This window comes from Aeromonas popoffii, assembly GCF_000820025.1.
Taxonomy (GTDB): Bacteria; Pseudomonadota; Gammaproteobacteria; order Enterobacterales; family Aeromonadaceae; genus Aeromonas; species Aeromonas popoffii.
Map to the genome: position 1 here is coordinate 1 of NZ_CDBI01000001.1, position 57,671 is coordinate 57,671.

General features: G+C 56.1%; 52 protein-coding genes, 2 tRNA genes and 3 pseudogenes (1 of these 57 running past the window's edge). 27 read left to right on the plus strand and 30 right to left on the minus strand.

The window, feature by feature from the left end; all coding sequences use genetic code 11:
• The first annotated feature begins 302 nt into the window (after positions 1 to 302).
• Entirely contained in the window at positions 303 to 3,170 is a 2,868-nt protein-coding gene (rapA, locus tag BN1129_RS00005; protein ID WP_042033710.1) for an RNA polymerase-associated protein RapA, read from the plus strand.
• 115 nt (positions 3,171 to 3,285) lie between these two features.
• On the plus strand, positions 3,286 to 3,942 hold the full coding sequence (gene rluA / locus BN1129_RS00010; protein WP_042033711.1) for a bifunctional tRNA pseudouridine(32) synthase/23S rRNA pseudouridine(746) synthase RluA: 657 nt from the start codon (positions 3,286 to 3,288) through the stop codon (positions 3,940 to 3,942).
• A 58-nt stretch (positions 3,943 to 4,000) separates the two neighbouring features.
• Here the strand turns inward: rluA and BN1129_RS21930 are convergent, their stop codons facing one another.
• From BN1129_RS21930 to BN1129_RS00030, 5 genes are all read right to left on the minus strand, one after another.
• Positions 4,001 to 4,189 (minus strand): hypothetical protein, encoded by a 189-nt coding sequence (locus BN1129_RS21930; RefSeq protein WP_080741189.1) that lies wholly within the window; start codon positions 4,187 to 4,189, stop codon positions 4,001 to 4,003.
• A gap of 58 nt (positions 4,190 to 4,247) precedes the next feature.
• Positions 4,248 to 6,179 carry a putative bifunctional diguanylate cyclase/phosphodiesterase gene (locus BN1129_RS00015; RefSeq protein ID WP_042033712.1) on the minus strand — a complete coding sequence of 644 codons (1,932 nt, stop codon included), beginning with the start codon at positions 6,177 to 6,179 and terminating at the stop codon, positions 4,248 to 4,250.
• Between the two features lie 23 nt (positions 6,180 to 6,202).
• Positions 6,203 to 6,700: a putative pterin-binding protein gene (locus BN1129_RS00020; protein ID WP_042033713.1), complete on the minus strand. Its 498-nt coding sequence runs from the start codon at positions 6,698 to 6,700 to the stop codon at positions 6,203 to 6,205.
• A gap of 95 nt (positions 6,701 to 6,795) precedes the next feature.
• Positions 6,796 to 8,430 carry a chaperonin GroEL gene (gene groL / locus BN1129_RS00025; protein ID WP_042033714.1) on the minus strand — a complete coding sequence of 545 codons (1,635 nt, stop codon included), beginning with the start codon at positions 8,428 to 8,430 and terminating at the stop codon, positions 6,796 to 6,798.
• A 39-nt stretch (positions 8,431 to 8,469) separates the two neighbouring features.
• The gene (locus tag BN1129_RS00030; RefSeq protein ID WP_042033715.1) at positions 8,470 to 8,763 is read right to left on the minus strand and encodes a co-chaperone GroES; all 294 of its coding nucleotides are present in this window, start codon (positions 8,761 to 8,763) and stop codon (positions 8,470 to 8,472) included.
• Between the two features lie 233 nt (positions 8,764 to 8,996).
• Here BN1129_RS00030 and BN1129_RS00035 point away from each other — a divergent pair, with 233 nt between their 5' ends.
• Positions 8,997 to 10,349: an MATE family efflux transporter gene (locus tag BN1129_RS00035; protein WP_042033716.1), complete on the plus strand. Its 1,353-nt coding sequence runs from the start codon at positions 8,997 to 8,999 to the stop codon at positions 10,347 to 10,349.
• A gap of 24 nt (positions 10,350 to 10,373) precedes the next feature.
• On the opposite strand, the gene BN1129_RS00040 is transcribed toward BN1129_RS00035, so the two are convergent.
• The gene (locus tag BN1129_RS00040; protein WP_042033717.1) at positions 10,374 to 10,856 is read right to left on the minus strand and encodes an FxsA family protein; all 483 of its coding nucleotides are present in this window, start codon (positions 10,854 to 10,856) and stop codon (positions 10,374 to 10,376) included.
• Positions 10,857 to 11,308: 452 nt separating this feature from the next.
• On the opposite strand from BN1129_RS00040, the gene aspA reads away from it, so the two are divergent.
• The 3 genes from aspA to BN1129_RS00055 all read left to right on the plus strand — a co-directional run bounded on the left by aspA (position 11,309) and on the right by BN1129_RS00055 (position 15,482).
• Positions 11,309 to 12,751 (plus strand): aspartate ammonia-lyase, encoded by a 1,443-nt coding sequence (gene aspA, locus BN1129_RS00045; RefSeq protein ID WP_042033718.1) that lies wholly within the window; start codon positions 11,309 to 11,311, stop codon positions 12,749 to 12,751.
• Positions 12,752 to 12,878: 127 nt separating this feature from the next.
• Complete coding sequence (locus BN1129_RS00050) at positions 12,879 to 14,198, plus strand: anaerobic C4-dicarboxylate transporter (protein ID WP_042033719.1); 1,320 nt, start codon at positions 12,879 to 12,881, stop codon at positions 14,196 to 14,198.
• Positions 14,199 to 14,396: 198 nt separating this feature from the next.
• Complete coding sequence (locus tag BN1129_RS00055) at positions 14,397 to 15,482, plus strand: porin (RefSeq protein ID WP_042033720.1); 1,086 nt, start codon at positions 14,397 to 14,399, stop codon at positions 15,480 to 15,482.
• Positions 15,483 to 15,545: 63 nt separating this feature from the next.
• Here BN1129_RS00055 and mdtH read toward each other — a convergent pair whose 3' ends face one another.
• Positions 15,546 to 16,739, minus strand: a complete 1,194-nt coding sequence (gene mdtH, locus BN1129_RS00060) for a multidrug efflux MFS transporter MdtH (protein ID WP_042033721.1) — start codon at positions 16,737 to 16,739, stop codon at positions 15,546 to 15,548.
• Between the two features lie 209 nt (positions 16,740 to 16,948).
• Between mdtH and BN1129_RS00065 the strand changes: the two genes are divergently transcribed.
• Positions 16,949 to 17,848, plus strand: a complete 900-nt coding sequence (locus BN1129_RS00065) for a LysR family transcriptional regulator (protein WP_042033722.1) — start codon at positions 16,949 to 16,951, stop codon at positions 17,846 to 17,848.
• A 51-nt stretch (positions 17,849 to 17,899) separates the two neighbouring features.
• Here the strand turns inward: BN1129_RS00065 and BN1129_RS00070 are convergent, their stop codons facing one another.
• Positions 17,900 to 19,669, minus strand: a complete 1,770-nt coding sequence (locus tag BN1129_RS00070) for a M4 family metallopeptidase (RefSeq protein WP_042033723.1) — start codon at positions 19,667 to 19,669, stop codon at positions 17,900 to 17,902.
• A gap of 351 nt (positions 19,670 to 20,020) precedes the next feature.
• Here BN1129_RS00070 and BN1129_RS00075 point away from each other — a divergent pair, with 351 nt between their 5' ends.
• On the plus strand, positions 20,021 to 20,575 hold the full coding sequence (locus tag BN1129_RS00075; RefSeq protein ID WP_042033724.1) for a GNAT family N-acetyltransferase: 555 nt from the start codon (positions 20,021 to 20,023) through the stop codon (positions 20,573 to 20,575).
• Between the two features lie 57 nt (positions 20,576 to 20,632).
• Positions 20,633 to 21,184: a GNAT family N-acetyltransferase gene (locus tag BN1129_RS00080; RefSeq protein WP_042033725.1), complete on the plus strand. Its 552-nt coding sequence runs from the start codon at positions 20,633 to 20,635 to the stop codon at positions 21,182 to 21,184.
• Between the two features lie 99 nt (positions 21,185 to 21,283).
• Here the strand turns inward: BN1129_RS00080 and BN1129_RS00085 are convergent, their stop codons facing one another.
• The 3 genes from BN1129_RS00085 to BN1129_RS00095 form a co-directional block, all read right to left on the minus strand.
• Positions 21,284 to 21,517, minus strand: a complete 234-nt coding sequence (locus BN1129_RS00085) for a hypothetical protein (RefSeq protein ID WP_042033726.1) — start codon at positions 21,515 to 21,517, stop codon at positions 21,284 to 21,286.
• Between the two features lie 308 nt (positions 21,518 to 21,825).
• Positions 21,826 to 22,887, minus strand: coding sequence for an oxidoreductase (locus tag BN1129_RS00090; RefSeq protein ID WP_042033727.1), 1,062 nt, complete (start codon positions 22,885 to 22,887; stop codon positions 21,826 to 21,828).
• Between the two features lie 103 nt (positions 22,888 to 22,990).
• The gene (locus tag BN1129_RS00095; RefSeq protein ID WP_042033728.1) at positions 22,991 to 24,154 is read right to left on the minus strand and encodes a multidrug effflux MFS transporter; all 1,164 of its coding nucleotides are present in this window, start codon (positions 24,152 to 24,154) and stop codon (positions 22,991 to 22,993) included.
• A 236-nt stretch (positions 24,155 to 24,390) separates the two neighbouring features.
• On the opposite strand from BN1129_RS00095, the gene BN1129_RS00100 reads away from it, so the two are divergent.
• Complete coding sequence (locus BN1129_RS00100) at positions 24,391 to 24,987, plus strand: XTP/dITP diphosphatase (RefSeq protein WP_042033729.1); 597 nt, start codon at positions 24,391 to 24,393, stop codon at positions 24,985 to 24,987.
• A 73-nt stretch (positions 24,988 to 25,060) separates the two neighbouring features.
• Positions 25,061 to 26,206: a radical SAM family heme chaperone HemW gene (hemW, locus tag BN1129_RS00105; RefSeq protein WP_042033730.1), complete on the plus strand. Its 1,146-nt coding sequence runs from the start codon at positions 25,061 to 25,063 to the stop codon at positions 26,204 to 26,206.
• Positions 26,207 to 26,304: 98 nt separating this feature from the next.
• On the opposite strand, the gene BN1129_RS00110 is transcribed toward hemW, so the two are convergent.
• The 3 genes from BN1129_RS00110 to zntR all read right to left on the minus strand — a co-directional run bounded on the left by BN1129_RS00110 (position 26,305) and on the right by zntR (position 27,784).
• Positions 26,305 to 26,541, minus strand: coding sequence for an alternative ribosome-rescue factor A (locus tag BN1129_RS00110; RefSeq protein ID WP_042033731.1), 237 nt, complete (start codon positions 26,539 to 26,541; stop codon positions 26,305 to 26,307).
• Between the two features lie 181 nt (positions 26,542 to 26,722).
• Positions 26,723 to 27,262: a dihydrofolate reductase family protein gene (locus BN1129_RS00115; protein WP_042033732.1), complete on the minus strand. Its 540-nt coding sequence runs from the start codon at positions 27,260 to 27,262 to the stop codon at positions 26,723 to 26,725.
• A gap of 81 nt (positions 27,263 to 27,343) precedes the next feature.
• On the minus strand, positions 27,344 to 27,784 hold the full coding sequence (gene zntR / locus BN1129_RS00120; protein ID WP_042033733.1) for a Zn(2+)-responsive transcriptional regulator: 441 nt from the start codon (positions 27,782 to 27,784) through the stop codon (positions 27,344 to 27,346).
• Positions 27,785 to 28,206: 422 nt separating this feature from the next.
• Between zntR and purH the strand changes: the two genes are divergently transcribed.
• From purH to BN1129_RS24080, 6 genes and pseudogenes are all read left to right on the plus strand, one after another.
• Positions 28,207 to 29,799, plus strand: a complete 1,593-nt coding sequence (gene purH / locus BN1129_RS00125; protein WP_042033734.1) for a bifunctional phosphoribosylaminoimidazolecarboxamide formyltransferase/IMP cyclohydrolase — start codon at positions 28,207 to 28,209, stop codon at positions 29,797 to 29,799.
• A gap of 114 nt (positions 29,800 to 29,913) precedes the next feature.
• Positions 29,914 to 31,203, plus strand: a complete 1,290-nt coding sequence (gene purD / locus BN1129_RS00130; protein ID WP_042033735.1) for a phosphoribosylamine--glycine ligase — start codon at positions 29,914 to 29,916, stop codon at positions 31,201 to 31,203.
• A 261-nt stretch (positions 31,204 to 31,464) separates the two neighbouring features.
• Positions 31,465 to 31,839, plus strand: a complete 375-nt coding sequence (locus tag BN1129_RS00135; protein ID WP_042033736.1) for a cytochrome b562 — start codon at positions 31,465 to 31,467, stop codon at positions 31,837 to 31,839.
• Entirely contained in the window at positions 31,820 to 32,383 is a 564-nt protein-coding gene (locus tag BN1129_RS00140; RefSeq protein ID WP_042033737.1) for a cytochrome b/b6 domain-containing protein, read from the plus strand. Before BN1129_RS00135 ends, BN1129_RS00140 begins: the two co-directional genes overlap by 20 nt.
• A gap of 110 nt (positions 32,384 to 32,493) precedes the next feature.
• A complete protein-coding gene (locus BN1129_RS24070; RefSeq protein WP_244462988.1) occupies positions 32,494 to 32,706 on the plus strand; it encodes a tetratricopeptide repeat protein in 213 nt (70 codons plus the stop codon).
• A gap of 12 nt (positions 32,707 to 32,718) precedes the next feature.
• A pseudogene (locus BN1129_RS24080) lies at positions 32,719 to 32,916 on the plus strand (tetratricopeptide repeat protein); the annotation flags it as partial.
• Positions 32,917 to 33,015: 99 nt separating this feature from the next.
• Here BN1129_RS24080 and BN1129_RS22955 read toward each other — a convergent pair.
• Positions 33,016 to 33,092, minus strand: a tRNA-Met gene (locus BN1129_RS22955).
• Between the two features lie 155 nt (positions 33,093 to 33,247).
• Between BN1129_RS22955 and BN1129_RS00150 the strand changes: the two genes are divergently transcribed.
• From BN1129_RS00150 to mobF, 7 genes are all read left to right on the plus strand, one after another.
• Positions 33,248 to 34,540, plus strand: a complete 1,293-nt coding sequence (locus BN1129_RS00150; protein ID WP_042033739.1) for a tyrosine-type recombinase/integrase — start codon at positions 33,248 to 33,250, stop codon at positions 34,538 to 34,540.
• 74 nt (positions 34,541 to 34,614) lie between these two features.
• On the plus strand, positions 34,615 to 34,767 hold the full coding sequence (locus BN1129_RS24525; RefSeq protein ID WP_422613987.1) for an IS1 family transposase: 153 nt from the start codon (positions 34,615 to 34,617) through the stop codon (positions 34,765 to 34,767).
• 467 nt (positions 34,768 to 35,234) lie between these two features.
• Positions 35,235 to 35,429: a helix-turn-helix transcriptional regulator gene (locus tag BN1129_RS24530; RefSeq protein WP_209418460.1), complete on the plus strand. Its 195-nt coding sequence runs from the start codon at positions 35,235 to 35,237 to the stop codon at positions 35,427 to 35,429.
• On the plus strand, positions 35,426 to 35,779 hold the full coding sequence (locus BN1129_RS00155; protein WP_042033740.1) for a hypothetical protein: 354 nt from the start codon (positions 35,426 to 35,428) through the stop codon (positions 35,777 to 35,779). The genes BN1129_RS24530 and BN1129_RS00155 overlap by 4 nt, the downstream gene beginning before the upstream one ends.
• A 134-nt stretch (positions 35,780 to 35,913) precedes the next feature.
• Entirely contained in the window at positions 35,914 to 36,204 is a 291-nt protein-coding gene (locus tag BN1129_RS00160) for a hypothetical protein (RefSeq protein WP_042033741.1), read from the plus strand.
• Positions 36,201 to 37,931 carry a type IV secretion system DNA-binding domain-containing protein gene (locus tag BN1129_RS00165; RefSeq protein WP_042033742.1) on the plus strand — a complete coding sequence of 577 codons (1,731 nt, stop codon included), beginning with the start codon at positions 36,201 to 36,203 and terminating at the stop codon, positions 37,929 to 37,931. Before BN1129_RS00160 ends, BN1129_RS00165 begins: the two co-directional genes overlap by 4 nt.
• Before the next feature lie 3 nt (positions 37,932 to 37,934).
• Positions 37,935 to 40,493: a MobF family relaxase gene (gene mobF, locus BN1129_RS21950; RefSeq protein WP_084204521.1), complete on the plus strand. Its 2,559-nt coding sequence runs from the start codon at positions 37,935 to 37,937 to the stop codon at positions 40,491 to 40,493.
• Between the two features lie 198 nt (positions 40,494 to 40,691).
• On the opposite strand, the gene BN1129_RS00175 is transcribed toward mobF, so the two are convergent.
• Positions 40,692 to 41,525, minus strand: coding sequence for a hypothetical protein (locus BN1129_RS00175; protein WP_042033744.1), 834 nt, complete (start codon positions 41,523 to 41,525; stop codon positions 40,692 to 40,694).
• 298 nt (positions 41,526 to 41,823) lie between these two features.
• On the opposite strand from BN1129_RS00175, the pseudogene BN1129_RS22960 reads away from it, so the two are divergent.
• Positions 41,824 to 41,976 (plus strand): annotated as a pseudogene (locus BN1129_RS22960) (transposase); the annotation flags it as partial.
• A 34-nt stretch (positions 41,977 to 42,010) separates the two neighbouring features.
• Here the strand turns inward: BN1129_RS22960 and BN1129_RS00180 are convergent.
• Both BN1129_RS00180 and BN1129_RS00185 read right to left on the minus strand, forming a co-directional pair.
• Positions 42,011 to 42,580, minus strand: a complete 570-nt coding sequence (locus tag BN1129_RS00180) for a hypothetical protein (RefSeq protein ID WP_042033745.1) — start codon at positions 42,578 to 42,580, stop codon at positions 42,011 to 42,013.
• A gap of 112 nt (positions 42,581 to 42,692) precedes the next feature.
• Complete coding sequence (locus tag BN1129_RS00185; protein ID WP_042033746.1) at positions 42,693 to 44,117, minus strand: SVAGG family GlyGly-CTERM protein; 1,425 nt, start codon at positions 44,115 to 44,117, stop codon at positions 42,693 to 42,695.
• Between the two features lie 220 nt (positions 44,118 to 44,337).
• Between BN1129_RS00185 and BN1129_RS21955 the strand changes: the two are divergent.
• A pseudogene (locus BN1129_RS21955) lies at positions 44,338 to 45,288 on the plus strand (IS1595 family transposase).
• 102 nt (positions 45,289 to 45,390) lie between these two features.
• Here BN1129_RS21955 and BN1129_RS00200 read toward each other — a convergent pair.
• The 6 genes from BN1129_RS00200 to rpsU all read right to left on the minus strand — a co-directional run bounded on the left by BN1129_RS00200 (position 45,391) and on the right by rpsU (position 51,420).
• Positions 45,391 to 45,861, minus strand: a complete 471-nt coding sequence (locus BN1129_RS00200; protein WP_042033749.1) for a DUF2846 domain-containing protein — start codon at positions 45,859 to 45,861, stop codon at positions 45,391 to 45,393.
• 656 nt (positions 45,862 to 46,517) lie between these two features.
• A tRNA-Ile gene (locus BN1129_RS00205) sits at positions 46,518 to 46,594 on the minus strand.
• 196 nt (positions 46,595 to 46,790) lie between these two features.
• The gene (gene rpoD, locus BN1129_RS00210; protein WP_084204523.1) at positions 46,791 to 48,656 is read right to left on the minus strand and encodes an RNA polymerase sigma factor RpoD; all 1,866 of its coding nucleotides are present in this window, start codon (positions 48,654 to 48,656) and stop codon (positions 46,791 to 46,793) included.
• Between the two features lie 213 nt (positions 48,657 to 48,869).
• Entirely contained in the window at positions 48,870 to 50,657 is a 1,788-nt protein-coding gene (gene dnaG, locus BN1129_RS00215; RefSeq protein ID WP_042033751.1) for a DNA primase, read from the minus strand.
• Positions 50,658 to 50,745: 88 nt separating this feature from the next.
• Entirely contained in the window at positions 50,746 to 51,189 is a 444-nt protein-coding gene (locus BN1129_RS00220) for a GatB/YqeY domain-containing protein (RefSeq protein ID WP_042033752.1), read from the minus strand.
• A gap of 15 nt (positions 51,190 to 51,204) precedes the next feature.
• Positions 51,205 to 51,420 carry a 30S ribosomal protein S21 gene (rpsU, locus tag BN1129_RS21960; protein ID WP_005309452.1) on the minus strand — a complete coding sequence of 72 codons (216 nt, stop codon included), beginning with the start codon at positions 51,418 to 51,420 and terminating at the stop codon, positions 51,205 to 51,207.
• A gap of 179 nt (positions 51,421 to 51,599) precedes the next feature.
• On the opposite strand from rpsU, the gene tsaD reads away from it, so the two are divergent.
• Positions 51,600 to 52,613, plus strand: coding sequence for a tRNA (adenosine(37)-N6)-threonylcarbamoyltransferase complex transferase subunit TsaD (gene tsaD, locus BN1129_RS00225; RefSeq protein ID WP_042033753.1), 1,014 nt, complete (start codon positions 51,600 to 51,602; stop codon positions 52,611 to 52,613).
• Positions 52,614 to 52,701: 88 nt separating this feature from the next.
• On the opposite strand, the gene rpoS is transcribed toward tsaD, so the two are convergent.
• The 6 genes in view from rpoS to truD are tightly spaced (at most 47 nt apart) and all read right to left on the minus strand, a layout consistent with a single transcriptional unit that may run on beyond the window.
• Complete coding sequence (gene rpoS / locus BN1129_RS00230) at positions 52,702 to 53,685, minus strand: RNA polymerase sigma factor RpoS (protein ID WP_042033754.1); 984 nt, start codon at positions 53,683 to 53,685, stop codon at positions 52,702 to 52,704.
• 47 nt (positions 53,686 to 53,732) lie between these two features.
• Complete coding sequence (locus BN1129_RS00235) at positions 53,733 to 54,776, minus strand: peptidoglycan DD-metalloendopeptidase family protein (RefSeq protein ID WP_042033755.1); 1,044 nt, start codon at positions 54,774 to 54,776, stop codon at positions 53,733 to 53,735.
• Positions 54,777 to 54,785: 9 nt separating this feature from the next.
• Positions 54,786 to 55,367 carry a YqaA family protein gene (locus tag BN1129_RS00240; RefSeq protein WP_042033756.1) on the minus strand — a complete coding sequence of 194 codons (582 nt, stop codon included), beginning with the start codon at positions 55,365 to 55,367 and terminating at the stop codon, positions 54,786 to 54,788.
• A complete protein-coding gene (locus tag BN1129_RS00245; RefSeq protein WP_042033757.1) occupies positions 55,364 to 55,981 on the minus strand; it encodes a protein-L-isoaspartate(D-aspartate) O-methyltransferase in 618 nt (205 codons plus the stop codon). Before BN1129_RS00245 ends, BN1129_RS00240 begins: the two co-directional genes overlap by 4 nt.
• Before the next feature lie 4 nt (positions 55,982 to 55,985).
• Complete coding sequence (surE, locus tag BN1129_RS00250; RefSeq protein WP_042033758.1) at positions 55,986 to 56,747, minus strand: 5'/3'-nucleotidase SurE; 762 nt, start codon at positions 56,745 to 56,747, stop codon at positions 55,986 to 55,988.
• A protein-coding gene (gene truD, locus BN1129_RS00255) for a tRNA pseudouridine(13) synthase TruD (protein WP_042033759.1) crosses the window boundary here: on the minus strand, positions 56,728 to 57,671 show its 3' portion. The gene runs 115 nt beyond the window's last position; only the last 944 of its 1,059 coding nucleotides appear in the window; its start codon lies beyond the right edge, outside the window — the gene reads right to left on this strand; its stop codon occupies positions 56,728 to 56,730. Before truD ends, surE begins: the two co-directional genes overlap by 20 nt.

The following is a 57,671-nucleotide window of genomic DNA, read 5'->3' on the forward strand; positions in this document are numbered from 1 at the left end:
TGCCGCTTGCCCTGTCGATGTGGCGCATTATAGGGATCTGGATCACGCTTGCAAGGGCCTTTTCGAATTAAATTCGAATTATTAGCTCAACAGCTCACCAATCCACCAAAAAGACCGTTTATCCCGCAAAAAAACACTCATTTGACAACATCGACCTGTCTTCAGTGGTGCCTTGCCGGCTACAGATCAAGGTTGTGGTGATTTGGCGTCACCACATCCATATGCATGGTGATCGAGGTCACGCCTTCGGGTAATATAGCGCCCCTTTGCGATTCACACACTCTTGGGCTTTGGAGAGTTTAATGCCTTTTGCACTTGGCCAGCGTTGGATTAGTGATACAGAGACGGATCTGGGGTTGGGGACTGTCGTTGCTGTTGAAGGACGCATGGTTACCCTGTTGTTTCCGGCTACCGGTGAAAACCGCATGTATGCCAAAGAAGAGGCGCCGGTCACCCGGGTCAGCTTCAATGTGGGCGACCAGATAGCCAGTCACGAAGACTGGACCATGACGGTCGAAGAAGTGCAGGAGAAAAACGGCCTGCTTATATATGTAGGTGTTCGCACCGACAATGATGAGCCCGTTGCCCTCAAGGAAGTGTTTCTCAACAACTTTATCAAGTTCAACAAGCCGCAGGATCGCCTGTTCGCCGGTCAGATTGACCGTATGTCCCGCTTTACCCTGCGCTACGAGGCGTTGATCAACCAGCACCAGCGTCGTCGCAACCCGACTCGCGGTCTGGCCGGTGGCCGGGTCAGCCTGATCCCGCACCAGCTCTATATCGCCCATGAAGTGGGGCACCGCTACGCCCCGCGCGTATTGCTGGCGGACGAAGTAGGTCTGGGCAAGACCATCGAAGCGGGCATGATCATTCATCAGCAACTGCTCTCCGGCCGCGCTCATCGGGTGCTGATCCTGCTGCCCGAAACTTTGCAACACCAGTGGCTGGTCGAGATGCTGCGCCGCTTCAACCTGCATTTCTCCCTGTTTGATGAGGAGCGCTGCATTGAGGCGTTCGCCGATGCGGAGAACCCCTTCGAGACCGAACAACTGGTGATCTGCAGCCTCGACTTCCTGCGCAAGAAGCGTCGTCGCTTCGAGCAGGTGCTGGAAGCCGAGTGGGATCTGCTGGTTGTTGACGAAGCGCACCATCTGGAGTGGAGTATCGATGCCCCCAGCCGCGCCTACGAAATGGTGGAAGCGCTTGCAGAACAGGTGCCGGGTGTGCTGCTGCTGACCGCCACCCCGGATCAGCTGGGGCACCAGAGCCACTTCGCCCGTCTGCGCCTGCTCGATCCCGAGCGTTTCTACGACTACGAGGCCTTCCTCGCCGAGGAGCAGGCTTATGGTCAGGTCGCCAGCGCAGCGCAAGAGCTGCTGGATGGCGAGACCCTGAGCAATGAAGCCAGGCAGATCCTCGCCAGCCAGCTGGAAGGGCTGGATCTGAGCAATACCGCCGCCCGTCAGCAGGCGGTCGCCAAGCTGCTGGATCAGCATGGCACCGGCCGAGTGCTGTTTCGCAACAGCCGCGCCAATATTCAGGGCTTCCCTGAGCGCCACCTCAATGTCTACCCCATGCCGCTGCCGGAGCAGTACAAGACTGCCATCAAGGTGATGGGCATGATGGGTGGCAATGGTGGCGATCTGCAGACCCGTGCCCTGCGCTACCTCTACCCCGAGAAAATCTTCCAGCAGTTCGAAGGCGACAACGCCACCTGGACTCAGTTCGACCCGCGCGTCGAGTGGTTGCTGGGGCTGCTGCTCTCGGCCCGCCAACAGAAGGTGCTGGTGATCTGCTCCGAAGCGGCCACCGCCATCGCGCTGGAAGAGGCGCTGCGCACCCGTGAAGGGATCCGCGGCACCGTGTTCCATGAAGGGATGTCGATCCTCGAGCGGGACAAGGCCTCCGCCTATTTCGCGCAAGAAGATGGTGGCGCCCAGGTGCTGCTCTGCTCCGAGATCGGTTCAGAAGGTCGCAACTTCCAGTTTGCCAGTCATCTGGTGCTGTTCGATCTGCCGCTCAACCCGGATCTGCTGGAACAGCGTATCGGTCGACTGGATCGTATCGGTCAGCAGAATACCGTCGAGATCCACGTCCCCTATCTGGAAGGGACTGCCCAGCGCGCCCTGCAGCTCTGGTATCACGATGGTCTGGACGCGTTCGAGCAGACCTGCCCTACCGCTCGCCCGGTATTCGAAGCGGTGCGTGACGAGCTGTTCGAGCTGCTGGCCGCCAACACCGGCGATCAGGCGACCCTCGACGCCCTGCTGATCAAGACCCGCGAACTGCACGAGCCGCTCAAGGCCCGGCTGGAACAGGGTCGCGATCGCCTGCTGGAGATCCACTCCAGCGGTGGCGCTGCTGCCCAGCTGCTGGTCGACAAGCTGGCCGCCGAAGATGACGACACCGGCATGATCTCCTTCGCCCTCAAGATGTTCGACGAGATCGGCGTCAATCAGGATGACCGTGGCGAGAACGCGATGGTGCTGACCCCCGGAGATCACATGCTGGTCTCCAGCTTCCCGGGCCTGCCACAAGACGGCATGACCATCACTTTTGATCGTAATACCGCCCTGTCGCGGGATGACATGGCGCTGCTCTCCTGGGATCACCCCATGATGCGCGGCGGTATCGACCTGATCCTGGGCTCCGAGATCGGTGCTACCTCGGTCGCACTGCTCAAGAACAAGGCGCTGCCCATCGGATCCATTCTGCTGGAGCTGATCTTCGTCGCCGAGTCTGCGGCCCATCCCCAGCTCTACCGCTTCATGCCGCCGACCCCGATCCGCCTGCTGATGGACAAGAATGGCCAGAATCTGGGCGAGAAGGTGGCGTTCGATGCCTTCAACCGCCAGCTGACCCCGGTCAACCGCCATCTTGGCAGCAAACTGGTGACCGCTTCCCAGCCGGTTATTCACGGTCTGATTGGCAAAGGCCAGCCGATTGCCGAAGAGCTGAAAGCCGTGATTGTCGACAAGGCCCGTGCCCAAATGGCGCAGACCCTGCAGCAGGATCTCGATCGGCTGGAAGCGCTCAAGGCGGTCAATCCGAACGTACGCGACAGCGAACTGGATTATCTGCGCAATCTGCAGGCAGAATTGCACCACCTGATCGATCAGACCCAACTCAAGCTGGATGCCATCCGCTTTATCGTGGTCACCCATAACTGACAAGGTACCGACCGACAGCGGCCCGACCCAGCTCAAACTGGATATCCAATGCCGCTTTATCGTGGTTACCCATAACTGATGGGGGCTTGCCCCCACCTTCTGATGCGAGACATTTATGTTTGAATACTCACCGCCTCTGGAACCCTGGCTCGATATCCTGTTCAAGGACAAGGACATCATGGTGGTCAACAAGCCCACTGGCCTGCTGAGCGTCCCCGGGCGCGGCCCCGAGAATGAAGACAGCGTCCTGCATCGGGTGAAGCAGCAACACCCCAAGGCGGCGGCTGCCCATCGCCTCGACATGTCCACCACTGGCGTCATTGTCATTCCTCTCAACCCCAATTCTCATCGGGAGCTGAGCCGACAATTTCGCGAGCGGGAGACCGAGAAGCACTACCTCGCCTGGGTGTGGGGTGAGCCGGAAGCAGAATCGGGTCAGGTAGATCTGCCACTCTGCGTCGATTGGCCCAACCGCCCGAAACAGAAGGTGGACCACGAGGAGGGCCGTCACGCCCTGACCCTGTGGGAAAAACTGAAGGTGGAGAACGGCAACAGCCTGATCAAGCTGACCCCCATTACCGGTCGTTCCCACCAGTTACGCGTCCATATGCTGGAGCTGGGGCACCCGATTCTGGGTGACAACCTCTATGCCCATCCGGATGCGCTGACGGCAGCCCCCCATCTCTACCTGCATGCAGCCATGCTGACCATCAGCCACCCCCGCAGTGGGGAGCGTATGACCTTTGAAACTCCCGCACCTTTTCCGCTATAGGCCAGAACGTGAACATAAAAAAAGCCCCCATCAACTGATGGGGGCTTTTTCATTAGGGTCAGACACGAATATCGATTTTACTTCCCAGTGTGGAGCTGGCCGATGTCGCTGCGGTCGGGGCTGATTGAGCAGCCGTCTGGAGCAGTTTCAATGCGGCTTCACCATCCTGGGTTTGCTGTTTCTTGGCCAGACTGGCTGTCAGCAAAGCAGAACCAAATGACGTTGATGCAGAACTAGATATATCCATGGTGTACCTCCTGCCCTAAGACTATCGGCCCTCTTGTGCCATTCATGAGCCATTTTGGCTAAATTAAATACGTCTTGTTGGGTTGACGTCGCTCCAGCCATTGCTCTTCCATCTCCAGCAAAGTCTGATAGACCTTCTCTGCCTGTTCAGGACGACTGAACAGATATCCCTGACCATAGAGGTGAATGTCGGTGAGGGTGCGCAGCACATCGAGCTGGGCCTGGGTTTCTATCCCCTCACACACCAGGCTTTTGCCCAGCATGGAGCCCATGCGGCAGATATTGGCGACCAGCTCCGAGGCCTCTATTGAGGTATCGATCCCCTGAATGAAGGAGCGATCGATCTTTACCTTGCTGACGGGCAGTTTCTGCAAATAACTGAGGGAGGAGTAGCCGGTCCCGAAGTCATCCAGCGCCAGCTGTACACCCTGCTGATTGAGATCCTGCATCAGCTGCAAGGAGTTTTTCACCTCGCGCATTGTTGTGTCTTCGGTCACTTCCAAGACCAGGCTGGCGGCCGGGATATGATGATCCATCAAGGCCTTGGCCACCAGCTTCAACAAGTTGCGCTGGTACATGCCAGGTGAGATGTTCACGCACATCTGCAAATCGACCAACCCGAGCTGCTGCCACTGATAGAGCTGCTCACAGGCGGTATTCAGCACCCAGCTGCCCAGTTTCTCGGCAAGCTGGAACTCTTCTGCCACCTGGATCACCTCATTGGGCGGAATGAAGCCCAATTCAGGGTGGCGCCAGCGCAGCAGAGCTTCGACCGCCTCGCAGCGACCACTTTCGAGATTGACGATGGGCTGGTAATAAAGCTCAAGTGCGTTGTGCTCCAACGCCATTATCATGTCGCTTGCCAGATGCTTGCGTCGCGCCGTCTCATTGAGCAGCGAATTGTCATAAATGACATAAGGGACATGGGCCTTGCGACTGTGAAACAGCGCCAGCTCGGCCCGGCTGAGCAACTCCTGCGTCAATTTGCTGTCCATCGGGAAGAAGGCAATGCCGATCCCGACCTCCAGCCGGAATGAGTAATTGTCGATGATAATGTCCTGCTTGAGTGCATGGAGCAGGCGGGATACCAGCTCCCTCACCTGTCGCAGGTCGCTGCTCTCGCGCTGGATCATGGCGAATTGATCCCCACCCAGACGTGCCACCCACTCCCCGTTTTCACACAGGCTGCGGGTCCGCTTTGCCAGCTCCCGTAGTAGGAAGTCACCCGTGTTGTAGCCAAATTTGCTGTTGATATCACGAAAATCGTTGATATCCACCAGCACCAGGCCAAATGGCGTCTCCCTGGCTGCATACGATTCCATCTTCTCCAGCAACGCCAGCCGGTTGGACAATCCGGTCAGGGGATCAACACGTGCCATACGGAAGTGCCGGCGAGCCTCGCGGATCAGCAGGCCACTGAGCAGCATCACCGACAGCACGAGGCCGGACACCATGAACAGCAAGGCATTGCGCAGCTGACCGAAACGCTTGTCATTGCCCGAATAAACGTTGATGTTCTTCTGCATGACAGACGCAAGAGAGTAAGAGAGGGGTTCCTGCAAGGGGGCCAGCCGTATCATGATCTGCTGATAGTCCGGCGTGCCCGATTTCAGGTGAGTGATGTTGGACTCCATCTCGCGGATATTGCTTTCGATCAGCTGCACCAACCGCAGTGTCTTCTGCTTGTCCTTCATGCTCTGGCGCAGCTGGCCACTGAGCAGGATAGGTGTACGACTCCAGAGGATGTCGTAACGCAGCATCAGGGCGTCATGATCTATGCCGCCATAATGGTAGATCTCGACGGAGTTGAGGAAACGCCCCAACTCCAACTGCAACTGCATTAGGGCCCAGGAGACATCATAGGTATATTTCTCCATCACCCGGGTTGCATTCTGTATCTGTGCGAGGCAATACAGGGTGCTTCCCGTGAACAACAGGATGGATAGATAAAGCACCGCAAGTAACGGCCACGCCTTGGTCTTTGCTTTCACCCGCACTCCCGCAAACCATTATATCAATGCTGGATATCAACCGAACTCAGTTGCCAGATCATCATGTCGGTAAATTCTGACCGTTTCAGCTCAGGATACTGATCCAGCGGTAGAATAAACCAAAGCGGCCCCTTATTCCGCACCCGCATGGTCACCCCGTCGTCCTGCCAAGCCAGGATGGGATCATATTGTTTGACCTTGTCCCAGTTGATCTTAATCTGAAAACTGTTCAAGGCGGTCAGGGTTACGGCCTTGCCATCCGCCCCGACGGCAGCAAGCACATCCGCCAGCTTGGGCCCCACATACTTGTGCGGTTTGTCGACCCAGGGGTTTCCCGTCACTATCTCATGCTGTGGCAGCGCCTTGAGCATGGCCAGATCGAAGCCAATAGCCCCCTCGCTCGCCCCGGCGGGCATCACATTGCCGGTCACCTTCAAGATCACGGGTCCCTGCGGTGCCTCTAGGGCCATGGCTGGCATTGCCAGAGAAAAGAGTAATGTAATCAAACCCAGTACACGCATATTCACCTCATATAACGTTGCCAACAATAGACTCAGTTTAGTCGCCATAAAAAAAACGGCTCGCAAAAGCGAGCCGTTTGGTAAACAGGGCCGAATTACATCATGCCCATACCACCCATGCCACCCATGTCAGGCATGGCAGGGGTATCTTTCTTTGGCAGCTCGGTGATCATGCACTCTGTGGTGATCATCAGGCCGGCGATGGAAGAGGCGAACTGCAGCGCAGAACGGGTCACCTTGGTCGGATCCAGGATACCCATGGCCAGCATGTCACCGTACTGTTCGGTGTAAGCGTTGTAACCGAAGTTGCCTTCACCATTCTTCACCGCGTTGGCAATGACGGAGGCTTCTTCGCCAGCGTTGATGACGATCTGACGCAGCGGAGCTTCCATGGCACGCAAGGCAACCTTGATGCCCACGTTCTGGTCTTCGTTGTCACCGCGCAGATTGGCGAGTTTGGCAGCAACACGCACCAGCGCAACACCACCACCTGCAACCACACCTTCTTCGACGGCTGCGCGAGTTGCGTGCAGGGCATCGTCAACACGGGCTTTCTTCTCTTTCATCTCGACTTCGGTAGCGGCACCGACCTTGATCACGGCAACGCCGCCAGCCAGTTTGGCTACACGCTCTTGCAGCTTCTCACGGTCATAATCGGAAGAGGTATCTTCGATCTGCTGACGGATCTGGGCCACACGGCTCTCGATCAGGGCTGCATCACCCACACCATCGATAATGGTCGTGTTTTCTTTGGTGATGACGATGCGCTTGGCACGGCCCAGGTCTTCCAGGGTCGCTTTTTCCAGCTCCATGCCCACTTCTTCGGAGATCACGGTACCACCGGTCAGCATGGCGATATCCTGCAGCATGGCCTTGCGACGGTCACCGAAACCAGGTGCCTTGACGGCAGCCACTTTCACTATGCCGCGCATGGTGTTGACCACCAGGGTCGCCAGCGCTTCGCCTTCCACGTCTTCGGCAACGATCAGCAGCGGCTTGCCTGCTTTGGCAACGCCTTCCAGCACCGGCAGCATCTCGCGAATGTTGGACACTTTCTTGTCAACCAGCAGGATGAAAGGATCATCCAGCTCGACAGAACCGGTTTCCGGCTTGTTGACGAAGTACGGAGAGAGGTAGCCGCGATCGAACTGCATACCTTCGACTACAGCCAGCTCGTCATCCAGGCCCTGACCATCTTCAACTGTGATGACGCCATCACGACCGACTTTGTCCATGGCTTCGGCAATCAGCTTACCCACTTTTTCATCGGAGTTGGCGGAGATGGTACCCACCTGAGCGATAGCATTGTTGCAGGCACACGGCTGGGACAAGACTTGCAGCTCAGCAACGGCAGCAATAACTGCCTTGTCGATACCACGCTTCAGATCCATCGGATTCATGCCAGCGGCAACGGCCTTCAGGCCTTCGTTGACGATGGCCTGAGCCAGTACGGTCGCCGTGGTGGTACCGTCACCGGCGGCGTCATTGGCCTTGGAAGCAACTTCCTTGACCATCTGGGCGCCCATGTTCATGAATTTGTCTTCCAGCTCGATTTCGCGAGCAACGGAGACGCCATCCTTGGTGATGGTCGGAGCACCGAAGGACTTGTCCAGTACCACGTTGCGGCCTTTCGGGCCCAAGGTAACCTTGACGGCATCGGCCAGGATGTTTACGCCTTCGAGCATCTTGATGCGGGCTTCGTTGCCAAACTTGACTTCTTTAGCTGCCATTTTCTTCAGTCCTTAAATCAATTCGGGGAAAAGGGTGAATTACGCTTCGACAATCGCCAGGATGTCGGTCTCGGACAGGATCAGTACATCCTGCCCATCCAGCTTCTCGGTCTTCACACCGTAGCCTTCGTTGAAGATCACCTTGTCACCCACCTTGACGGCAAGGGCTTTGACATCGCCATTGTCCAGAATTCGGCCAGTCCCCACGGCAAGTATTTCACCACGGGTGGACTTCTGGGCCGCAGTACCAGTCAAGACAATGCCGCCAGCGGATTTGGCTTCAGCTTCGATGCGCTTGATGATGACGCGATCGTGCAGTGGACGAATTTTCATCGATAACTCTCCCAAAATGAGTCTCTGTGTTGCTTTGAGGAATGGCCATTCCTGGCCAAATTAGATATGTCTCTGATGTGGGGCGTTTTTGTTAACCCTTCAAGGGCAAATACAAAAAAAATATTTTCACGTACTATGAATATCTTCGATGGATCGCCCGTGTCCCGGTCAGGAAACCGGATTTGCGCTGCCCACAGTCAGAACGTAATTCGCCAGATGCAAGAGACGAGCCCGTGACCCGACCCAATCCCATGCTGACCGCCCCCATGACGTCCGTATTGTTGCGCATGACGGGCCCCATGATCCTCGGCATAGTCGCCATACTGGCTTTCAACCTGGTCGACACCTTCTTCATCGGCATGCTGGGCACCCAAGCACTCGCGGCCATCAGCTTCACCTTTCCGGTTACCTTCGTGGTGACCTCGTTGGCAATGGGGCTGGGGGCTGGGCTCTCGGCGGTCATCGGTCACGCGCTCGGCCAGGGCAGGCATGACGAAGCCGCCCGCATCACCACCGACAGCCTGTTTTTGGCCGTGGTACTGGTTACCCTGCTCTCTGTGCTGGGCGCCCTCACCATACAACCCCTGTTTCGGCTGCTCGGTGCCAGCGACCCGCTTATCGGGCTCATCTACGACTACATGCTGATCTGGTATCTGACCGTGCCCATGCTGGTGCTGCCCATGGTAGGCAATGCCGCCATCCGGGCCACTGGGGATACCAAAACCCCGAGCCTGGTGATGGGGGTAGCGGGACTGGTCAACGGTGTGCTGGATCCTCTGCTCATCTTCGGCATAGGCCCTTTTCCCGAGTGGGGGATCCGCGGGGCGGCCATTGCCACCTCGATCTCCTGGCTGATGGCCATGCTGGTCAGCCTCTATATATTGCGCCATCGGGAAGGCTTGCTGTTGTGGCGCCTGTCGCCCCGGCCACGGCTGCTGGCTCACTGGCGCGCCTTGCTGCACGTGGCAGTACCGGCCTCGTTTACCAACATGCTCAACCCGCTGGCCACTGCCGTGCTGATGACCATCTTCGCCGGATTAGGCACCGAGGTAGTCGCTGCCTATGGCGCCGCATCGAGAGTGGAAGCCTTGTTGCTTATCGTGATGATGGCGCTCTCTTCCGTGCTGGCCCCCTTCATTTCTCAAAACTGCGGAGCGGGCAACCCGGCCCGCGCCAAGGCGGCGCTCCAGTTCTGCATGCGCTTCGCCCTGCTGTTCCAGCTCGGCGTCTATGGATTGACCTGGCTGCTGGCACCGCTCATCGCCAACCTGTTCAGCGATCATCCACAGGTGGTGCGCCTCATCATCCTTTATCTGCACCTGGTGCCCATAGGTTACGGCTTCCAGGGCATGGTGATGCTGCTGGCCTCGGCGCTCAATGGTGTCAGGGCCTCGAGTGTCTCTTTTCTGTTCAACGGGTTGCGACTGTTTGTCTTCTTGGTGCCAGGGGCTTGGCTGGGGGCTGAACTGGGTGGGGAACAGGGGATCTATCTGGGGATACTGCTGGCCAATCTGGCGGCGGGCACACTGGCCTGGTGGTATGCCCACCACCGCTTCGAGCGACTGTGCCATCAGGGCAAACCCTGACAGGCACAGCACCCATACTGCGGTTTATTCTTTACGTTCAAATTCGCCCTCGATGGTGGTCCCACCACGATTAGCACCGCCCGGCGGTTCCTCGTCCTCGCCAGGACGCGCCTCGAATGGAGGCCGCTGTGCCTGAAAACCGCCCATCTGCATCCTGAACTGGCCGCTGCCCACCAGCTTGTCGGCCAGCCTGTTACGCAGCCAGGGCAGCAACAGCAGGATACCGAAGAAATCGGTCACAAAACCCGGGATGATCAGCAGCAAGCCAGCCAGCGCCAGCATCATGCCCCCCATCACCTCTCGACCCGGCATCTCGCCCTGCTGCATCTTTTGCTGCGCATTGAGCAGGGTCTTGATGCCTTCACTGCGCACCAGCGATGACCCGATCACGGCGGCCAGTACCAATAAGCCGACGGTTGGCAAGGCGCCCATCACGGAGCCCACTTCGATCATCACGGTTAGCTCGAGCAGCACCAGACCAATCAACAACAGAAATAACTTGCCCATAACAACCTCAGTGCGGGTGAACTTGAATGAATCTCAGGTCTGTTGCAGCCAACGAAATAATGTTGCTGCCAACTCACCATGATATAGCTCCTTGAGAATTAAAATGGGGGTATCCCCTCGTTTTTCAAGTCTGAAGGGTGACAGCGCGCCGGTTCTTCAGAAAAAACGGCCAAGTGGACTGTGATTGAACACCTTGTTCTGTCAAAGTAAATCGTTCGATTGCAATCTCAGTTTAATGACCACAATTTATTTGAGGCTGTCTCAAATTTAGTGATCCAAGTCTAATATTAGATACCTCAATTGAGGTAATGTAGACACCAGTAATTATAGGGGGCAAAAAAGCCTCCACCTGCCCCACTCGATGTGTGGTGCTTCAGGATGAGCCGTGCGTAAGGAACTCGCGACCACTCGGTGAGGATCGTTTCCATTAATCTGATTTCTGAGGCATTACAATGAGCGACATCAAGAACGTCCGCATTGAAGAAGACCTGCTGGGCACCAAAGAAGTTTCCAATCATTTCTACTACGGTGTGCACACCCTGCGCGCTGTCGAGAACTTCAAGATCAGCTCTCAGAAGATTTCTGACGTTCCGGAATTCGTCCGCGGCATGGTACTGACCAAGAAGGCCGCCGCCATGGCGAACGGCGAACTGGGTACCATTCGTCCTGAAATTGCTGACAAGATCGTAGAAGCCTGCGACCTGATGCTGAACACCGGCAAATGCTTCGACCAGTTCCCGGTCGACGTGTATCAAGGTGGTGCCGGCACCTCCGTCAACATGAACACCAACGAAGTACTGGCCAACATCGCCCTCGAGATCATGGGTCTGGCGAAAGGCCGCTACGATGTCATCAACCCGAACGACCACGTCAACAAGTGCCAGTCCACCAACGACGCCTACCCCACCGGTTTCCGCGTTGCCGTGGTAAACAGCACAGACACCACGCTGCACGCGCTGGAAGCGCTGATCGCCGCCTTCTATGACAAGGCCAAGGAGTTCAAGAGCATTCTGAAGATGGGTCGTACCCAGCTGCAGGACGCAGTTCCCATGACCCTGGGCCAAGAATTCCACGCCTTCGCCGTCACCCTGCGTGAAGAGATCAAGTCCATCAAGCGTTGCCAGGAGCTGCTGCTGGAAGTGAACCTGGGCGCGACCGCGATCGGTACCGGCCTGAACACCCCGCCCGAGTACTCAGCCTTGGCCATCAAGCGACTGGCCGAGATCACAGGTCGTGCCTATGTGCCGGCAGAGGATTTGATTGAGGCCACTTCAGACTGCGGCGCCTACGTGATGCTGCACGGCGCCATCAAGCGTCTGGCCATGAAAATGTCCAAGATCTGTAACGATCTGCGTCTGCTCTCCTCCGGCCCGCGCACCGCACTCAAAGAGATCAACCTGCCGGAAATGCAGGCGGGCTCCTCCATCATGCCGGCCAAGGTCAACCCGGTTATCCCGGAAGTGGTCAACCAGAGCTGCTTCAAGGTATTCGGTAACGACGTCACCATCACCTTCGCCGCCGAAGCGGGTCAGCTGCAGCTAAACGTCATGGAGCCGGTGATTGGCCAGGCCATGTTCGAATCCCTTAGCCTGATGGAAAAAGCCTGTATCTCCCTGCGCGAGAAGTGCGTCGAAGGCATCACTGCCAACCCGGAAATCTGCATGAACCATGTGCTGAATTCCATCGGCATCGTGACCTACCTGAACCCCTTCATCGGCCACCACGAAGGGGATATCGTCGGCAAGATCTGTGCCCAGACCGGCAAGAACGTCCGTGAGGTCGTGCTGGAACGCGGCCTGCTGACCGCAGAGCAGCTGGATGAAATTCTCTCCATCGAGAACCTGATGAACCCGCAATACAAAGCCAAGCGCTACACCCGCGAAGCCAACGTATAAGCGAGCAAATGGGCCGGGTTTATCCCGGCCCATAAAGTCAGTTCCCGATAGGTCTTGCCCAGCCCCATCGGGAATTGGCTTTTCTGCCAAATAAAACCTAAAAAAACTGGAAAATGGAGTGTTCACTATGATTGTTATCGAGTTACTTGTGGTGCTCGCCGCTATCTATCTGGGTGCCCGGATAGGCAGTATCGGTATCGGCTTTGCCGGTGGTCTGGGTGTGCTGGTACTGACCTGGGGCCTGGGGGTAGCAATTCCGGGCGACCAACTGGTCACCTTCATCCCTTGGGACGTGATCATGATCATCGCGTCCGTCATCTGTGCCATTGCCTGTATGCAACTGGCGGGAGGCATGGACTACCTGGTATCGCTGGCAGAAAAAGCCTTGCGCAAAAATCCCAAGTACATCACCTTCGCCGCCCCGATCGTGACCTATCTGATGACCATGCTGGCCGGTACCGGTCACACCGCCTTCTCCACCCTGCCGGTGATCGCCGAAGTGGCCAAGGAGCAGGGCATTCGTCCTTCCCGTCCACTCTCCATCGCGGTTGTTGCCTCCCAGATCGCCATCACCGCCTCCCCAATCTCCGCGGCCGTGGTTGCTTTCTCCGGCATGCTGGAGCCGTTCGGTATTGACTACCTGACCCTGCTGGCCATCTGCATTCCCTCCACCTTCATTGCCTGTATCCTGGGCGCCTTCATTGCCAACATGATGGGCAAACCGCTGGAGCAGGATGAAGTCTATCTGGAGCGTAAAGCCAAGGGACTGATCAAGCTGCGCGGCACCACCAAGCTGGAGCTGAAGCCTTACGCCAAGGTTTCTGTCTGGATCTTCATCTCCGCCATCGTAGCGGTCATGGCCTATGCCACCGCCATCTCAGGTAAAGTGGGCCTGATCACCAACCCGCCGATCCCCCGTGACGGAGCCATCATGGGCATCATGCTGGCCGCTGCCACCATCATGACCCTGGTCTGCAAACTGGATGCCACTCAAGTGACCAACATGCCGACCTTCAAATCCGGTATGTCCGCCTGTATCTGCGTACTGGGTGTGGCCTGGCTGGGCAACGTCTTCGTGAAAAGCAACATGGACACCATACAGCTGATCGCCGGTGACCTGCTGAACCAGTACTCCTGGCTGCTGGCCGTTGTGCTGTTCTTCGCCGCCATGCTGCTCTACTCACAAGGCGCCACCACCAAGGCCCTGATGCCGGCTGCGCTGGCACTGGGTGTCAGCCCGCTGACCGCCATCGCCTCTTTCGCCGCCGTGAGCGCCCTGTTCGTACTGCCGACCTACCCGACCCTGCTGGCCGCGGTCGAGATGGACGACACCGGCTCGACCCGTATCGGCAAGGCCGTGTTCAACCACCCCTTCTTCATCCCCGGCACTGCGACCATCGCTTTCGCCGTGGCATTGGGCTTCTTCTTTGGCGGCATGATACTCTGATCAGCATTTCATGCTAAAAACCCTCAAACGGCCCGCTTTGGGCCGTTTTTTATGCCTGGCTTTTGCGTCTAATCATTAATTAATCCTTATGCACTTCAGTTTCTATCAAGGTTCGCAGATCTACTCTGGGCATCGGAACAGAAACCGATCAACAGGGCCAGCACAGGCCCGACAGTGTTTACACCAGAGGAACGAACAATGAAAAAGACAGCATTGACTATGGCCATCTCCAGCGTGCTGCTGGCCGGTGGTGCGCAAGCCGCTACCGTCTATGACCAGAACGACACCAAACTCGAGATTGGTGGCCGTGCTCAAGGCATGTACTACGGTACCGATGACAACGGCTCCGAAGGTGATCAGAGCTACTTCCGTCTGCACGTTGCCGGCGAAACCAAGATAGATAGCGAACTCAAAGCATTCGGCTTCGCTGAATACAACCTGCCGGTCTCCGGTTCTGACAACGACGAACTGCGTTATGCCTACGCCGGCATCAAGCACGATCGTTTCGGTGCCTTCAGCTATGGCCGTCAGGATGGTCTGTTCACCAAAGCCGTGAACAACTACACCGACGTGCTGGCTGAGTGGGGCGGTGACGGCCTGGGTAAAGACACAGAAGTGTTCGGCACCGGCCGCACCAACGGCCTGGCCCAGTACATCTATACCTATCAGGACCTGACCCTGGGTGCCCAGTTCACCGGTAACAACGATCCGCAGAACGCTGATCGCTCCAACCGCGTTGGCCCGAACAGCACCTGGAATCCGAAGGGTTCTTCCGAAGGTTTCGCCGTGTCTGCCAACTATGACTTCGACATGGGCCTGAGCCTGGGTACTGCCTACAACCAGGCTGGCAAGACCGACGAGCAAGTAGCCAATGCCGCTTTCGGTGGCGATCGCGATGCCAAGCTGTATGGCGTGGGTGCCAAGTACGCAGTCGGCGACCTCTACCTGGCTGCGACCTACTCCCACGGTGAAGACCACCTGTTCGTCAACAACGGCTATGCCGAGAAGATGGATGGCTACGAAGCCGTAGCCCAGTACACCATCGGCAAGTTCAAGCCGTCTCTGGCCTACCTGCGTACCGACGTGAAAGACAACGCCCGCGGCATCGACGAGACCGCTACCGAATATGTTTCCATCGGTGCCTGGTACAACTTCACCGACAACTTCAACGCCTATGTTGATTACAAAATCAACCTGTTGGACGAAGCGGGATCTACCAGCATGAATACTCTGGGCAAGAACACCGACGACGTGGTCGCCGTGGCCCTGCAGTACAACTTCTAAGCCGTTCCTGAATTGCCTACTGTATTGTTACCGGCCGCCCTGCGGCCGGTTTTTGATTGCCCGTCAGATATTAATCCGCGCCAGACTCGGCTCGCGGTGAAAGCAGTTCACCAGCAGCAGCAAGGTCGTCACGCCGACCGTCCCCAGCACCAGCCAGGGTAACCAAGGCTGCCCCTGAGCATTGGCGTAGTCATGCAAGGCTCCGCCCCCCACGTATCCCGTCATGCCACCGAGCGCCAGCCCCAACCGGCTGAAGCCCATGTAACTGCCACGAGCCCCCGGCTGCGCCAATTTGGTCATGAGGGTCTCCCGCGCCGGCTCGGCGATGACGATCCCCAGGTAGAAGCAGGCCAGCAGCATGAAGACCGCAGGCAGCGTGGTCGCAAACGCCACCAGCCCTATGCCGGCCGTCATCAGCAACACGCCCGCCATCAGCCGGCTCTCCAGCTTGAGGTGCTTCTCGCCATAGCGGGCAAGAGGGTACAGCAGCGCCAGCGAGATGGCAGTTTCCAGGGTATACATCCAGCCCACCGCAGTGGTGCTGCCCGCCATCTGTTTCACCAGAATGGGGAAGATCAGCATGACCTGCACCCAGAGTGCGTAGTAGCCACTCAGGATCAGCACCAGCCGGCAGAAGGCCTTGTCCGCCAACACCTGGCCGAGACCGGCCCGGATCGGCGTCGGCCGCAGCGAGAGCTTGTAGGGCGGCAGGATCAGCAGGTTGCACAGGGCCGCACAGACAAACAGGCCAGCCCCTAGCAGGCAGACGTACTCGAAGTCGAAGTTGAGCAACCAGCTGCCAAGCAGCGCCCCCACCACGGCGCCGGCGCTCTCCAGCATCATCAGCAAGGAGATGTAGCGACCCCGTTGACGCGGACGAGTGAACTTGATCACCAGGGCGGCCCGGGGGGGATCGAACAGACAGCCGCCCAGCCCCGAGATGATGCAGGAGAGGATCAGGTCAAGCCCGCTCTGGGCATAGGCCAGACTGGCAAAACCCGCGGCCCGCAACAGCATGCCCCCCACTATGAGTGGCCGGGCACCAAACTTGTCTGCCAGCGATCCCCCAAACACCCCCAACCCCTGCTGGGTCAGCTGACGCAGCCCCAGCGCCAGACCAACCACCCCGGCCGCCCAGCCAAGCTGATCCACGAAGCGCAGACTGATCATGGGCATCACCACGAAAAACCCCAGGATCACCAAGAGGGAATCCAACGCCAAAAACCACCGCCCCAACCGCCTCGCCCGCTCCACCATGATTGCCTGACCCCTGCTTTGCTAATGACATCCAACTCGCTCGTCTCATCGCCCGGATGACGCCGTCGCCAAATCAGGTCAAGGGTGACTGTAACCCCCTGACTCGACATGGCAATATGCCAATGCACGACGATTGAGACTGCTATTCTGGAAGGGCGCCAGATATAGTGGTAGCCGACAACTGGCTATATTTCATATTGGATTACGTTATGGCTATGACTCTGGATGACTTGCAATTACTACTGGATGTGGTCAATCGCGGCAGCTTCAGCAAGGCGGCGGCCATTCGCGGCTGGTCCCAACCCATGGTCAGTCAGCGAATCGCCGTGCTGGAACAGGCGCTGGGACAACCCCTGTTTCGCCGCCACAGACGCGGCGCTACCCCGACCCCGGCCTGCGAACAGTTTCTGCCTGCGGCAGCCGCCGCGCTCACTGCACTGGAAGGGGGACGCCTGGCGATGCAAGGTGCGCCAGCCCTGCCCCGCATCAAGCTCTCCTGCCTCCCTTCCCTGACCACTGTGGTGTTTGGCCCCCTGCTGCTGGCGCTGGTGGATGAAGCATTCGAGATCCGCTGCAATACGGATCACTCCGGCATCATCATGCAAGAGCTGCTGACCGGTGAAACAGACGTCGGCTTCATCCTCAAGTGTCCGGCCATCGCCGGCATCCAGCTCGAGTTGCTCTGCCGCTCCCCCATCATAGCGGTAGCCTGCGCCACCCACCCGCTGGCGGGGCAGCGGGGCCTGACCCTGCAAGACATAGCCAACGAGCGGCTGGCTCCCCAGCAGTGGGGCACAGGCTGCGACGAATTGATCCTGCAACTGCGACTGCTACGCCAGGTGGCGAGCCCGCTGCATGCGATCCAGCCCGCCAGTGCGGCGCGGGAGTTGGCGCTGGAGCACGGCTTCATCACCCTGATGCCGGCACTCGCCATCAGCCGGGACCTGGAGGTTGGCCGCCTGATCCAGCTGGATGTGGTGGATCTGCCGCAGGATCACTGGGATGTCATGATGGCCTGGCGCAGCGGCAAACGACCCAACCCCGCCAAGGAGCGGGTGCTGGAAGCCGCCCGCACCCTGGCCCGACGCTGGTCGGGTAAATCCGCATAAAAAAGCGCCGGACAAGTCCGGCGCCAAACGCTAGATCACATCAACCAGGGATCAGTAGGTTGCCTTGAGGGTCACCCCGGAAAAGGCGCTGAAACCGCTCAGCTGCACATACCAGGTACCCGCCTTGGGCGAATTCAGAGTGCAGGTCTCGGTGTTGCCATTCTTGTATGGGCGGCAATCATAGCTGGTGCCGGTCGGCAGCGCCCCGAACTTCACATAGAGATCCGCATCACCGGTGCCGCCACTGCTGGCAACCACCAGCTGGCTCTTGCCGGCCGGTACGTCGATAGTGAAGTTCACCTTGCCACCCTTGGTAGCGGAGAGCCCGGTCACGGGGACCCCGTTTTGCAGCACACTGCTGCTCGGTGGCGGTGTGGTGCCGCAGGAGGCATTGACACCGACCGTAGTAAAGGCCGCCGCCACGTCAGGCAGGCTGTAGCCCAGATCGGTAGCCGCCCTGGTCACGCCACAGGCGCCCTGATCGTAGGTGGTATTGGCTCCCCAGTAGAGGCGGTTGGCCAGCACGAATACTTCAAAGGCCTTGCGGGTGTTCCAGCCACTGGTATTGGCCAGCAGGTAGAAGGCACGGTTGTAGACACCCGAGCTATGGTGCACATCAATGCCATCGTAGTAGTCGCTGGCATGACCGATTGAGCTGCCGTCACGGGTCGGATCCTCGAAGTAGCGCAGCGAGCCATTGCCCTTGAAGATCTGGGCCCCGACCATCCAGTCGTTACTGCCCTTCATGTAGTACTCGGCCGCTTCCCCCGCCATGTCGGAGAAGGCCTCGTTGATGCCGCCCGATTGGTCCGAGTAGACCAGGCCCGAGTTCTGTTCGGTAAAACCGTGACTCACCTCGTGGGCGGCCACGTCCAGGCTCACCAACGGGTAGAAGGTGGTGGCACCGTCGCCAAACGTCATCTGGCTGCCGTCCCAGAAGGCATTCTCGTAGTTGCGGCTGTAGTGCACCCGCATCTTCAGCTTGAAGCTGAGCGGCGCCGTGTTGTACCAGTTGCGGTACATGTCGAACACCACATTGCCAAAGTAGTGGGCATCGTTGAGCGGCGAGTAGGCACCGTTGATCTCCTTGACCGTGTTCTCCGGGCAGGTGAACTGGTGCACGGCACCACCCGTGGTGGCGTGATTCATGTTGACCGTATCCACGTTCGGGCTGGTCATGCGGCAGGTGTCATCCACCAGCAGGGGGCCGAAGTCGGAGCCGTAGAAGTATTTGCCGGTCTTGACGTTGCCACCCGGGCCTGTGGAGTCCTTGTGGTTGATCCCCTCCCAGCGCTTGAGCTCGGTACCGTTCTGGGCATCGATCACCACGAAGGGACGGCTCGGCTGCTCGCTTGCCGCCAACCATGAGACCAGATAGACCAGACGGGCCTGCCCGGCCTCATCCTGCATCACGAACAGCTTGACTCGCTCGTTGCTGCCCTTGGCCCCGGCACGGGCCTTGCCAGCGGCATCGGCCGGTGACAGGGCAGCAGTCGGGCTGGCCAGGTCGGCATCGATCTGACGCAGGATCTGGCCGGAGACCTGGCTTATCTGACCACCGAGGGACAGCTCAGCCACCAGCACCTGGCCCCAGACAGGGATACCATTCCAGGTCTGCTCATAGCGAACCCGCTGCTGGCCATTGGGCAGCTTGACCGCCCGCACTTGACGAAACTCTCCATCCCCAACCAGCGCACTCACACCTGCGGCGCCGCTTGGTGCTCCCTGAATGCCCGCCACCTGATGTACGTCAACCTGTTCTGCAGCCAAGGCTGCGCTTCCCCAGCAGGCCAATACCACGGCCAAATAAACTTTGTTCATCTCGTCTTTCCTTAGGTCGATGAAGATTGCACGCCGGGTCTCTTACCCAACGCTCCTACACTAGTTAGCACGATCAAAACAGCTGCCTGTCATATATGACAGCGCAGCACGAACCGGTAGCAGGATCTGCGGTTTCATATGTTAGGTAGTGCAAACAGAACAAAAAGCAGTGAATGACGCTTGAAAAGGCCTGAGAATAACCAGGCCCACACGGACCCCAACACAGGCCCCTCCATATGGGGATAGCGAACGCAGGTGAGAGTGTAAAAGCCCTTGGCGCACAAGGGGTTGATTGGCTACATTGGCTGTTTGGCGGCCCACACAGGGCCAAGACACGGCAGAGAGGTAAGGATGTTTTCATGGCAACTGGACGATGAGTTGGCGCTGCTGTTCTTGCAGCCCGACATGGCAAGCGAACTCTTTGGCCTGTGCCGGGAGAACCGCGACTACCTGACCCAATGGCTGCCCTGGCCTCCCTACATACAGCAGCCGGCCGACAGCGCCACCTTCATCCGCCACGCCATCGAGAAGTTTGCCCGCGGCGAGGGATTGACCACCGTCATCGAGTATCAGGGCGAGGTCGTCGGTGTCATCGGCTACAACCAGATCGATCAGGCGCTGGCCAAGGTCACCATCGGCTACTGGCTGGCGGAACGCTGGCAGGGCAACGGCATCATCACCCGCGCCTGTCAGGCCCTGATCCATCACGCCTTCGAAGAGATGGGGATGGAGAAGGTTGAGATCAGCACGGCGGTGGAAAACGAGCCCAGCCGGGCGGTGTGCGAGCGACTCGGCATGCAGCCGGAGGGGATCAGCCGACGGGCCGAACGACTGGTGGATCGTGTGGTGGACCACGTCCACTACGGCCTGCTGCGCGATGAGTGGCTAAGGCAACGCGATCACTGATGGCCGAGGCAGCCCGGCGGTCGGCACCCTGCTTATGAATCCACAGAGGGAACCTTGATGGCACTACCGCACCTCCGCACGGCCCGTACCCGGCTCACTGTATTGCCGCCCGAGCGGGCCGACCTGATGCTGGATTTCTATCTGCGCAATCGCGCTCACCTCACCCCCTGGGAACCCAGCCGGGACGAGGGTTTCTATACCCTGAGCCACTGGCATGGCCGCCTGCGCGACAGCTATGGTCAGTTCTTCAACGGCAGCGCCGTTCATCTGGTGGCGCTCGACCCCCTGGGCGAGCAGGTGATCGCCACCTGCAACTTCACCCACATACTGATGGGCATGTTCAAGGCCTGCCATCTTGGTTATGCCATCGATCAGGCCCATGAAGGCCAGGGCCTGATGCAGGAGGTGATCGAGGCCGGGATTGAGTACCTGTTTCGGGAGCACGGCCTGCACCGGGTCATGGCCAGTTATATGCCAACCAATCTGCGCAGCGGTGCCCTGCTAGAGCGCCTCGGCTTCGAGCGAGAGGGCCTGGCCCGGGACTATCTGATGATCAACGGCCGCTGGGAGGATCATGTGCTCACCGCACGGATCAACCCGGCGATCTAGGCAAGAAGTGGCTCGCCAACAGCAGGCGAGTTGCCCGTCAGACATAAAAAAACGGGTCCGGAGCTTGGCTCCGGACCCGTCTTCAGAAGAGGTGCAGGCTTAGTTAGCCTTGGCATCGCTCACTGCGGCTTCAGCCTTGGAGACAGCTTTCTCGACGGTTGCAGTTGCTTCGGAAGCAACCTTCTCTACAGTAGAGGTGGCTTCGCTAGCGGCTTGCTCAACAGTTGCAGCAACGTCGGCGGCCGGAGTCGCTGCCGGAGCGGCGGCTTCTTCTTTCTGACCACAAGCGGTCAACATCAGGCCCAGGATACCGGCTACCAGTACTTTGTTCATGTGCATACCCTCAAAAAATATGGAGAGATGGTTCGTTCAACCATCACAGTGCGTCCGTTCACCCGGTTAGAAACCCATAGACCGGGAGCCAAGAGGCGCGCAAAATATATCCCCATACGCCCCCAATGGAAACGAGTATCACAATGATATTTTCTCGTTGGCTGGATGAAAAGAACTGCTACAACGACAAGCATTGGTACACAACACCCACCATTAACCCAAACCGTATAATAAACAACCGCAACCGGCGTGATTACTGGCGATAAACAGCGATTCTCGTCATTCGGGTGAGAGACGAGATGCCCCTCTCAGTCAGACAAATTCTGACAAGCCAACTGTTTTCCTTGCTGGTGGCTGTCTCGGGCCAGATCCAGCAGCGCCATCACTGCCAATGCCTCACTGGCCGGAACCGGATTCTCCCCTTCCCCCTTGATCGCGGCGCAGACGCCACTGTAGTAAGCGCCGTAATTTCCCGCCTCACCGACCACTGTCTGCTGCTGGAACTGACCATCCCGAATGCGACTGAGCTGACCAGGTTCGCTATCAACACCCCAGTCTACTGCCGGTGGCCGCTTGCCGAGCTTGAGCTGATCTTCCTGCACATCCATGCCGAACTTGATAAACGACCCTTCACTGCCGTGGATGACGAAACGGGGCATGGTGGCCGAGACCAGACAACTGCCGTGCAGTACCACTCGCATCTCGCCATACCGTTCACCATAGCCCAGCACCACGTGGAAATAGTCATCCGTCAGGGCACCTGGGCGCTGCTGCGCCAAATCCGCCTGTAGCCAGTCCGGTTGGCCAAACAGTTTCAGCGCCTGATCCAGGATGTGGGGGCCGAGATCGAACCAGAGTCCGGAGCCGGGGCCGCCCGCTTCGCGCCAACGCTGGCGCACTTGTGGGCGATAGCGGTCGAAATGGGATTCAAACTGAGCGACCTGCCCCAGAGCACCTTCTGCCAGCAGACGGCGCACCGTGAGGAAGTCCCCGTCCCAGCGCCGATTGTGGAAGATGCTGAGCAGCCGCCGCTGCTTCCCGGCCAGCTCCACCAGTGCCTTTGCCTCGGCCAGATCCAGTGCAAACGGCTTGTCGATCACCACGTGCTTGCCGGCCAGCAGCGCCTGGCGAGCTATGGGGGCATGGGTATCATTCGGCGTGGCGATCACCACCAGATCCACCGAAGGATCGGCCAGCACCTCTGCCAGCGAACCGACCCGGCAACCGGGCAAATCCGCCTCAACCTTGGCGGCATCCCGGCTCACCACCCAGCCGAGGGAGAGCCCCGGGGTAGTGGTCAGGAAGGGGGCGTGAAAGGTCTGGCCTGCGAAGCCATAACCCACCAGGGCAGCGTTGAGAGTCTGGATCATCCGGTTTTCTCCACGGGTCTGTCATAAGCGTCAGGCGAGGTGCCGCCTGCAAAAAGAGAAGGGGGCCCATGGCCCCCTGAGTGTGCCCATCAGAGCACAAGATTTATTGTAAACACAAGCGCCGGCCCGGACGGGTCAACAGCAGCAACAGGGGCGGTAACAACAGCCACATATGCAGCGCCAGCTGGTTCAGCGGATCCGGCATCAACCAACCGGTGATCCCCACCAGGGCGCCTGAGCCGCTCATCTGGAACAGGCCGAGCAGGGCCGCCGCCGTACCGGCGCAGTGACCGAAGGGTGCCAGCGCCATGCCGGCGGCCGCCCCCAGCACCATGGCAAAGCCGATGCTGGAGAAGAACACGGGCCCCATCATGGCCAGCGGATGCTCGACATGCTGCACCAGAGTCAGTGCGATGGCCGACAAGGTGATCACCAGCAGGCCGATGCGCAGCGTGCGTCTCGGCCCCACTCTGGCGATGACGCGTGGCGCCAGGAAGCAGGCCAGTATGTTCAGCGCCGCGTTGGCGGTGAACCAGTAGCTGAAGCCGCTCATGTCCAACCCCAACTTCACCATCAGCTGCACCGGCGCCGCCGTGACATAGGCCAGGATCACCGCCATCGCCAGCATGCAGAGGCTGGCGTTGAACAGAAAACTCGGGGAGCGCAGCACAGGGCTGTAGCGGGACCAGCTGATGAGCGGACCGCTGCTGCTGGTCTCGTCCGGACGGGTCTCCGGCATGCGCCACAACAGCCAGCAGCCGACGATGGCCGCATAACCGGCCATAAACCAGAAGTTGGCAGACCAGCCCGCCTTGGCGGTGAGCCAACCGCCGAGCAGCGGCGCCAGCGCAGGAATGAAGCAGATGGCACCGTTCAGATAGGAGATCATCTGACCGCTCTTCTTGGGGCCATAACTGTCACGCACCACTGAGAAGGCAGCGACCGAGGTGGCACAGGCTCCGAAGCCTTGCAGCACCCGCGCCAGCATCAGCTCACCCAGGCTGGCGGCAAAACCGGCCGCCAGCGCACTCAAGCCATAGAGCAGCACGCCGCCCAGGGCGATGGGCTTGCGGCCATAACGGTCGGCGAGCGGCCCGACCAGCAGCTGACCCAGTCCCATGCTGAACAGGAACCAGGTGATGGTGCCCTGCATCAACGTCACTTCGGCACCCAGCTGCTCGGCCATCTGCGGGATGGCGGGCAGGTAGATATCGATGGCCAGTGGACTGAACAGCACCAATAGGACAAGCAGAAGAATCAATGGCATCAGTCACCTCAAGCCGTAAGGGAAAATCGATTGGGGCGCGAGTCTACTGACTCACAGTAATGAATTGAAATGGTATTTAATCACTTTGGTTATTCCTATACGGAAACATGCATGTTATTCGCACCTCAACCAAGGTCACAGTCGTGACCAGCCAGGGCAGTATTGAGGGCAATTGGCGCTTTTACTCACAGCGTGCCCCGCATAGAATGCGCAGATTATTTTTGCGGAGGTGCTCGATGAACAAGCTTGTCCTGGCAACAGGTAACCAGAAAAAGGTGAAGGAATTGGCCACCATGCTGGCCGATATGAAGATCCAGGTGATCCCACAGAGCGAGTTTGCTGTGCCGGATGCCGAAGAGACAGGCACCACCTTCGTCGAGAACGCCATCATCAAGGCTCGCCACGCAGCCCGCATCACAGGCCTTCCCGCCGTCGCAGACGACTCGGGCCTGGAGGTGGATCTGCTGCACGGCCGCCCCGGCGTCTACTCAGCCCGCTTCGCCGGCGAGCATGCCAGCGACAAGGACAATATCGACAAGCTGCTGGCCGAGCTCAAAGGCGCCCCCGATTACCTCAAGAGCGCCCGCTTCTGGTGCGTGCTGGTCTACATGCGTCACGCTGACGATCCCACCCCCATCATCTGCCAGGCGAGCTGGGAGGGGATGATCATCGACGAACCCCGTGGTCAGCACGGCTTTGGCTATGATCCCGTGTTCTTCGTCCCCGACCATGACTGCACCTCGGCCCAGATGCCGAGCGAGCTGAAAAACCAGCTCAGCCATCGCGGTCAGGCGCTGGCCAAGTTGAAAGCGGCCCTGGCAGCCACCCACTGATACGCCGCCACGCATTTCATCTACAATGGGGGCCCGTCAGCCCCCGTTTTTATGTTTGATTATTGGAAGCCCCATGCTGCAACTGCCGCCCCTCTCCCTCTATATCCATGTGCCCTGGTGCGTCCAGAAGTGCCCCTACTGCGACTTCAACTCCCACGCCCAGAAAGGGGATCTGCCTCACCTCGAATATGTGGCCGCCCTGCTGGAGGATCTGGATCAGGATCTGAAGTGGGCCCAGGGGCGTCCTCTCTCCTCCATCTTTATCGGTGGGGGGACACCCAGTTTATTGAGTGTGGAGGCCATGCAAACCCTGCTGGACGGGGTGCGCGCCCGCATCGCCCTGACCCCGGATTGCGAAATCACCATGGAGGCCAACCCGGGCACTGTGGAGGCGGACAAGTTCGCCGGCTTCCAGCGGGCGGGCATCAACCGCATCTCCATCGGGGTGCAGAGCTTCCAGCAAGAAAAATTGGCCAGGCTCGGTCGCATCCACGGCCCCGAAGAGGCGCGCAAGGCCGCAGCGCTGGCCCACGCCATCGCGCTGCCCACCTTCAACCTGGACCTGATGCACGGCCTGCCGGATCAGAGCCTGGACGACGCCCTCTATGATCTGCAGCAGGCCATCGACTGCGCGCCGCCGCATCTCTCCTGGTATCAGCTCACCATAGAGCCGAATACGGCCTTTGCCTCCAAGCCGCCACGGCTGCCGGAGGATGACACCCTGTGGGACATCTATGAGCAGGGCCACGCCATGCTCACCGCCCGGGGCTATCAGCAGTACGAGATCTCGGCCTATGCCAAAGCGGGCTATCAGTGCCGCCACAACCTCAACTACTGGCGTTTCGGCGACTATCTCGGGATAGGTTGCGGCGCCCACGGCAAGATGACGGATCTCGTCAGCGGCCAGATAGTGCGCAGCGCCAAGGTGAAGCACCCGAAAGGCTATCTGGATCCCGCCCGATCCTACCTGGACAACCAGTGGCAGGTGACCGAGGACGAATTACCGCTGGAGTACTTCATGAACCGGTTCAGATTATTCGAGCCGGTCCCCAAGGCAGAGTTCGAGGCTTACACCGGCTTGGGCCTGGAGCGGGTGGAGACAATGCTCGCGGTTGCCCAGACCAAGGAGCTGATCGAAGATCTGGGAGATGACTGGCAGCTCACCGCCCTCGGCCATCGCTACCTGAATGTGCTGCTCGAACTCTTTATGGACGAGTAAGCCGACGGGGCATCGCAAGGTTTGGCTTCACCGCCAAAACAATGAGGGCGCCCGTGGCGCCCTCATTGTGTCAGTCATGCCTTGCGGCAGAAACCCGCTCAGCAGCAGACGCATCCCATCTGCTGTTGGCCGGGCTCCCACCGCTTGCCATATTTGGCCTTGCGCTGGTAACTCCCCTTGCCCTTCTTGTTTTGCTCGACCCGGCTGCGAAACAGCGGATCCGTGAGCAGGGCCTGCAGATGGTTATCCTTTATCTCCCCGCGCCTGTGGGCATAGCCTGCCTGAGCAGCGATATCCTGCACGATGACGGGCTCATCAACCCTTCTCTTGGCCATAGTGGCTCCTTATCTTCTCTCTGTTATTGGCTGGATAGCGGTTTTCTCTGCAGGCATCATGCTGCCGATAGCACGCTATGGGCAGCATGATGCCTGCGACCCGGCCTTGCGAGCCAGGTCAAAAACGCAGCGATTTTGTCACCAAATCGCCACCGTCACAATGGCATCCTGGCAACAGGGTTCAGAGACCTTGCTCTCGCTGATAGCTCACCTGAACAATCCCGCTTGGCAGCGTCTTCACCTGAGCTGGATGCCAATGACTTACCGGGATATCAGCCCCGAATAGCGGGATGCCTTTACCAAGCAGCACAGGAACTCTGGACAGCGTCAGCGTATCGACCAGGTCAGCCTGCAGAGCCTGGCGTACCAGGTTGCCGCCATCCAGATAGACATGACGGGCCCCTTCATCCCATAGCTCGGCCAGTACCTGCCTCAATTCACCACTGACAAATTGCTCCTGATAGCGGGGCTCGACAGGGTTGTGTGTCATCACCCTGACTCTCAATCCTTCATAGGGCCAGACGCCGAACCCCATGACGGCATCATAGGTATTGCGCCCCATCAGCAGCGTATCGCTGTGTTCCATCAGCGCATTGAACCCGGTGTCATCGGGTGGATCGGAAGAATAAGGCGTCAGCCAGTCGAGTGAGTGGGCCTCCCCCGCGATGAAACCATCAAGGGAAAGCGCCAAAAAGACGGTGATACTGGGTCTTGTCATCATGATATTTGTCTCTGCAAGCAAGCGGCTGATACGGCGTTATTTTACTGTTCGCAACCAGCAAGCGCTTTTGGGTCATTGGGTTTATTCATGGACGTGGGCATGATGCTCATGCTGGGCGGGGGCGCCGGATTCGAGCACTTCCAGGATGGCGCAGTGCTCCGCCGAGCGCGGGCCGCCACAGCAGATGTTGGAGAGCTCCCGCAGGTTTTCGCGAAAGCGGGTCAGCTCCACGATCTTCTGCTCCACCTGGGTCAGCTTGGTGTCGGCCACCGCCTTCACCTCCTGACAGGTAACCTTGGCCTTGTTGGTGTCGAGGCTGAGCAGCTCACCTATGTCAGCAAGGGAGAAGCCCACCGACTTGGCGCGGATGATGAACTCCAGTCGCCGCTTGTCCTGATCGCCGTAGAGGCGGTAACCAGACTCGTTGCGGATCTCGGGCGAGATGAGGCCGTTCTTCTCGTAGAAACGCAGGGTATCCGCCTTCACCCCGCACGCCTTCGCCAGTTCACCGATCCGATACATGCTCTCTCTCCCGCTGGATATGCGCTGCAATAAAAACCGGAACCCACTATCGCCCCTTTGCCCATTGATTGCCAGCCAAGGACAGAAAACGGACAACCCAAAGGGGCTGCCGTCACTTTTTTCCATCAAAACGCTGAAAAGACAAACGTTTTACAAAAAACCACCGAAAAACGTTTAACACCGCACCAGACAAGGCTTCGCCACGTTAAAAAATCCACCGCAGCTCACATTTTTTGTGTAGAATATGCGCCCACAAGAGAGCGTCGCGTCAAGCGGGCATTTCTTAAAACACGTTTGCCTTTGAACGACTATCCGGGTGAGCGTGGTTTGCGAAATCCCCCACTTCCATTTATTTGGGGACTCTCTGTGTTGAGCCTCGCCTCCCATGGAACGGTCCCCGTTATGCTGAGGACGATAGTGTGATGGAACAAGCTCGACCCATTCGCCGTGCACTGCTGAGTGTGTCTGACAAAACTGGCATCCTGGAATTTGCCAAGGCACTCAACGAACGTGGCGTGGCCTTGCTCTCCACCGGCGGCACCGCCAAGTTGCTCGCCGACGCGGGTCTGCCGGTGACCGAGGTCTCCGACTACACGGGTTTTCCTGAAATGATGGATGGCCGGGTCAAGACCCTGCATCCCAAGGTCCACGGCGGCATTCTCGGTCGTCGCGATCAGGATGACGCCATCATGGCCCAGCACGCTATCTCCCCCATCGACATGGTTGTCGTCAACCTCTACCCCTTTGCCGCCACTGTGGCCAAAGCAGACTGCACCCTGGCCGATGCGGTCGAGAACATCGACATCGGCGGCCCGACCATGGTGCGCTCTGCTGCTAAAAACCACAAAGATGTCGCCATCGTCGTCAAGGCTGCCGACTACGATCGCGTTATTCGTGAAATGGATAGCAATGGCAACAGCCTGAAACTGGCGACCCGTTTTGACCTTGCCATCGCAGCCTTCGAGCATACCGCCGCCTACGACGGCATGATCGCCAACTACTTCGGCACCATGGTTCCTTCCTACGGTGACAACAAGGAGGGTGACGAAGAGTCCCGCTTCCCGCGCACCTTCAACAGCCAGTTCATCAAGAAGCAGGACATGCGTTACGGCGAGAACAGCCATCAGGCTGCCGCTTTCTACGCCGAAGAGCAGGCCGCGCCGGGTTCTGTATCCAGCGCTACCCAGCTGCAAGGCAAGGCGCTCTCCTACAACAACATCGCCGATACCGATGCAGCGCTGGAGTGCGTGAAGGAGTTCAGCGAACCGGCCTGCGTCATCGTCAAGCATGCCAACCCCTGCGGCGTGGCCATCGGTGACGACCTGCTGACTGCCTACGATCGCGCCTACCAGACCGATCCCACCTCCGCCTTTGGCGGCATCATCGCCTTCAACCGCGAGCTGGATGGTGCCACTGCGGCGGCCATCGTGGCTCGTCAGTTTGTCGAAGTGATCATCGCCCCGACGGTGAGCCAAGCAGCCCGTGACGCCGTTGCCAGCAAGCAGAACGTGCGCCTGCTCGAATGTGGCCAGTGGACGGCATCGGCGCAAGGTTTTGACCTCAAGCGCGTCAACGGCGGCCTGCTGGTGCAGGAGCGGGATCTCGGCATGGTGACGCAGGATGACCTGAAAGTGGTCAGCAAGCGCCAGCCAACCGAGGCCGAACTGAACGACCTGCTGTTCTGCTGGAAAGTGGCCAAGTTCGTCAAATCCAACGCCATTGTCTACGCCAAAGCGGGCCAGACCATCGGCGTCGGCGCTGGCCAGATGAGCCGGGTCTACTCCGCCAAGATCGCCGGCATCAAGGCCGAGGATGAAGGGCTGACCGTGGCGGGCTCCGTCATGGCCTCCGATGCCTTCTTCCCGTTCCGCGATGGCATAGACGCCGCCGCGGCCGCCGGTATCTCCTGCGTCATCCAGCCGGGTGGCTCAATGCGCGATCAGGAGGTGATCGACGCCGCCGACGAACACGGCATGACAATGGTGTTCACCAACATGCGCCATTTCCGTCACTGATGGGTCAGGGTCGCCGCTGGCGGCCCTTTTGTTGTCTCTTTTCAACTGACTATTGTCACTGGCTGACGGCAGCGGGATGCCAGCCAGTGACCACAAATAGAAGCGAGCGATACGATGAAAGTACTGATCATTGGCAACGGCGGTCGTGAACACGCCCTGGCCTGGAAGGCCAAACACTCTCCACTGGTCCACCACGTTTTCGTGGCACCGGGCAATGCGGGCACCCAGCTTGAGCCGGGCGTCGAGAACGTCGCCATCGAGGCAACCGATATCGATGGGCTGCTGGCCTTCGCCAAAGAGAAACAGGTCGGCCTCACCATCGTCGGGCCGGAAGCGCCGCTGGTCAAAGGGGTGGTGGATGCCTTCCGCGCCGCAGGTCAGTCCATCTTCGGCCCGACCGCTGCCGCCGCACAACTGGAAGGCTCCAAGGCCTTCACCAAGGATTTCCTGGCCCGTCACGCGATTCCGACCGCCGACTACCAGAACTTCACCGAGGTGGAGCCTGCGCTCGCCTACCTGCGCGAGAAGGGCGCGCCTATCGTCATCAAGGCCGATGGTCTGGCGGCGGGCAAGGGGGTGATTGTCGCCATGACCTTGCAGGAGGCAGAAGAGGCAGTACGCGACATGCTCTCCGGCAATGCCTTTGGCGACGCGGGCTCGCGGGTGGTGATTGAAGAGTTTCTGGATGGCGAAGAGGCGAGTTTCATCGTCATGGTCGACGGCGAGCACGTGCTGCCCATGGCCACCAGTCAGGATCACAAACGGGTGGGTGACGGCGATACCGGCCTCAATACCGGTGGTATGGGCGCTTACTCCCCGGCGCCGGTAGTGACTGCTGACGTGCACAAGAAGGTCATGGAGCAGGTCATCATGCCGACCGTGCGTGGCATGGCGGCCGAAGGCAATGTCTACACCGGGTTCCTCTACGCCGGTCTGATGATCGATGGCGAAGGTAACCCCAAGGTGATCGAGTTCAACTGCCGCTTCGGCGACCCCGAGACCCAGCCTATCATGCTGCGGATGCAGTCCGATCTGGTGGAACTCTGCCTGGCGGCCTGCGAAGGCAAGCTGGATCAGAAAGAGGCCATCTATGACCCCCGCGCCGCCATCGGCGTGGTGCTGGCGGCGGGGGGTTATCCCGGCGATTACAGTACCAATCACCCCATCAGCGGCCTGCCGGTGGATGAAGTGGCCGGTGAGAAGGTGTTCCATGCCGGTACCCGGCTGGAAGGGCATACCAGCCTGACCCAGGGTGGCCGCGTGCTGTGCGCAACCGCCCTCGGCCATACCGTTGCCGACGCCCAGCAGCGGGCCTACCAGCTGGCGGCGCGCATCAAGTGGGATGGCGTCTTCTACCGCAAGGATATCGGCTGGCGCGCCATAGAGCGCGAGCAGGAGCAGTAATTTCCAACAGTCGCACACACATGTTCATCAGGGCCTGCGGGCCCTTTTTCACATGCCGCGACCAGTCACCTTGCCCTAGGGGGATCCCTCGCCATCTCCCTCACATTTCCCCCTCTCTCGTTACCATTTGTGACAAAAAACAGCAATTTTCACAAACAGTTCACGGTGGCTCATGGCATCATGCCTGTCATGAACACCAAATAAGGGTTCATAAGAAGCCAACCAAAAATTGATAAGCATGTCGTTAAATAAGGAAATCCCATGTTGAAAACTGTTCGCCCCCTGTTGCTGCCCCTGATGTTTGGCCTGATGACCCTGCCCGCCATGGCCGGTGAGCTGGAACAGCCGATGAAAAAGATCGGCTTCAACTACAAGCAGGCTGTCAAAGCTGACGATGCAGCCGCCATGGAGAAGCACATCAACGAGATGAAGGCTCAGCTCGACGTTGCCAAGCTGAAGAACATGCCAACCGCCAAGAAAGAGAAGTTCCTGGAAGGCATGAACAAGGTACAGACCGAGCTGGATGCCAGCCTGGCAGCCCTCAAGGCGGGTGACGAGGCCAAGGCGCGCGAGCACCTGGCCAAGGTCAATGACCTGAAGAAGGAGTACCACAAATATGCCAAGCAAAAAGGCTGATCCCTTTCACTGGGATAGTCTGGTCCGCCTCACCCACTGGGGTGTGGCGGCTGCCTGTGTCGGCAATCTCTGGCTCAACGAAGCCGGCGAGGAGTGGCATGAATGGCTGGGGTATACCGCCATGGCACTGATCGGCCTGCGCCTGGTGTGGGGGCTCTCTTTCGCTAAGGGCCATGCCCGGCTGCGAGCCCTGATCCCGAGCCGGGCAGATTTTCGCCAGCAGGCCGTGGCGTTGCATGAACGCACCCCGGCAACCCCCGGCCATCATGGCAGCGGCAAGCTGGCGGTATGGGCGCTCTGGCTGACCATACTGGCCACCGCAGGTAGCGGCTGGTTTCAGAACACCGAGCTGGGCTTTGAACTCGGGGCCGACGACTGGCACCTCTGGTGTACCTGGGCGCTGCAAGGGCTGATCGCGCTGCATCTGACTGCTCTCGCATTCACCTCCTGGCGCCAACGCAGCAATCTGGTGGCGCGCATGTTGCCTGCGGTACGCGGCAAGCGTGCGCAGCAAGCGCCAGCGAGTCAGGATCAACACTCCTGATATGTCAGACAGACCCGCGCCCCTGGCCGGGTCTGTCCCTTGTCGACTCGCCGCTCTCCCGCCCTGGTCCCGCAGACATGCTTTTACCCTATTTCTATGCAGGAGCACCCATGAAACAGCTTGAGACCCTCAAGGCAGAGGGCAGGATAGAAGAGGCTCGCCAGCACGGCCTGCTGCAACTCATCGCGCATCCACGACATGCCGGGCTGCATTACGAAGTAGCCTGCCTGCACGATAACCTGGGACGAGAAGCACAGGCCATTCCACTCTACCAACAGGCTATCGCACTGGGGCTGACGGATGAGTCTCTGCGTGGCGCCTAGCTCGGCCTTGGCAGCGCTTATCGCACCACAGGGCAATACCCGGAGGCACTGGCCGCCTTCGAGCAAGGACTGGCCCGTTTCCCCGATGCCAATGAGTTCAAGGTATTTCGCGCTATGGTTTGTTACAACCTGGGGCGCAACAAGGAGGGGATGGAGAGCCTGCTGGCGGTACTGGCAGAGACGGCAACAGATCCGGCTCTGGCACCTTAACGACGCGCCATCGCCCTCTATGCCGCCGACCTGGATCGACGCTGGTAAATAGCCAGCAACAAAAAGGCCGCTCATCATGAGCGGCCTTTTTACGAAATGTGGTGGCCCCTGCCCGACTTGAACGGGCGACCAATCGATTATGAGTCGTTACCTTCATGTTTTCACAGAGTTTAACTACATACAATGACAACATAAAAATCATTTAAATTCATGATTATACGAATGTCATTGTTTCATGGCGTAACATGAAATACCTTATAGGTTCATCTTAAGTGCACTCACAAGTACACTTAACAACGACTATAAGTGCACTTATGAAGAGCCACCAACGATGCCTTTAACTCACAATGAGATTGCTGCACTGCCAGCGAAAAAGACCCCCTACTACAAGTTTGACGATACTCGAACTCGTGGAGCAGGAAGGTTGGGCGTTCAAGTGTTCCCCAGTGGGAACAAAATGTTTGTTTTTCGTTATAAACGAGGCGGGAAATGGGCATTTATCCAAATTGACAGCTTTCCAATGTTGGGCCTTGCTGCTGCCCGAGATAAAGCCGACAAACTGAGCCAGATGATCAGAAACGGCCTAGATCCAAAAGATGAACTGGAGCGGCAAGCCAGAGAGCGGGAACAGGCTAAGCGGGAGCATGAGCAGCAGGGCACCGTCGAGCAGCTATTCCGAAGCTACACCGAACAAATGAAGAAGGACGGCAAGCGTACTTATAAGGCCGTGCTGGCCTCATTAGAGAAGGAAACCTATCCGCACCTGAGCAGAACGGCTAAGGCCAAGGACGTGACCGCTCACGATATCAAAATCATTTTGGCCCACATGATACGCAGGGGAGCAGATACCCAGTCCAATCGAGTACGTAGTTATCTGATGGCCGCCTTCAACTACGGGCTCAAGCACGACAACGATCCCGCCAACTTCATCGACGATGCCAAGTTTGGTTTAGTGATGAACCCAGTAGGCGCTATCCCCAAGCAGAAGGCCGCTGAGCGTGTTGGAGAGCGTTTCCTTACATGGGCCGAGACTCACCAATTGCTCGATGATATGGAGCAGCCCACCAACCTAGGATTGACTTTGCGCAGCTTGATCCGGCTTTGTTTCTTCACAGGTGGCCAACGTCCCTATGAACTGGCCGCCTCACGCTGGGCAAGTATCGACTGGCAAGCTAAGACCCTGACCATTACAGCCGAGATTTCCAAGAATGGTCGTCCGCACCTGATCCCTCTCACTGATAGCGCCCTCCGGGTGTTAAGAGAACAGCAAGCAGCAACGGCGAATAGCCCCTTTATCTTTGCCCACGCTACCAAACCGAACGAGCCTATGCCGATGGCGTCATTAAGCCAAGCTGCTGACCGTTACCGCAAGCGTACCGAGATGGCGTACTTTATCCCCCGCGATTTTCGCCGCACCAGTAAGACCCTGATGGGCGAGCTTGGCATAGCCAAAGACCTGCGCGACCGCTTACAAAATCACGCACTGAATGACGTATCTAGCAAGCACTATGACCGATATGAGTACCTGCCAGAGAAGCGTCGAGCGTTGGATTTGTGGGAGCGCCATCTGTTACAGACCGAAGTGAACACTGTGGTTTCCGTGAGTTTTGGAGGGCGTGAGTAATGAGCTAGAACTGGTGATGCTTCCAATCGGTTGAGCATCACACGAAAAGGACTTCCTTGAAAACCAAACTCCTCATGGTCACCCTCACCATTTACTGCCCACGCTGCCAATCTGACCGCGCCTACCGTCACGGCAAGACTAATGCCGATCATGCCCACTGTCATTGCCCCACCGAACGAACCATTATTCGATGCTGCTCAAAAATTGAGCATCAGTTTACCCTGTGATTGGTGCTTTTATCGAGAAGCGTCGTATCAACTGATAGGAGGGCATTACCTTTTATTATTTAACACACAGATATTGTCGTATTTTATTTTAAATAATACTTCTAATAAAATCACTTTGGCGTTATCTATGAATTTATATTATTTAACATGTAACTTGTCGAATTTTATTTCGTATTTTATTTATTAAGAAAATCACATTAAAAAACCAACCATTTAGATTAAATTTACATGAAAAAGGGAGGGGTTAGTGATAGTTTTATTTCAACGCCACTACAAAGGCAGGCGCCACATTCTAATAAATAATAAACACGTTAAATACATGGTGACGCATAAACTGGGGGGTATGTAAAAAGATCACTAACTAAATATCGACAAGAGATCCATTTAGATGAGATCCATTCCATCCACACAGCTTCATAGCACTACTGAGTGAGAAACGCTTTGAATTGAACACATGAGGTATTAAATTGAATCACTTATTAATTATTCGTCCGTCGCAACTTGCCAGAGAACTAGGTGTCAGCATGACCACACTGTGGCGATGGCGCCATCAAGGGGTATTTCCTCAACCCATCTTGCTAGGCCCTAGGCTAGTTGGTTGGGAGAGGTCTGTTATCAATCAATGGCTTGAATCTAAGAAAAAAATGGAGGTGTCACTATGATAGAATTAACGAATCACCAGCGCTATGAATGTCTGCTTATAGATAATCACAGGGACGCATTGGAAAATATTTCAGCTGGCAATGCTGATTTAATTGCGGGCATGCTCGCGAAGCATCTCTGTTATGCAGAGAATGATCTCAGGCTTGAGTGCCCAGAGGAGTCACAGCTCGCACTCCTCAGGATGGTGGTAGAGGCATTGCAAGCCCCATCCAAAGGCCTGACGACTACGCTCGTCCTTCCATTCACGCCGATACACGAGCTAGCAACTATTGCTGTTACCACGTATCGAGCATGCGTAAAAAAGGCATTAGGCGGAAATCAGACCCCATGCATCTCGGATGAAATCTAAACATCAATAAATATATCTGAAAGCCCCGTTTTATGCGGGGCTCCAGTGATTTCAAAACTGATTTCAAGAGTGCAAAAGATTTACCAAAAAATCGTGTTAGCACTGAAGATTTCAATGATTTCTAGGAGTTCACAATGAAACACCCGTATCAAAAGTCTGTGACCGTTCGTTTTCAAATGAGGGATTATCTTGATTTGATGAACGAAGTTGAAGAAAAAAACACGAACGCAGCAGAAGTAATTCGCCAAGCATGGACTAGTCATCAAGAACATAAGAATTTAATTACTCTGTTCTCAAGATTGGAGCAAAAGTTATTAACTCATACTTTCGAAATTTGTGCTGCAACGGTGGGTCTTTCAGACATCGAACGAAAAGCAGCTGCTAGACAAGTAAACATTGCTTTAGGCAAGGAGGTTATTCAATGAAATCTCATATTCCACCCTCGATGGGGCATCAGCGATGGGGATTGATGGTAGGATTCTTTCTTTTCTTCGTGATAGCAGGCCTGACCATACAGATAAATCTGCTCTGGCCAACGAACGACTGGGGCCGTTTTACAGATCATGCAATTTATTTTGGAAGGGGTATCTGGTTGCTGTTAACACAGCATTCATGGACGAATACTGAGAACTATTTTAACTCGTTCGCCTCACATAGTGTCCGCAACAAGATATTGCTGGCGGAGGTAGGAATATTATCTATTTCATTGCTGTTTGCGTTCATTTTAACGAAAACTATTTTGTGGGAACCTGGTGGTCGGAAAAAAATTATTAATGTAAATGGTCCAACCCTGTATAAGAATGCAAGCTTAAAAACAGGACTTAAATTACGCCGCTTGAAGAATGGTCAGCGCTCTGGCATTGCCGTTCATCCTGATGTAATACTAAGTAAAAAGGAGGCTGAAGGAAATTTATTTGTATTCGGTCAGCAGGGATCCGGTAAGTCTGTGGTCATCAAGACGGTTTTAGATCAAATCGTGAAAAATGGGGAGATCGCTGTTATTTATGATGAAAAGCGAGAGTATACTGAGCTTTTTTATGACCCCGCTGATACTATTCTGATCGCACCTTGGGATAAACGCTCGGCAGTATGGGATATATCTAAAGATCTACGGTTTGAAGAGGATTTCGAGTTAATTGCTAATATTCTGGTATCTGACCGGGCTGAGGATACAACGTGGTCGAACGGTGCACGAGCGATTTTGGCAGGAATTCTGGCCGTTAGCAGTGCCAATGGGCCGAGCAATTGGGGTTGGCAGCAGGTAGTTGAGAATCTATCACTCGATACCCTGTCGCTCCGTTCTGCATTAGACAGGCACTATGATCGTGCGTCGCGGTTTGTTGAAAATGAGTCTAAGACTACTCACGGTTTCATATCGACACTTATGACGGATGTTGCTTGGCTGTACTCGCTAGATAAGGCTTGGGCAGATACAGGGAAAAGACTGTTTTCCATTCGAGACTGGTTAAATGGAAAAGAACCAAAAATTAAGAAAATTATCATACAGTCTCATCCCGAGCTTAAGTATGTCGGTGGCCCTCTGTGCAACGCGATGATCGGACTCATGACCAAGATTGTCACCGCCAAGCCTGATCATGAGGCAGCACATACCTGGTTAGTGCTTGATGAACTGGGAAATCTGCCAAAAAACGACAGTCTGAAAGAATGGATGAGTATCGGGCGATCTAAAGGCTGCCGGACACTAGCTGGTACTCAGTCTATTTCACAGCTATATAAGACATACGGTGAGCATGATACTGACACCCTGCTAAACCTATTTTCGACGATCATTGCGCTCCGCTGTGGCGCTACTGGTGGCGTGGCCGAATACGCGGCCAAAGCATTTGGTGAAGCGATCTACGAACGGCCCACCTATTCCGAGAATCAAGGGCAAGCTGCAAGCTGGCAGAAGGAAACTTGGCGGCTCGTAACCCCGCCTGATCTGGTAAACCTGCCGCAATCGACCCCACAAGGAGTTACTGGCTACATCACTAGTTCCGGCTGGAATGCGGTGTATAGGCTCCAGTGGCCCTACCCAAAACTGAATGTGGTTGCCAAAAGCCATGTCGCTTCTGATTGGCTGCTCCAGCGCAGCTCAAAACCGACATCGACACCACCAACAACAAGAAATGGGCGATTGAAGGGGAATTAATTTATGTTATCAGTACATGCGATTAGCCACATTGGGTACTACGTAGACGAGGATTATTATCTGACGGATGATCAGCCAGCCGGGATTTGGATCGGTAGAGGCGCCATTGCGTTAGGAATATCGGGCCGGGAGGTAGCGGACGAGTACCATAGCATTATGCGGGGGTTTGCTCCGAATGGCAAAACTCCGCTGTGCTCCGTACCAGGTGAATCACATCAGCCAGGCTGGGATCTCACGTTCTCCGCACCCAAATCGGTGAGTATCGTCTGGGCTGCCGCCGACCATTCTTTACGTGAAAAAATCAGTGATGCTCAGCTTGTAGCTGTCAAAAGAGCGATCTCGTTGCTCGAAAATCATGCAGCTTTTACGCGCAGAGAGCATGCTGGCCAACGACGAGAACGAGTTGATGGGCTGGTTGTTGCGACTTTCGAGCATGAAACATCAAGGGATCTCGATCCCCAACTGCACACACATGCCCTAGTCGCTAATGCAGCGCCTCGGTCAGATGGAAGCTGGGGAACAATAATCAGCCGAGACCTATACCTATGGCAAAAAGCTGCTGGTGCTACATACCGTGCTGAGCTGGCCTACCAGATAAACTTGCTGGGGTTTGCCGTTGAGCCTGACGGGGAGAGCTTCTGTCTTCCATGTATTCCCGATTCTATCTCTCACTATTTCTCTAAACGTGCGCACGCCATCGCAGAAAGCCTGACACAGACGTCAGCGACAAGTAGCGCCAGCAGTATCGGTGACAGGGTAAAACTGGTTACCCGTCGAACCAAACAACGGGTCGAGCGTTCCGCACTACTTGAAAGGTGGCAATCGGAACTTGATGGCTTTGGTTTAACAGCTAAATACATTGAGTCCCAAAGCGGGCATCGCCTAGCCGGAAAGCCTGTCGTTGAGCCACGTTTTTTCAAAGATATTTACGCAACATTGACTGAACGAGTTGCCGTATTCAGGGCACAAGACCTGTACCAGCTCATTGCCGAGAAACTTCAGTGTTCCTGTTTGCCAGCAGCAGATATCCAAGATTTCACCGAATCTTTATTAGCTGATGATGAGTTGATCCCTATAGGAATAGATGAGAAGCACAGCCAGCTGTTTACGACCCGGCAAATGCTGCGGGTGGAACAGGAATTGGTCGCTATAGCTACCGATCTGTTTGCACGTAATGAGCTGAAATTGACAGAGGCTGTCGTACAGGCAGCCATTACCCTCCAAGAAAAAGGTTGCGGATACGCGCTAAGCCAGGAGCAACGGGCAGCACTCATGGATGTGTGCTGCAATGGCGATCTGGGTATTTTGCAGGGGTCGGCGGGGGCGGGTAAATCCTCCGCAATGGCGGTGCTAAGACATGCGTACCAATCCAGCGGCCATCGTGTGATTGGCGCGACAATAGCGAAACGTGCAGCGGACAATCTGCAAGAGGAGTCCGGAATTCCGTCATTTACCGTTGCCAAACTTCTAACCGACTATGAGCGAAAGCGTAATCATTTTTCGACTGCTGACGTTTTGGTGATCGATGAAGCAGGGCAGGTTGGAACTAGGCAGCTACATAAGTTGCTGCACATTGCCGCCGAAAATAACGTCAAGGTCATACTCGTCGGTGAGGACAAACAACTGGATGCAATTGAACATGGTGGTTGTTTGAGATATCTATCGCGTCGATTAAATTGCAGTCGCATTGAAACCATCAAGCGACAGCGTGAAAGCTGGGCTCGGGAGGCTGTGATGCAATTAAGGGATGGGGAGTCGGAAGCGGCATTAGAGGCTTTTAGGCAAAGAGGTCTGCTTAATTTTTATAGTGATGCTCAGGAGACTAGAAACTCAATGGTTCAGGCGTGGAACCAGTTCAGACTTGCCAACCCAGATAAATCAAACTTGTTATTAGCCCAGAAGTGGGCAGATGTAAATCTACTCTCAGAGCAAGTGCGTACAATTCTCCAGGCAGAAGGGAGTGTCAGTATCAATGAGGTGGAGGTTGATTGTATAGTATCAGAGCATAGATGCAGATATAAATTTGCGGCAGGAGATCGTATTAGATTTTGCAAAAATGATTATCGACTACAAGTGTCTAATGGAACATTTGGAACTATTAAACATGTGATATCTAATGATGGTCGTATTGATTTTGGTGTAAATTTAGATGATGGTAGATACATTACATTCAATGACTTAGATTATAAAAATGAAGATGGTAGATTACCAATTTCTCCTGGTTATGCATTAACTGTATATGCCAGCCAGGGTACAACTATTGATGGTGATGTTTTTGTATGTTGGACAAATGGCATGGATAGGGCAAATAGTTACGTTGCAGGAAGTCGCCATAAAGATAATTGCCACTGGTTTTTTAATAATCAGGAACTGGACTCAATGACAACGCAAAATGGAGAGTTAAACTATGGACCTTGTGAACGCATAACTTCAATAGCCAGAATCATGTCTCTTGATCGTATAAAACATATGGCCATAGAATATATAGATGATTATAAAAATGACAATGTAAAAACAAGAAAGATGGCTAAATTAAACCTCCAAACTGAACTTGGAAATTAAATAGCATTCATATAATTATATGTCTCGCATTTGTTGGATGAGAAGGTTTAATTTAAACAAAAACGCCCTTGAGTGGGCGGTTTTGGTCTTGCAATTAGTGTAATGTGCATTGTACTGTGAACAGTTTGATATGGAGTGAAGTACCTTGCCCATGATGCTGACTTCAGATCACAGTGTTCTCCATAAGTTCAATTTAGGTCACTCTGATTTGGGAAGCAACGTCATCCTGCCGCCCTCCACATCTTCTGGCCGTGGAAATTCCATTGGCTTCGGCTGCGGCTCCAACGAACCATCAAATAACTTATCAAAAAGCGTGATCCATTGCGGTGCCTGTTGCTTGGGCATTCTCAGGAATGCCTGTTGCTTATGAATATCATCCAACTCAAAATACAGGCCAGTACATTTTTGTGCCTTCGCCTCAGCTTGTAACCTTCTGCTCTTGTTGACTTCTTTATTCACGGGGGAAAGAAGCAAATTTTGCCCAAGTCCCATCAGCCCACCATTATTGATACTGATGGTTTGCGTCTCAAAACTCACATCGGGCTCAAAATAACGGATGTCCTTAATTTTATCCCACGACAAAATCAAAGGCTTGGTGTCGGTAGGGTGTTTCTCATTACCCTCAATGATGGCAATTTCTTTGGCTTCGATATCCACAGCCAAGCCGCTCCATGGATTCCTAGTGAAGTAATCTACTTTTTTAAGACTTGTGTGGGTTTCGCGCATATAATGCGTTTGTGCGATTTCAAGTTTTTTTAGTTCCTTGTCCATCCAGTACATATGGAACTTATAAGTAATAAAAATTTGTCCCGCGATAAGAACAACTATCTCCATCGCGTTCATACTACGATGATGTGTAATAACCTCGTAATACCAGAAACCTAGCCCAAACCCAAGAATGGCGTTCCCAAAAACGTATAATATAAGGACAGCCCCTAACGCGCCAAGCGTAAACTGCTTCTTCTCAATCGCCGTAAGCGCCGTCAACTGCATAATTTCCTGACTCATTACACCTGCATTATTGTTTTCCATAATTACTCATCTTCATTTGTATAGTACTTATTCACTCACCGAGTGATGCCCCACTTCCAACAGCATCCTCCGAAATCAGTTGAATAGACGGCAGGGCACACAGGCCCACGCTTATTGGATCCATCATGCAGTTGTGCCTGTATGTTACCAATTCGGGTGAGTCCGGTCTACGTGACCGATCACATTACCAACCGATGGCCCGCGCTTCACCTGCCGCACTGCGCTTGGCTGCCAAAAAAGAGGGGGTGACAGACGTTGCTAATCACCCCATCTTTTTCCGGCCTGGCTATAGCGCGAGGCGGTGGGCCCGGCCACCCACGACATCGTGGCAGCAGAGGTCTCGCTGGAAAATGCCCATGATGCTGAGGTGTTGCCGACCCGGCTTAATCCGCTACGCCGAGCGCTTGGCTCGGTGTATGCCGATGGTGCTTACGATACGAAGGAGTGCCATAACAGATAGCCCGCAAGGACGCATGGTGATTGTCCTATTTAATATTGCTCATCCCTACCCTTAACGAACCAACAACGCTACTACCTTCATCTCCACGCATTAACCAGAGTGAAACTTCGCGGTCGCCAATGTGGTAATTCGCACTATAGCTACCACACAGATTGCTGGTTACGCACTCAAAAAATGGCTCGTTGTTATCCTTATTGTATTCAGTCAATTCGGGCTTAACCCCAAGGGCCTTGGTGGCTTTCTCTACCCAAGCCCTGAAGTCAGCTTTCGCCTGCTTGACAGTGGAAGGAGAGCTGTTCTTGTACTCGACCAAGGGGCCGCCGAAGGAAGAGAGCTTCTGGTAGTAGATGGCATAATCGTAAGGCCCTATAGCCGGCAAGCCTAGGAAGCCTTCGCCCAATTTAGGTGTGCCGCGAAAATCTTGGTCGTTGTCCGTACGCCAGTCATATTTTTCCATCCCGTCATTGACAGCGGTAACAGCGGTAATGGGATCGCCAATCGCCATAGTTTTGAAACCGGTATAACCGGCCAACGCCGATGAGGCAAATGCTATAGAGGTGAAGACAAGGGCAGTGTGCATCAGTGTTTTTTTCAACTTGGATTCCTCGTGCATGATAGATGACCGGTTATGGTAAGTTGAGTAAGTGATAGGCGAGCACCAAGAGGCCCCTTACTCACGAGGGGCCTTAATCATTGGAATGACTCAATTACTGAGTTTTGCGCCGGAACCACGCTACCGCCGCCAACCCCAACACGACCAGCGGGGAGGAAGAACCACCGCCGCCGCCACCTTCAACGGAGTTTTCAGGGTCTACCGGTGGGGTTACCGGTGGATTAACCGGTGGATTAACCGGTGGATTAACCGGTGGATTAACCGGCGGCGTTACCGGGGGCGTTGGTGCGCTTGTACCGGTCACGGTGATATTCGTGATGGTCTGGTCAACATTGGTAGCATTACCACCGCGCAGACCCACTTGCATGGTTTTGTCGCCAGTGAAATCCAGATTCTTCGCAGTCAACTTCAGTTCTTTGACCCAGTTGCCTTCTGGCGTAACGGAATAATCAGGGTTGGACGGATCGAATGTTACAGTGTTCGTCACATCGTCAATGTAGTGGTCGCCTGCCTTGGCGGTAACGCCCTTGGTGTAGACCTCAACCGCAACGGGCTTGTCATACTGGTCTGCCCCTTTTACGGTCACGCTCAGGATAATGGTGGGTTCGCGTTGAGACAGTGCGCCACCGCTTAATTGCAGGCTTGCCATCCGGTTACCAGTGGACGGTACGGTCATCAGCGCAGCTCCAGACGCTTTGATATAATAAGATCCGCCCTGCCAAGTCCCGTTGAAGGTCCAGTCGCTCAGTGTGGTGTCTTCATTGTTGAAGAGGCGCTGCATGTTCAGCTTTTCATCAGCATATTGGGTCGTGCCGTAGAGATTCGGATTAGCGACCTTGACGCCACACATCAGACGTAACTCCCAAGGCCCGCCGCTAAAGCACTGGTCACTCTCAGGTTTATCGTAGAGATCCACGCCACCCAGCAAGTGATGAATCTCATGAGCCAGCGTGCCGGTTTCAACGTAAAGGCCGTCTTGCGACCCGTCCATGACTGGAAGCTGTATATCCATCGGTGGGTGAGCAATACCAGATGCCCAACCCTCCATGACAGCTTGAGGAACAATCTGTACCCAGAAGTCAGCACCGGAGCTGTAGCCTGCTTTCTGAATGGTGTTCACCACCTCCGGGCTCAAACAGGAATAATCACGACTTAGCTCAGATTCAGCAGACTGAATACCGACACGGCCATCAACTTGGTGATCGGCAAACAGGACGGAACCAAGATAGACAAATCTGGACCTGCACCCTATATCGGTTGTCCGGTCCGCGATGACGACGATTTGACGCAGATTAAACTTTAAATCCTCGGGCTGACCGCCCTTAGTGAGTCCTGTGTACTTTGACAGGTAAAACTCATCAACTTGGGATAGGTTGGCCCGCAGACCGGCAAACAGTGCTTCCCGGCCTTGGGTGTTGGCAATACCTTCCGGCACCACGAAGTTAACGTCAATAGTGGTCACTGCCATTGCAGAGTTGGCCGCGAGCACTAGGCTAATTGAAATCAGGCTTTTTCTCATTTTATATCCCTAAGTGAGTATTATTTTTATGCTGTTTTTATGCTGTTTTTATGTTCATGGGGTCAAGGCCAAAATATCTATCCAGATATGCCCATTCAATCGAGCGTCATGTTAACAAATGAATCCTGTTAAAAAAGGGAAAAATGGTACCTGATTACCCATGACATACAGTCACCCCTAACTATACTGATCTTATGTACAGCCATTGAGGTGCAAGATCATGGCCAAAAGCAAAGTCCAATTCCAGAAAGGGCTCAGTCTGTTGGAGTTTCTCAGGGACTATGGCACTGAGGCTCAATGCGAAAAGGCCCTGTTCACTTGGCGTTTTCCCCATGGCTTCATCTGCCCTGAATGCGCCAACCACACCTTTTGTCACCTGAAAAGTCGGCCACGTGTGCTGCAATGCAATCACTGCCGCCATCAGATGTCATTGACTGGAAACTCTATTTTTGCAAACACCAAACTCCCTCTGACCAAGTGGTTTCTGGCAATGCACCTGTTGTCACAGACCAAAACAGGCTTGTCAGCGATGGTGTTAAAACGCCAGTTGGGCGTCAAATATGACACCGCCTGGATGCTTAAGCACAAGCTGCTGCAAGCGATGAAAGAGTCCGATGACAAGCAGCCCATCAGCGGCATCATTCAGCTCGATGATGTCTACTGGGGTGGTGAACGGCGTGGTGGCAAACGAGGTCGGGGCGCGGCAGGCAAAACACCTTTTGTGGCGGCAGTGGCCCTGAACAAGTAAGGACATCCAATCAAGATGCGGATGACGGTCGTCGATGGTTTCAGAACCAAGGCCATTGCACAGTGGGCCAAACGGCATGTTGCCAGTGGTAGCGCAGTGATATCCGATGGATTGGCCTGTTTCAGGGCGGTCAAAGAGGCCAATTGTGAGTACCTGGGTATCGTCACCGGAGGCAACCTGGATTTGCTGGAGCATCCGGCGTTCAACTGGGTAAACACGATGATAGGGAATGTGAAGAACTCACTGCGGGGCAGTTGCCATATGCTTGGAGCCAAGCATTTACCAAGGCATCTGGCGGAATATTGCTTCCGGTTTAATCATCGTTTTGACCTCAAGAGTATGCTGGTTGAATTGGGCCACGCGGTAGTAGCCAGTCCTCCGATGCCATATCGGCTCTTGAAGATGGCTGAGGATCATGGGTAATCAGGAAATGGTATGCATACTGAAGCGCAGAAGATCGGCGATAATGGCATGGGAAAAAACATAACCAGCTCATATTGAACTGTTTTTTGTTTGGGGCGTTGCTTAGCCTTTTTCAGGGTTGTTCATACGAGATACCTTGATGGACTCTTGGGCATCGGCAATGTCGTCAGGGCTGGTAATAGCATCAAAATCGGCCTGTGTACCGAACATGATACCCATGCGGGTGTAGTGCCTGAAGTAATAGGTCTTACCGGATTCAACCGTCACATCTACCTCATTGTTGCCAAACTCACTGTCGGCACCCAGCTTGTAATGCTTGCCTGCGTCCAGCTTCAGCAGAAAGAAGGTCTTATTGTCGGAATCACCTAGCGATTTGTCGTCAAGGTAGATCTCCTTGGAGAGCAAGCGGGCAAACCAGCCGTCACGAAACACATAGACATAGCCCTTACCTTCGGGGGCCGGGATGAATGCTTTGGCTTGCTCTACGGCAGGATTGCCTTGCTGGGAGGGAACGGACGAGCAGCCGCTAAGCATGAATACGCACATAGCAACCATGGCAATCAATTTACGCATTAAGAACATCTCGTTTTATTGTTTTGTCAGCCTGAAGTTCTGCTAGTTGTCTTGCGTCCCCCTTGACCATCGCCATCCGTCCGGCCATGGCTGGATTGCGCATCGACATAATGTTTTTTCGCATTGTACCGTAAGCGCCACCACAAAAGAGTCGTTGGGGTCTCAAACCGGAGCGGAATGGAGGGGGCAACCGCCCTTCTTACTGAAGGGCTCATCGTCCTACTGCTGTTCGTGGCCTTAAAGAATAAGTTGTCAAAATATGGTCAAGCTTGATGCGATTGAGTGATCAATCTGGCCCTGATTTCGCGGGTATGGTGGGCGTTGCACTTCAACATTGAATTCACGGACATTTGTCTATTACCTGAAGCAACATCGTTTATACACTTGCACACTCTAGGTGCCATTTAAGTCTTTAATAATGAAAAATCCCCACGGGGGACCACTGGAATCCGAAGTCACACCAGAAAACGAGGATGAAGAGGGAAAGTAGGCTTTATGCAGCTTACAGCCAAGTCTGGCTTTCCGGCTTCACCATAGCCGCGCCGAGTACAGCAACGAGCACCTAGCCTTCACTTAAGTGCACTTACAAGTGCACTTCTAATCAGCAGATACGAAAAAGGCGTAGCGGTTACTAACCTGCTACGCCTTTTCTAATTTGGTGGCCCCTGCCCGACTTGAACGGGCGACCAATCGATTATGAGTCGACTGCTCTAACCAACTGAGCTAAGGGGCCAGATTGTTGGTTTTGCGGCGTGGATTATAGGAGATGTGGAGAAGCCAGTCTATAGGCAGATCAACCACTTGGCGACATTTTGTCCACTTTCCTGCCAATATTCCTGCCAACCGGCTCACGTCCCATAAAGTCCGGATAAAACAAAGCCCCGCATAGCGGGGCTTTTGAGACGACGGCTCTGGGCACATACCAGGGACTATTCGTCCAGGAAGCTGCGCAGCACTTCCGAACGGCTCGGGTGGCGCAATTTGCGCAGTGCCTTGGCTTCGATCTGACGAATACGCTCACGGGTGACGTCGAACTGCTTGCCCACTTCCTCAAGGGTATGGTCAGTGTTCATGTCGATCCCGAAACGCATCCGCAGCACCTTGGCTTCGCGGGCGGTCAGACCTGCCAGCACTTCGCGAGTCGCATTGCGCAGGCTTTCGCTGGTCGCGGCATCCGCCGGCAGAGCCAGAGTGGTATCTTCGATGAAGTCGCCCAAGTGAGAGTCTTCATCATCACCGATGGGCGTCTCCATGGAGATGGGCTCCTTGGCGATCTTCAATACCTTGCGGATCTTGTCTTCCGGCATGCCCATGCGCATGGCCAACTCTTCCGGGTTCGGTTCGCGACCCATCTCCTGCAGCATCTGACGGGAGATACGGTTGAGCTTGTTGATAGTCTCGATCATGTGTACCGGGATACGGATGGTACGGGCCTGATCCGCGATGGAGCGGGTAATGGCCTGACGGATCCACCAGGTAGCGTAAGTCGAAAACTTGTAGCCACGACGGTATTCGAACTTGTCTACCGCCTTCATCAGACCGATGTTGCCCTCCTGGATAAGATCCAGGAATTGCAGACCACGGTTGGTGTACTTCTTGGCGATAGAGATAACCAGACGCAAGTTGGCCTCAACCATCTCTTTCTTCGCACGGCGGGCCTTGGCCTCACCTATGCTCATGCGGCGGTTGATATCCTTGATCTGGGCGATGGAGAGACCAGTCTCCTCTTCGATCTGCTGCAGCTTGCCGATGGAACGCAGCACGTCTTCATCCATCTCGACCAGACGGGGAGACCAGGCTTTGCCAGCCTGTTTCTGGTATTCAAACCAGGCCGTTTCACACTCGTTGTTGGTGAAGGCCGCGACGAAGGTTTTCTTCGGCATCTTGGCCTGCTCAACGCAGAGTTTCATGATGATGCGTTCCTGGACACGGACCCGCTCCATCATCCCACGCATGTTGTTGACCAGACGATCGAACTGCTTGGGCATCAGGCGGAATTGACGGAATACGTCGGCCAGCAAAGCAATCGCGGCCTGGGTATCTTCGTGCGCGCGGCCATTCTTCTGAATGGAGAGGCGCGTTACCTCATACTGGGCACGCAGCTCACCAAACTTCTCGCGAGCAACTTCCGGATCCGGACCACCGTCACCGTCGTCGTCCGAGCTTTCGCCGTCGTCGTCTTCATCTTCGTCTTCATCTTCATCTTCGTCGGCCAGATCGGCTTCGCCGAGTTCAGAACCAATGTGAGTCGCGGTCGGCGCGACGTCATCGGTTTCGTTAGGATCGATGAAACCCGAGATGATGTCGGACAGGCGCAGCTGTTCTGCTTCGTATTTATCATACTGCTCAAGCAGATAGGTAATCGCTTCCGGGTACTCGGCAACGGAGCTTTGCACCTGGTTGATACCGTCTTCGATCCGCTTGGCGATGTCGATTTCGCCTTCGCGGGTCAGCAATTCGACGGTACCCATTTCCCGCATATACATGCGGACGGGATCGGTCGTACGACCAATCTCAGATTCAACAGATGCCAGTGCCTGGGCAGCTGCTTCGGCAGCGTCCTCATCGGCGGTACCACCTTCAGCCATGATAAGGTCATCAGCATCCGGGGCGTTTTCAACCACCTGAATACCCATATCGTTGATCATCTGGATGATGTCTTCGATCTGGTCAGAGTCGACAATGTCTTGCGGGAGGTGATCGTTCACCTCGGCATAGGTCAGGTAGCCCTGTTCTTTACCTTTGGCAACGAGGAGTTTAAGCTGAGACTGCGGGGTTTGCTCCATAGAACTCATCCGGTTGGTGATGCTAGGTTGCGCGTACAGTGCGCTGCTGCGCAAATAGCCAATTCTAATAGAAAACCGCCAGACATGCTATGTCTGGTTGCGGCGTCGGTCATGAGAAACCCCTGCCCGCAGTATTGTCGGGGCCAGGCGGTTATAAAATTTTTGCTTTTAATCCCGTCGATTCGGGCAACGGTATTCATATTGGGACTAATCACTCAGATATCAAGCCCCAGTCTCATTTCTTTTCTCAATCTGTACCTCTCTGATCAGCATCATCAGCTCCTGCGTTTCCCCAGAGCTTAGCCCTTCCTGAGCCACCTTGGCCTGCAATTCTTCAATTCGTTGCTTCAGAAACTGGTTGATGAAACCGACAAAGGTATCTTGCAGTTCTCCCAGAATATCCGGCTCCTGGTTGAGCTTGATCTCTTCAAACAAGTCGTGCATCGCCAGCTGAGCGAGGATCTCGCCCTCTTTGGTACCGCGCCAGTGCTCCAGTAAGATACCCGTGGTGATCCCGGGCTGCGCCAGGATCTGCTGATGCAGCTGCAGCAAGAACTTGATTCCTTGTACCCGCAGCCCGGCCAGCTCAGGCATGGCCGGCAGCTCGGCCGTCACCGCCGGGTACTGGATCATCAGAGCCAGTGCCCGGCGCAACGGCGTCAGCTTGACAGCCTTGGGTTTGGTAAGCTCGGCCTTGGGCTGGCTATTGCGGGCGAACAGTTCGGCGATGCGCTGCTTGTTCTCACCCCAGCGCATCATGCTGGAGAGACGGGTGATCAGCCCCTCACGGGTAAACCCTTCCGGTACCCGGCGGATCAACTCGGCAGCCTTATTGGCCACCTCGAACTTGCCCGCCTCACCGGACAGTGCCGCATCCCGCCCCAGACGCTCAAACATGAAGTCGGCGAAAGGCTGGGCCTGGTCCAGCAGGGCTTCAAAGCCCTCCTTGCCAATCTGGCGGACCAGCGAATCGGGATCCTCGCCATCAGGCAGGAACACGAACTTGAGTTCACGCCCATCCTGCAGATGGGAGAGGGCATTATCCAGCGCCCGCCAGGCCGCCTCACGACCTGCTTTGTCGCCGTCATAGCAGCAGACCACCTCGGCGGTGGTGCGAAACAGGGTGTGGATATGGTCGCTGGTTGTCGCGGTACCCAGCGCCGCCACCGCATAGTCAATGTCGTACTGACCGAGCGCCACCACGTCCATGTAGCCCTCAACCACCAGGATCCTACGCGGATCCTTGTGTGCCTGCTTCACCTCGTAGAGACCGAACAGCTCCCGCCCTTTATGGAAGATGGGGGTCTCTGGCGAGTTCAGGTACTTGGGCGTGCCATCACCGAGCACCCGCCCACCGAAGCCGATGACCCGGCCACGCTTGTCGCGGATCGGGAACATGATGCGATCGCGAAAGCGATCATAGCTGCCCCCACCATTTTCACGGATGATCAGCATGCCACCCGAGATGAGCAATTGTTCGTGATCGCGGCTGGCGCCATAGCGGCGGCGCACCTGATCCCAGTCGCTGGGGGCATAGCCGATATTGAATCGTTTGACCACTTCACCGGTCAGACCGCGCCCTTTGAGGTACTCCACCGCATGGGGAACGCTCTTGAGATTACTCTCGTAGAAGCGGGCGATCTGGTTCATCAGCTCGAACAGATCTTTACTGACGGCCGGTTGGCTATTGGCCGAGCTACCAATGCTCTGTTCGCGAGGCACCTGCATGCCCTGCATGTTGGCAAGCTCTTCAATGGCATCGGGAAATTCGAGACCGTCGTACTCCATGACAAAACCGATGGCGTTGCCGTGGGCGCCACAACCGAAGCAGTGGTAGAACTGTTTCTCCTGGCTGACGGTAAAAGAGGGACTTTTTTCGTTATGAAAAGGGCAGCAAGCCTGGTAGTTTTTACCGGCTTTTTTCAGCCGCACTCGCGAGTCGATCAGCTCGACTATGTCTGTGCGTACGAGCAGATCATCGATAAAGGATTGTGGGATCCTGCCTGCCATAACCGTCCTGTTTCATTGCGGATAAAATAAAAAAGCCGCGCATTCCCAGGGAAGCACGGCTTCTTCGACCAAACAAGAGAGTTGCCTGTTACGCCAAGCGGGTTTTCACCTGAGCACTGACGGCGCCGACATCGGCACGTCCCTGAATTTTCGGCTTCAAGACAGCCATGACCTTGCCCATATCAGCCATGACGGCAGCACCACTTTCAGTGATGGCTTGCTCAATCAGTGCGGCAATTTCGTCTGCGGTCAGCTGTTGTGGCAGGAATTCCTGCAGCACAACGATCTCTGCGGACTCTTTGTCGGCGAGATCCTGGCGACCAGCAGCTTCAAATTGGCTGATGGAATCGCGGCGCTGTTTGACCATTTTGATCACGACAGCGAGGATATCCTCATCATTGAGCTCGATACGGGAATCAACTTCACGCTGCTTGATTTCTGCCATCAACAAACGGATCGTCCCCAGGCGAGCCTTATCTCTGGCAAGCATGGCGAGTTTTTGCTGATCCTTGAGTTGATCCTTCAGAGACACGGCATTATCTCCCGATTAGTACAGGCGGATACGACGTGCGTTTTCGCGAGACAGCTTCTTGGCGTGACGCTTTACAGCAGACGCTTTGGCGCGCTTACGAATGGTAGTCGGCTTCTCGTAGAACTCACGGCTACGAACTTCAGACAGGATACCGGCCTTTTCGCAAGAACGCTTGAAGCGACGCAGAGCAACGTCAAACGGCTCATTTTCACGGACTTTGATTACTGGCATGTGCCTTTCACCTCAGTGATATATTGTTAGCTGACCATCAGTCGATCAGCATGTCTTAAAATGGTGCGAAATTATACTCTGGACAGGGAATGAAAGTAAACCCGCAGAGATCGCTCTGGTTTAAAAAACCCGCGAAGGTTACCATAGCCGTCTCATTTTAGCAGTGAAATTTTTTAGCAATGCGTGTATTGGGCATAGAGACATCCTGTGACGAAACAGGGATCGCGATCTTCGACGATCAAAAAGGGATCCTTTCCCATCAGTTATACAGCCAGGTCAAGCTGCATGCGGACTACGGTGGCGTCGTCCCCGAACTCGCCAGCCGGGATCATGTCCGCAAGACGATCCCGTTGATCCAGGCCGCATTGCAAGAGGCGGGACTGGGCAAAGATGATATTGATGGCATCGCGTATACCGCGGGCCCGGGTCTGGTTGGCGCCATTTTGGTAGGGGCGACCATAGGCCGCTCGCTGGCGATGGCGTGGAACAAACCTGCCATCGCCGTGCATCATATGGAAGGCCACCTGCTGGCCCCCATGCTGGAAGAGAGAGCGCCCGAGTTCCCCTTCGTGGCGCTGCTGGTCTCCGGTGGTCACTCCATGCTGGTGCGGGTCGACGGTATCGGCAGCTATCAGCTGCTGGGCGAATCCATCGATGATGCCGCCGGTGAGGCGTTTGACAAGACCGCCAAGCTGATGGGGCTGGATTATCCGGGCGGTCCCCTGCTCTCCCGTCTGGCCGAGAAGGGCGCCACCGGACGTTTCCACTTCCCCCGTCCCATGACTGACCGTCCGGGGCTCGATATGAGCTTCTCCGGTCTCAAGACCTTTGCTGCCAATACCATCGCCGCCAACGGTGACGATGAGCAGACCCGCGCCGATATCGCCCGTGCGTTTGAAGATGCTGTGGTCGATACCCTGGCCATCAAGTGCCGTCGCGCCTTGAAAGAGACCGGCCTCACGCGCCTGGTGGTGGCCGGTGGTGTCAGTGCCAACCGTCACCTGCGTGCCCAACTGGCCGAGCTCATGGAGAGTCTCAAGGGTGAGGTGTTCTATCCACGCACCGAATATTGCACCGATAATGGCGCCATGATCGCCTATGCCGGTATGCAGCGTCTGAAAGCGGGCGTGTTCGAGCCGCTGGCGGTCAAGGCCGTACCACGCTGGCCGCTGGACACCCTGGATCCGGTGTGATCCTGCAGATCCGGCTGCAATGAAAAAGGGGCTGAAGGCCCCTTTTTGGTTGCTGTCAGCAGCGCATATGCGCCCTGATTGGTACTCGCTAGTTGGTCCGAAACAGCGCCTCAATGGAGAGCCCCTGCCCCATCAGGATCTCCCGCAGGCGACGCAGTCCTTCCACCTGGATCTGGCGTACCCGCTCCCTGGTCAAGCCGATCTCGGACCCCACGTCTTCCAGCGTGGCCGGTTCATAACCGAGCAGGCCAAAACGACGAGCCAGCACCTCACGCTGCTTGGGATTTAGCTCCTCCAGCCAGTGCACAATGCTGGCACGCATATCGTCATCCTGCGACTCCAGCTCGGGCCCCATGCCACGTTCATCAGAGAGCACATCCAGCAGCGCCTTGTCGCGATCTCCGCCTATTGGGGTATCCACGGAGGTGATCTTCTCGTTAAGCTTGAGCATGCGATTCACGTCGTCTACCGAGCGATCCAGCGCAAAGGCGATGTCCTCTGCGGTTGGTTCATGATCGAGGCGATGAGAGAGTTCACGAGCAGTACGCAGATAGACGTTCAGCTCCTTGACCACATGGATGGGCAGACGGATGGTGCGAGTCTGGTTCATGATGGCCCGCTCTATGGTCTGGCGGATCCACCAGGTAGCATAGGTGGAGAAACGGAAGCCGCGCTCGGGGTCGAACTTCTCGACTGCGCGAATAAGACCGAGGTTGCCCTCTTCAATAAGATCCAGCAGCACTAGGCCGCGGTTGTTGTAGCGACGGGCGATTTTAACCACCAGTCGCAGGTTTGATTCGATCATGCGCTTGCGGGCGGCTTTATCACCTCGCAAGGCACGACGGGCGTAATAGACCTCCTCTTCGGCAGTGAGGAGGGGGGAGAAGCCAATCTCCCCCAGGTAGAGCTGGGTAGCATCCATCACCTTGTTCAGTTCCGGTGCCATCAGTTCATCGGAGATGGTCTCTTCCACCTCGGCGACGACCTCGCCCAACTCTTCTACTTCATGGGACTCGGATTCGGCGTCAAACTCTAACTCTGCATCCTGCATAACCAGTTGTTCTTGGCTCATGGCGTGTCTCCCTGACCTGAACCAGAGTAAGACTTAACTCTCTGGGGTTAACGCTTTGGCAAATGGCTCATCGGGTTTATCGATTTGCCTCGATACCGGATTTCAAAGTGCAATCGCACATCCGGTGCGTCCGTGCTACCCATCTTGGCAATGACTTCTCCGCCCTTGACGCTATCCCCTTCCCTAACCCGCAACTCATCATTGTGAGCGTAGGCAGAGAGGTAGTCGTCATCATGCTTGAGGATAATCAGCTTGCCATAACCCCTTAGTGCGCTACCCGCATAGACGACCTTGCCGCCACTCGCTGCGTAGACGGGTTGCCCCTTCTGACCAGCGATATCTATGCCCTTGTTTCCCTGTTCTGCAACGGAGAAACCCTCGACGATCCGGCCTTGTGTCGGCCAGTGCCAAGATAGTTTCGACTGAGGCTTATTGTCTGTTTTTTGTTCTTTGATCTGAGCGTATTCTTTTGAAGATGGCTGAGCAATCGTTTTCTGTTTGATAAATGGGGTGGTCGTACCTGATGGCGCTGTCGCAAGGGGTTTGGGGCCGGTACTTTGTGGCGTGACCGGACGGGTCGCGGCGACCATCTGGCTACCTCCCGTGCTGGCAGACTGCACATTCAGCACCTGGCCAACCTGGAGTGCATAGGGTGCCTGCAGGCTGTTACTCTGTGCCAGCGTCTGATTCGACATGCCAAACTGACGGCCTATGCTGCTCAGAGTATCCCCAGGGCGAACCTGATAGGTGCCGGCACTGCGTGCAACCGTCTGGCTGCCAGCGGACGAATCGAACCGGATCTGTTGTCCCGGATAGATGTTATAGGGAGGGCTGATGCCGTTGAGGCTGGCCAGAGACGGTACATCATTGCCCGAGTTGAAGGCGATGGAGTAGAGGGTATCCCCTTTTTTCACCGTGTAGCTGTTGCCCTGAATGGCCGGCTGAGCCGTCCCCTGACGAGTCGGTACGGTCGAGACAAGGCGATCATTGCCCAATCCCTGTACCGGAGCAGCAGTCTTGCTGGAAGAGCAAGCGAGCAGCAGCCATGACAACACGACGATACTGCTTCCTTGCCAAACACGCGAACGCATAGTGGATCCTTAACGACTAAACCAGAAATAGGCCACAACGGCCAAACAAATACAGAGCCAGCCCAGCACATCCACATAGTGCATCAGCTTGCGCTCCATCTTCTCACCGCCCCAGCGCATCAGGCCAGCGACCAAAAAGAAGCGCATGCCACGACCGATCAACGAGGTCACGATGAAGGGCAATAGCGCCATTTGCAACAGGCCTGCCGTGACGGTAAACACCTTGTAGGGGATCGGCGTGAAGCTGGCAATAAAAATCACCCAGATGCCCCACTGCTCGAACCACTGCCGGGCCAGGCTAATCTTCTCTTCATATCCCACCGAGGTAACCAGCGGCTGCACCACGGGCTCCCACAGGGCATAACCGAGTGCATAGCCAAACAGCGCCCCCAATACGGAGAAGATCGTCGCCAGTGCGGCGTAGTGCCACGCCTTGTGCGGCCTGGCCAGCGCCATGGGCGCCAGCATCACGTCCACCGGGATCGGCCAGAACACCGACTCGGCAAAGGCGGTGATCGCCAGATAATAAGGGGCATACTTGTGGCGGGCCCACTGCATCACCAGCACGTACAAACGAGAAAACAAGGTCACTCAACATCTCCGTCGATCAGGGGAACAAACCTTACCGGCTCCAGGATCTTGCTGGTCAGCTGGGAGCCGGATCGCTCGATCAGCTGCAACATCTGCTGGCTGTCCCCCACCGGCAGTACCAGACGGCCGCCATCGGCCAGTTGATCGGTCAGGGCGGTGGGCACTTCGCTGGCCGCCGCCGTCACCAGGATCGCATCAAACGGCCCCTTGTTGGGCCAGCCCAGCCAGCCGTTGCCGTGCTTGGCGGAAACATTGTGCAGATCGAGCTGCCGCAACCGGCGTCTGGCCTGAAACTGCAGCGACTTGATCCGCTCCACTGTGTAGACATGCTCCACCAGATGCGCCAACACCGCCGTCTGATAACCGGAACCAGTACCAATCTCCAGCACATGGGCAGGAGCATTCTGGATCAGCAACTCGGTCATCCGCGCCACCATATAAGGCTGGGAGATGGTTTGACCGTGGCCGATGGGCAACGCCGTGTTGTCCCAAGCCTTGTGGGCCATGGCTTCATCCACAAACATCTGGCGCGGCACTTTCGCAATCGCCGCGAGTACGCGGAAATCACGAATGTCCTGCGCGATCAGCTGGTTTAACAGGCGCTGTACTATCACACCTTCATCCCTGCAGGTCTAACCAAGCCCCCAGACCCGCCAGACTGCTGTAAGCAGTCATATCGATGGTCAGGGGGGTGATCGAGACGTAGCCCTGCTCGATGGCGGCAAAATCCGTGCCTTCTCCTGCATCCTGCTGACTGCCGGGGGGGCCGATCCAGTAGATGGGCTGACCACGGGGATCCTCGGTACGGATCACCGACTCCGCCCGATGACGGTTGCCAAGACGAGTCACCCTGATCCCCTTGATCTGCTCGAGGGGCAAGTCCGGCACGTTGACGTTGAGGATCTGATCGGCGGGCAGCGGGTGCACCATCATGCCTTTCACCAGTAGGGCCGCATAGTGGGCCGCGCTGGCGAAGTGGGTCTTGCCTACCAGCGAGATGGCCAGCGAGGGAAAGCCGAGGTGACGCCCTTCGGTAGCCGCCGCGACCGTGCCCGAGTAGATGACATCATCCCCCAGGTTGGCACCGTGGTTGATGCCAGCCACCACCATGTCGGGTTCAGGGCGCACCAGTTCGTTGACCGCCAGATGCACGCAGTCAGTCGGCGTTCCCTTCACCGCATAGCTCTCGATCCCATTAAAGCCGGTTTCGCTGAGACGAGTAACCCGCAGCGGCACCTCCAGCGTCAGGGAGTGACTCGCGCCGCTGCGGTTGCGATCCGGCGCGACAACGATGACCTCACCGCAGGCCGTCAACGCATCGCTGAGGGCTAGGATCCCCTCGGCATGCACCCCATCGTCATTACTGACCAGAATTCGCATCGGACTGATTCCTGAAACCATGATCGGCCTCTTCGGCCTGCATTAATTCGCGTACCACACTGGTGGCAAAGGCGCCGGCCGGCAGGAAGAACGACAGGGTCAACGCCTCGTCGTCCAGCTGCCAGCTCATCTGTTCCGGCTTGAGCAGGAGCGGACGACGGTCCTGATCCAGGCCAGCCTTCTCCAGGCCGTCGCACCAGTCGCGGTAAGGCACTAGCACGGCCTGCTCGAACTCGGCGGCCGCCCCCTGGCTCGCCAGCCGGCCACGACCCCACTGGGGGGCGGTCAGCTGCACATCACCGGAGGCGAGACGGGCCTCGAGCTCAGGGGTCAGCAGCTCTTCGCTGAAGATGGAGTGGCTGCCCTTGAGCATCACGCAATCACCGGCCAGCAGCTGGTGAGCCAGCCCCTGTTCGATGCGGGCGCTGACAATGGCATTGAACAGCATGCTGCGGGCGGCAGAGAGGTAGAGGGAGCGCTTGTTGCGATCATGGATCCGCTTGCCGGCAAACATCGCCTTGGCCGCTTCCAGGTTGTTGCCACCACGGCCAAAACGCTGCTCACCGTAATAGTTCGGCACCCCCTGGCTGGCGATAGCCTGTAGGCGTGACGCCAGTCCCTCGGCCTGTTCCAGCCCGGTCAGACGCAGGGTGAAGTGGTTGCCCTTGAGGTAACCAACCCGCAATTTGCGGTTATGGCGCCTGGCTTGCAAGATCTGGATGCTATCGCTCTGGATGACCGAGAGGTCCGGCTCGCTCTTGCCCGGCAGGTGAATGCCAAACCACTGCTCGGTCACGGCGTGGCGATCCTTGAGGCCAGCCCAGGTCACTGCGTTGCGATTGACCCCGGCCGCATCGGCCAGCAGGCCCGCCACCCAGGCGGTGTTTTCGCCGGTTTTACGCACCCGAACGAAAATGTGTTCAC

Coding starts and splice junctions, on each gene's coding strand:
- rapA (WP_042033710.1), top strand. CDS start 303: ATGCCTTTTGCACTTGGCCAGCGTTGGATTAGTGATACAGAGACGGAT.
- rluA (WP_042033711.1), top strand. CDS start 3,286: ATGTTTGAATACTCACCGCCTCTGGAACCCTGGCTCGATATCCTGTTC.
- BN1129_RS21930 (WP_080741189.1), bottom strand. CDS start 4,189: ATGGATATATCTAGTTCTGCATCAACGTCATTTGGTTCTGCTTTGCTG.
- BN1129_RS00020 (WP_042033713.1), bottom strand. CDS start 6,700: ATGCGTGTACTGGGTTTGATTACATTACTCTTTTCTCTGGCAATGCCA.
- groL (WP_042033714.1), bottom strand. CDS start 8,430: ATGGCAGCTAAAGAAGTCAAGTTTGGCAACGAAGCCCGCATCAAGATG.
- BN1129_RS00030 (WP_042033715.1), bottom strand. CDS start 8,763: ATGAAAATTCGTCCACTGCACGATCGCGTCATCATCAAGCGCATCGAA.
- BN1129_RS00040 (WP_042033717.1), bottom strand. CDS start 10,856: ATGGGCAAGTTATTTCTGTTGTTGATTGGTCTGGTGCTGCTCGAGCTA.
- aspA (WP_042033718.1), top strand. CDS start 11,309: ATGAGCGACATCAAGAACGTCCGCATTGAAGAAGACCTGCTGGGCACC.
- BN1129_RS00050 (WP_042033719.1), top strand. CDS start 12,879: ATGATTGTTATCGAGTTACTTGTGGTGCTCGCCGCTATCTATCTGGGT.
- BN1129_RS00055 (WP_042033720.1), top strand. CDS start 14,397: ATGAAAAAGACAGCATTGACTATGGCCATCTCCAGCGTGCTGCTGGCC.
- mdtH (WP_042033721.1), bottom strand. CDS start 16,739: ATGGTGGAGCGGGCGAGGCGGTTGGGGCGGTGGTTTTTGGCGTTGGAT.
- BN1129_RS00065 (WP_042033722.1), top strand. CDS start 16,949: ATGGCTATGACTCTGGATGACTTGCAATTACTACTGGATGTGGTCAAT.
- BN1129_RS00070 (WP_042033723.1), bottom strand. CDS start 19,669: ATGAACAAAGTTTATTTGGCCGTGGTATTGGCCTGCTGGGGAAGCGCA.
- BN1129_RS00075 (WP_042033724.1), top strand. CDS start 20,021: ATGTTTTCATGGCAACTGGACGATGAGTTGGCGCTGCTGTTCTTGCAG.
- BN1129_RS00080 (WP_042033725.1), top strand. CDS start 20,633: ATGGCACTACCGCACCTCCGCACGGCCCGTACCCGGCTCACTGTATTG.
- BN1129_RS00085 (WP_042033726.1), bottom strand. CDS start 21,517: ATGAACAAAGTACTGGTAGCCGGTATCCTGGGCCTGATGTTGACCGCT.
- BN1129_RS00090 (WP_042033727.1), bottom strand. CDS start 22,887: ATGATCCAGACTCTCAACGCTGCCCTGGTGGGTTATGGCTTCGCAGGC.
- BN1129_RS00095 (WP_042033728.1), bottom strand. CDS start 24,154: ATGCCATTGATTCTTCTGCTTGTCCTATTGGTGCTGTTCAGTCCACTG.
- BN1129_RS00100 (WP_042033729.1), top strand. CDS start 24,391: ATGAACAAGCTTGTCCTGGCAACAGGTAACCAGAAAAAGGTGAAGGAA.
- hemW (WP_042033730.1), top strand. CDS start 25,061: ATGCTGCAACTGCCGCCCCTCTCCCTCTATATCCATGTGCCCTGGTGC.
- BN1129_RS00110 (WP_042033731.1), bottom strand. CDS start 26,541: ATGGCCAAGAGAAGGGTTGATGAGCCCGTCATCGTGCAGGATATCGCT.
- BN1129_RS00115 (WP_042033732.1), bottom strand. CDS start 27,262: ATGATGACAAGACCCAGTATCACCGTCTTTTTGGCGCTTTCCCTTGAT.
- zntR (WP_042033733.1), bottom strand. CDS start 27,784: ATGTATCGGATCGGTGAACTGGCGAAGGCGTGCGGGGTGAAGGCGGAT.
- purH (WP_042033734.1), top strand. CDS start 28,207: ATGGAACAAGCTCGACCCATTCGCCGTGCACTGCTGAGTGTGTCTGAC.
- purD (WP_042033735.1), top strand. CDS start 29,914: ATGAAAGTACTGATCATTGGCAACGGCGGTCGTGAACACGCCCTGGCC.
- BN1129_RS00135 (WP_042033736.1), top strand. CDS start 31,465: ATGTTGAAAACTGTTCGCCCCCTGTTGCTGCCCCTGATGTTTGGCCTG.
- BN1129_RS00140 (WP_042033737.1), top strand. CDS start 31,820: ATGCCAAGCAAAAAGGCTGATCCCTTTCACTGGGATAGTCTGGTCCGC.
- BN1129_RS24070 (WP_244462988.1), top strand. CDS start 32,494: ATGAAACAGCTTGAGACCCTCAAGGCAGAGGGCAGGATAGAAGAGGCT.
- BN1129_RS00150 (WP_042033739.1), top strand. CDS start 33,248: ATGCCTTTAACTCACAATGAGATTGCTGCACTGCCAGCGAAAAAGACC.
- BN1129_RS24525 (WP_422613987.1), top strand. CDS start 34,615: ATGGTCACCCTCACCATTTACTGCCCACGCTGCCAATCTGACCGCGCC.
- BN1129_RS00155 (WP_042033740.1), top strand. CDS start 35,426: ATGATAGAATTAACGAATCACCAGCGCTATGAATGTCTGCTTATAGAT.
- BN1129_RS00160 (WP_042033741.1), top strand. CDS start 35,914: ATGAAACACCCGTATCAAAAGTCTGTGACCGTTCGTTTTCAAATGAGG.
- BN1129_RS00165 (WP_042033742.1), top strand. CDS start 36,201: ATGAAATCTCATATTCCACCCTCGATGGGGCATCAGCGATGGGGATTG.
- mobF (WP_084204521.1), top strand. CDS start 37,935: ATGTTATCAGTACATGCGATTAGCCACATTGGGTACTACGTAGACGAG.
- BN1129_RS00175 (WP_042033744.1), bottom strand. CDS start 41,525: ATGGAAAACAATAATGCAGGTGTAATGAGTCAGGAAATTATGCAGTTG.
- BN1129_RS00185 (WP_042033746.1), bottom strand. CDS start 44,117: ATGAGAAAAAGCCTGATTTCAATTAGCCTAGTGCTCGCGGCCAACTCT.
- BN1129_RS00200 (WP_042033749.1), bottom strand. CDS start 45,861: ATGCGTAAATTGATTGCCATGGTTGCTATGTGCGTATTCATGCTTAGC.
- rpoD (WP_084204523.1), bottom strand. CDS start 48,656: ATGAGTTCTATGGAGCAAACCCCGCAGTCTCAGCTTAAACTCCTCGTT.
- dnaG (WP_042033751.1), bottom strand. CDS start 50,657: ATGGCAGGCAGGATCCCACAATCCTTTATCGATGATCTGCTCGTACGC.
- rpsU (WP_005309452.1), bottom strand. CDS start 51,420: ATGCCAGTAATCAAAGTCCGTGAAAATGAGCCGTTTGACGTTGCTCTG.
- tsaD (WP_042033753.1), top strand. CDS start 51,600: ATGCGTGTATTGGGCATAGAGACATCCTGTGACGAAACAGGGATCGCG.
- rpoS (WP_042033754.1), bottom strand. CDS start 53,685: ATGAGCCAAGAACAACTGGTTATGCAGGATGCAGAGTTAGAGTTTGAC.
- BN1129_RS00235 (WP_042033755.1), bottom strand. CDS start 54,776: ATGCGTTCGCGTGTTTGGCAAGGAAGCAGTATCGTCGTGTTGTCATGG.
- surE (WP_042033758.1), bottom strand. CDS start 56,747: ATGCGAATTCTGGTCAGTAATGACGATGGGGTGCATGCCGAGGGGATC.